This is a genomic window from Streptomyces sp. BK208, assembly GCF_004364245.1.
Classification (GTDB): Bacteria; Actinomycetota; Actinomycetes; order Streptomycetales; family Streptomycetaceae; genus Streptomyces.
Genome location: NZ_SOAV01000007.1, coordinates 57,672 through 112,264, shown reverse-complemented (window position 1 = coordinate 112,264; position 54,593 = coordinate 57,672). Strand labels below are relative to the sequence as shown.

Annotated in this window: 55 protein-coding genes and 1 pseudogene (2 of these 56 cut by a window edge); 26 read left to right on the top strand and 30 right to left on the bottom strand. The window is 73.0% G+C overall.

The window, feature by feature from the left end; translation table 11 throughout:
- Together EV562_RS18800 and EV562_RS18795 are read right to left on the bottom strand one after the other, a co-directional pair.
- A protein-coding gene (locus tag EV562_RS18800) for an APC family permease (RefSeq protein WP_133887971.1) crosses the window boundary here: on the bottom strand, positions 1–547 show its 5' portion. Its footprint begins 992 nt before the window's first position; the window shows 547 of its 1,539 coding nt (coding positions 1–547); it begins with the start codon at positions 545–547; its stop codon lies beyond the left edge, outside the window.
- 52 nt (positions 548–599) lie between these two features.
- Complete coding sequence (locus EV562_RS18795) at positions 600–1,556, bottom strand: hypothetical protein (protein ID WP_133887970.1); 957 nt, start codon at positions 1,554–1,556, stop codon at positions 600–602.
- Positions 1,557–1,835: 279 nt separating this feature from the next.
- Here EV562_RS18795 and EV562_RS18790 point away from each other — a divergent pair, with 279 nt between their 5' ends.
- Both EV562_RS18790 and EV562_RS18785 read left to right on the top strand, forming a co-directional pair.
- Positions 1,836–2,729 (top strand): DMT family transporter, encoded by an 894-nt coding sequence (locus EV562_RS18790; RefSeq protein WP_133887969.1) that lies wholly within the window; start codon positions 1,836–1,838, stop codon positions 2,727–2,729.
- A gap of 31 nt (positions 2,730–2,760) precedes the next feature.
- Positions 2,761–3,303 (top strand): NUDIX domain-containing protein, encoded by a 543-nt coding sequence (locus EV562_RS18785; RefSeq protein WP_166661870.1) that lies wholly within the window; start codon positions 2,761–2,763, stop codon positions 3,301–3,303.
- Positions 3,304–3,656: 353 nt separating this feature from the next.
- Here the strand turns inward: EV562_RS18785 and EV562_RS18780 are convergent, their stop codons facing one another.
- A complete protein-coding gene (locus EV562_RS18780) occupies positions 3,657–4,028 on the bottom strand; it encodes a hypothetical protein (RefSeq protein ID WP_133887967.1) in 372 nt (123 codons plus the stop codon).
- Positions 4,029–4,542: 514 nt separating this feature from the next.
- Between EV562_RS18780 and EV562_RS35605 the strand changes: the two are divergent.
- From EV562_RS35605 to EV562_RS18750, 5 genes and pseudogenes are all read left to right on the top strand, one after another.
- Positions 4,543–4,680, top strand: a pseudogene (locus EV562_RS35605) (IS5/IS1182 family transposase); the annotation flags it as partial.
- 375 nt (positions 4,681–5,055) lie between these two features.
- Entirely contained in the window at positions 5,056–5,448 is a 393-nt protein-coding gene (locus tag EV562_RS18765) for a DUF202 domain-containing protein (protein ID WP_133887966.1), read from the top strand.
- 2 nt (positions 5,449–5,450) lie between these two features.
- Positions 5,451–5,780, top strand: a complete 330-nt coding sequence (locus tag EV562_RS18760; protein WP_166661869.1) for a DUF202 domain-containing protein — start codon at positions 5,451–5,453, stop codon at positions 5,778–5,780.
- Positions 5,781–5,904: 124 nt separating this feature from the next.
- Positions 5,905–6,930, top strand: a complete 1,026-nt coding sequence (locus EV562_RS18755) for a phosphotransferase family protein (protein ID WP_133887965.1) — start codon at positions 5,905–5,907, stop codon at positions 6,928–6,930.
- 6 nt (positions 6,931–6,936) lie between these two features.
- On the top strand, positions 6,937–8,151 hold the full coding sequence (locus tag EV562_RS18750) for an acyl-CoA dehydrogenase (protein ID WP_133887964.1): 1,215 nt from the start codon (positions 6,937–6,939) through the stop codon (positions 8,149–8,151).
- 54 nt (positions 8,152–8,205) lie between these two features.
- On the opposite strand, the gene EV562_RS18745 is transcribed toward EV562_RS18750, so the two are convergent.
- Genes EV562_RS18745 through EV562_RS18735 form a run of 3 tightly spaced genes read right to left on the bottom strand, consistent with a single transcriptional unit; the run spans position 8,206 to position 11,270 of the window.
- Positions 8,206–8,799 (bottom strand): TetR/AcrR family transcriptional regulator, encoded by a 594-nt coding sequence (locus tag EV562_RS18745; protein ID WP_133887963.1) that lies wholly within the window; start codon positions 8,797–8,799, stop codon positions 8,206–8,208.
- Positions 8,800–8,832: 33 nt separating this feature from the next.
- Entirely contained in the window at positions 8,833–10,503 is a 1,671-nt protein-coding gene (locus EV562_RS18740) for an AMP-binding protein (protein WP_133887962.1), read from the bottom strand.
- Positions 10,500–11,270, bottom strand: a complete 771-nt coding sequence (locus tag EV562_RS18735) for an SDR family oxidoreductase (RefSeq protein WP_133887961.1) — start codon at positions 11,268–11,270, stop codon at positions 10,500–10,502. The genes EV562_RS18740 and EV562_RS18735 overlap by 4 nt, the downstream gene beginning before the upstream one ends.
- 242 nt (positions 11,271–11,512) lie before the next feature.
- Between EV562_RS18735 and EV562_RS18730 the strand changes: the two genes are divergently transcribed.
- Positions 11,513–12,772, top strand: coding sequence for a DUF1343 domain-containing protein (locus tag EV562_RS18730; RefSeq protein WP_208298377.1), 1,260 nt, complete (start codon positions 11,513–11,515; stop codon positions 12,770–12,772).
- Between the two features lie 16 nt (positions 12,773–12,788).
- Here EV562_RS18730 and EV562_RS18725 read toward each other — a convergent pair whose 3' ends face one another.
- A complete protein-coding gene (locus tag EV562_RS18725; protein WP_166661868.1) occupies positions 12,789–15,596 on the bottom strand; it encodes a penicillin acylase family protein in 2,808 nt (935 codons plus the stop codon).
- A 223-nt stretch (positions 15,597–15,819) separates the two neighbouring features.
- On the opposite strand from EV562_RS18725, the gene EV562_RS18720 reads away from it, so the two are divergent.
- Both EV562_RS18720 and EV562_RS18715 read left to right on the top strand, forming a co-directional pair.
- Positions 15,820–16,422 carry a hypothetical protein gene (locus EV562_RS18720; protein WP_133887958.1) on the top strand — a complete coding sequence of 201 codons (603 nt, stop codon included), beginning with the start codon at positions 15,820–15,822 and terminating at the stop codon, positions 16,420–16,422.
- A gap of 96 nt (positions 16,423–16,518) precedes the next feature.
- Positions 16,519–17,256, top strand: a complete 738-nt coding sequence (locus EV562_RS18715) for a 3-keto-5-aminohexanoate cleavage protein (protein ID WP_166661898.1) — start codon at positions 16,519–16,521, stop codon at positions 17,254–17,256.
- A 32-nt stretch (positions 17,257–17,288) separates the two neighbouring features.
- On the opposite strand, the gene soxR is transcribed toward EV562_RS18715, so the two are convergent.
- Entirely contained in the window at positions 17,289–17,810 is a 522-nt protein-coding gene (soxR, locus tag EV562_RS18710; protein ID WP_133887956.1) for a redox-sensitive transcriptional activator SoxR, read from the bottom strand.
- Positions 17,811–17,937: 127 nt separating this feature from the next.
- On the opposite strand from soxR, the gene EV562_RS18705 reads away from it, so the two are divergent.
- On the top strand, positions 17,938–18,399 hold the full coding sequence (locus tag EV562_RS18705) for a MaoC family dehydratase (RefSeq protein ID WP_133887955.1): 462 nt from the start codon (positions 17,938–17,940) through the stop codon (positions 18,397–18,399).
- Here the strand turns inward: EV562_RS18705 and EV562_RS18700 are convergent.
- The 3 genes from EV562_RS18700 to EV562_RS18690 form a co-directional block, all read right to left on the bottom strand.
- Positions 18,390–19,034: a TetR/AcrR family transcriptional regulator gene (locus EV562_RS18700; RefSeq protein WP_133887954.1), complete on the bottom strand. Its 645-nt coding sequence runs from the start codon at positions 19,032–19,034 to the stop codon at positions 18,390–18,392. The two genes, EV562_RS18705 and EV562_RS18700, sit on opposite strands and share 10 nt — an antisense overlap.
- Before the next feature lie 116 nt (positions 19,035–19,150).
- Positions 19,151–19,465 carry a YiaA/YiaB family inner membrane protein gene (locus tag EV562_RS18695; RefSeq protein WP_133887953.1) on the bottom strand — a complete coding sequence of 105 codons (315 nt, stop codon included), beginning with the start codon at positions 19,463–19,465 and terminating at the stop codon, positions 19,151–19,153.
- An 86-nt stretch (positions 19,466–19,551) separates the two neighbouring features.
- Positions 19,552–20,703, bottom strand: coding sequence for an acyl-CoA dehydrogenase family protein (locus EV562_RS18690; protein WP_133887952.1), 1,152 nt, complete (start codon positions 20,701–20,703; stop codon positions 19,552–19,554).
- 89 nt (positions 20,704–20,792) lie between these two features.
- On the opposite strand from EV562_RS18690, the gene EV562_RS18685 reads away from it, so the two are divergent.
- The 3 genes from EV562_RS18685 (at position 20,793) to EV562_RS18675 (ending at position 23,326) form a co-directional block, all read left to right on the top strand.
- The gene (locus EV562_RS18685; protein ID WP_133887951.1) at positions 20,793–21,434 is read left to right on the top strand and encodes a TetR/AcrR family transcriptional regulator; all 642 of its coding nucleotides are present in this window, start codon (positions 20,793–20,795) and stop codon (positions 21,432–21,434) included.
- A gap of 57 nt (positions 21,435–21,491) precedes the next feature.
- The gene (locus tag EV562_RS18680; protein WP_133887950.1) at positions 21,492–22,205 is read left to right on the top strand and encodes a winged helix-turn-helix domain-containing protein; all 714 of its coding nucleotides are present in this window, start codon (positions 21,492–21,494) and stop codon (positions 22,203–22,205) included.
- 146 nt (positions 22,206–22,351) lie between these two features.
- Positions 22,352–23,326: a DMT family transporter gene (locus tag EV562_RS18675; RefSeq protein WP_133887949.1), complete on the top strand. Its 975-nt coding sequence runs from the start codon at positions 22,352–22,354 to the stop codon at positions 23,324–23,326.
- A 57-nt stretch (positions 23,327–23,383) separates the two neighbouring features.
- Here EV562_RS18675 and EV562_RS18670 read toward each other — a convergent pair whose 3' ends face one another.
- From EV562_RS18670 to EV562_RS18630, 9 genes are all read right to left on the bottom strand, one after another.
- Positions 23,384–24,481, bottom strand: coding sequence for a Zn-dependent alcohol dehydrogenase (locus EV562_RS18670; RefSeq protein WP_133887948.1), 1,098 nt, complete (start codon positions 24,479–24,481; stop codon positions 23,384–23,386).
- A gap of 22 nt (positions 24,482–24,503) precedes the next feature.
- Positions 24,504–25,892 carry an aldehyde dehydrogenase family protein gene (locus EV562_RS18665; protein ID WP_133887947.1) on the bottom strand — a complete coding sequence of 463 codons (1,389 nt, stop codon included), beginning with the start codon at positions 25,890–25,892 and terminating at the stop codon, positions 24,504–24,506.
- A gap of 121 nt (positions 25,893–26,013) precedes the next feature.
- Positions 26,014–27,351 carry an ABC transporter ATP-binding protein gene (locus tag EV562_RS18660; RefSeq protein WP_133887946.1) on the bottom strand — a complete coding sequence of 446 codons (1,338 nt, stop codon included), beginning with the start codon at positions 27,349–27,351 and terminating at the stop codon, positions 26,014–26,016.
- Positions 27,352–27,595: 244 nt separating this feature from the next.
- A complete protein-coding gene (locus EV562_RS18655; RefSeq protein WP_133887945.1) occupies positions 27,596–27,808 on the bottom strand; it encodes a hypothetical protein in 213 nt (70 codons plus the stop codon).
- A gap of 2 nt (positions 27,809–27,810) precedes the next feature.
- Positions 27,811–29,064 (bottom strand): MFS transporter, encoded by a 1,254-nt coding sequence (locus EV562_RS18650; RefSeq protein WP_133887944.1) that lies wholly within the window; start codon positions 29,062–29,064, stop codon positions 27,811–27,813.
- A 31-nt stretch (positions 29,065–29,095) separates the two neighbouring features.
- Positions 29,096–30,574: a citrate:proton symporter gene (locus EV562_RS18645; RefSeq protein ID WP_133887943.1), complete on the bottom strand. Its 1,479-nt coding sequence runs from the start codon at positions 30,572–30,574 to the stop codon at positions 29,096–29,098.
- A gap of 123 nt (positions 30,575–30,697) precedes the next feature.
- Entirely contained in the window at positions 30,698–32,947 is a 2,250-nt protein-coding gene (locus EV562_RS18640; protein WP_133887942.1) for a molybdopterin oxidoreductase family protein, read from the bottom strand.
- A 785-nt stretch (positions 32,948–33,732) separates the two neighbouring features.
- On the bottom strand, positions 33,733–34,350 hold the full coding sequence (locus EV562_RS18635; protein ID WP_133887941.1) for a TetR/AcrR family transcriptional regulator: 618 nt from the start codon (positions 34,348–34,350) through the stop codon (positions 33,733–33,735).
- A gap of 97 nt (positions 34,351–34,447) precedes the next feature.
- On the bottom strand, positions 34,448–35,017 hold the full coding sequence (locus EV562_RS18630; protein WP_133887940.1) for a hypothetical protein: 570 nt from the start codon (positions 35,015–35,017) through the stop codon (positions 34,448–34,450).
- Between the two features lie 193 nt (positions 35,018–35,210).
- On the opposite strand from EV562_RS18630, the gene hmgA reads away from it, so the two are divergent.
- Genes hmgA through EV562_RS18615 form a run of 3 tightly spaced genes read left to right on the top strand, consistent with a single transcriptional unit; the run spans position 35,211 to position 38,487 of the window.
- Complete coding sequence (gene hmgA / locus EV562_RS18625) at positions 35,211–36,527, top strand: homogentisate 1,2-dioxygenase (RefSeq protein WP_133887939.1); 1,317 nt, start codon at positions 35,211–35,213, stop codon at positions 36,525–36,527.
- Between the two features lie 27 nt (positions 36,528–36,554).
- Positions 36,555–37,304 carry a GntR family transcriptional regulator gene (locus tag EV562_RS18620; protein WP_133887938.1) on the top strand — a complete coding sequence of 250 codons (750 nt, stop codon included), beginning with the start codon at positions 36,555–36,557 and terminating at the stop codon, positions 37,302–37,304.
- A 22-nt stretch (positions 37,305–37,326) separates the two neighbouring features.
- On the top strand, positions 37,327–38,487 hold the full coding sequence (locus tag EV562_RS18615) for a type ISP restriction/modification enzyme (RefSeq protein WP_133887937.1): 1,161 nt from the start codon (positions 37,327–37,329) through the stop codon (positions 38,485–38,487).
- 31 nt (positions 38,488–38,518) lie between these two features.
- On the opposite strand, the gene EV562_RS18610 is transcribed toward EV562_RS18615, so the two are convergent.
- Positions 38,519–39,223 carry a TetR/AcrR family transcriptional regulator gene (locus tag EV562_RS18610; RefSeq protein WP_133887936.1) on the bottom strand — a complete coding sequence of 235 codons (705 nt, stop codon included), beginning with the start codon at positions 39,221–39,223 and terminating at the stop codon, positions 38,519–38,521.
- A 63-nt stretch (positions 39,224–39,286) separates the two neighbouring features.
- On the opposite strand from EV562_RS18610, the gene EV562_RS18605 reads away from it, so the two are divergent.
- Both EV562_RS18605 and EV562_RS18600 read left to right on the top strand, forming a co-directional pair.
- Positions 39,287–40,291, top strand: a complete 1,005-nt coding sequence (locus EV562_RS18605) for an ATP-binding cassette domain-containing protein (RefSeq protein WP_133887935.1) — start codon at positions 39,287–39,289, stop codon at positions 40,289–40,291.
- Positions 40,288–41,103 (top strand): ABC transporter permease, encoded by an 816-nt coding sequence (locus EV562_RS18600; RefSeq protein WP_133887934.1) that lies wholly within the window; start codon positions 40,288–40,290, stop codon positions 41,101–41,103. Before EV562_RS18605 ends, EV562_RS18600 begins: the two co-directional genes overlap by 4 nt.
- A gap of 214 nt (positions 41,104–41,317) precedes the next feature.
- Here EV562_RS18600 and EV562_RS18595 read toward each other — a convergent pair whose 3' ends face one another.
- Both EV562_RS18595 and EV562_RS18590 read right to left on the bottom strand, forming a co-directional pair.
- Positions 41,318–41,587 carry a hypothetical protein gene (locus EV562_RS18595; protein WP_003977105.1) on the bottom strand — a complete coding sequence of 90 codons (270 nt, stop codon included), beginning with the start codon at positions 41,585–41,587 and terminating at the stop codon, positions 41,318–41,320.
- 480 nt (positions 41,588–42,067) lie between these two features.
- Positions 42,068–42,874, bottom strand: coding sequence for an SGNH/GDSL hydrolase family protein (locus tag EV562_RS18590; RefSeq protein ID WP_133887933.1), 807 nt, complete (start codon positions 42,872–42,874; stop codon positions 42,068–42,070).
- A 217-nt stretch (positions 42,875–43,091) separates the two neighbouring features.
- Between EV562_RS18590 and EV562_RS18585 the strand changes: the two genes are divergently transcribed.
- Together EV562_RS18585 and EV562_RS18580 are read left to right on the top strand one after the other, a co-directional pair.
- Positions 43,092–44,186 (top strand): DUF5925 domain-containing protein, encoded by a 1,095-nt coding sequence (locus EV562_RS18585; protein ID WP_133887932.1) that lies wholly within the window; start codon positions 43,092–43,094, stop codon positions 44,184–44,186.
- Positions 44,187–44,206: 20 nt separating this feature from the next.
- Entirely contained in the window at positions 44,207–44,977 is a 771-nt protein-coding gene (locus EV562_RS18580) for a DUF72 domain-containing protein (protein WP_133887931.1), read from the top strand.
- Positions 44,978–45,106: 129 nt separating this feature from the next.
- Here the strand turns inward: EV562_RS18580 and EV562_RS18575 are convergent, their stop codons facing one another.
- Positions 45,107–45,472, bottom strand: coding sequence for a GntR family transcriptional regulator (locus EV562_RS18575; protein WP_208298376.1), 366 nt, complete (start codon positions 45,470–45,472; stop codon positions 45,107–45,109).
- 71 nt (positions 45,473–45,543) lie between these two features.
- On the opposite strand from EV562_RS18575, the gene EV562_RS18570 reads away from it, so the two are divergent.
- On the top strand, positions 45,544–46,470 hold the full coding sequence (locus tag EV562_RS18570) for a GNAT family N-acetyltransferase (protein ID WP_133887929.1): 927 nt from the start codon (positions 45,544–45,546) through the stop codon (positions 46,468–46,470).
- Positions 46,451–46,939: a DUF402 domain-containing protein gene (locus EV562_RS18565; RefSeq protein ID WP_133887928.1), complete on the top strand. Its 489-nt coding sequence runs from the start codon at positions 46,451–46,453 to the stop codon at positions 46,937–46,939. Before EV562_RS18570 ends, EV562_RS18565 begins: the two co-directional genes overlap by 20 nt.
- A 15-nt stretch (positions 46,940–46,954) precedes the next feature.
- Here EV562_RS18565 and EV562_RS18560 read toward each other — a convergent pair whose 3' ends face one another.
- Positions 46,955–47,572, bottom strand: coding sequence for a class I SAM-dependent methyltransferase (locus EV562_RS18560; protein ID WP_133887927.1), 618 nt, complete (start codon positions 47,570–47,572; stop codon positions 46,955–46,957).
- A 151-nt stretch (positions 47,573–47,723) separates the two neighbouring features.
- On the opposite strand from EV562_RS18560, the gene EV562_RS35895 reads away from it, so the two are divergent.
- Positions 47,724–47,858: a hypothetical protein gene (locus EV562_RS35895; RefSeq protein WP_133887926.1), complete on the top strand. Its 135-nt coding sequence runs from the start codon at positions 47,724–47,726 to the stop codon at positions 47,856–47,858.
- A 21-nt stretch (positions 47,859–47,879) separates the two neighbouring features.
- On the opposite strand, the gene EV562_RS18550 is transcribed toward EV562_RS35895, so the two are convergent.
- Positions 47,880–48,356: a GNAT family N-acetyltransferase gene (locus EV562_RS18550; protein WP_133887925.1), complete on the bottom strand. Its 477-nt coding sequence runs from the start codon at positions 48,354–48,356 to the stop codon at positions 47,880–47,882.
- A 186-nt stretch (positions 48,357–48,542) separates the two neighbouring features.
- On the opposite strand from EV562_RS18550, the gene EV562_RS18545 reads away from it, so the two are divergent.
- A complete protein-coding gene (locus EV562_RS18545) occupies positions 48,543–49,601 on the top strand; it encodes a lytic polysaccharide monooxygenase (protein ID WP_133887924.1) in 1,059 nt (352 codons plus the stop codon).
- Positions 49,602–49,714: 113 nt separating this feature from the next.
- Here EV562_RS18545 and EV562_RS18540 read toward each other — a convergent pair whose 3' ends face one another.
- Both EV562_RS18540 and EV562_RS18535 read right to left on the bottom strand, forming a co-directional pair.
- Positions 49,715–50,593: an alpha/beta fold hydrolase gene (locus EV562_RS18540; protein WP_133887923.1), complete on the bottom strand. Its 879-nt coding sequence runs from the start codon at positions 50,591–50,593 to the stop codon at positions 49,715–49,717.
- Positions 50,594–50,773: 180 nt separating this feature from the next.
- Positions 50,774–51,220: a MarR family transcriptional regulator gene (locus tag EV562_RS18535; RefSeq protein ID WP_133887922.1), complete on the bottom strand. Its 447-nt coding sequence runs from the start codon at positions 51,218–51,220 to the stop codon at positions 50,774–50,776.
- A gap of 110 nt (positions 51,221–51,330) precedes the next feature.
- Between EV562_RS18535 and EV562_RS18530 the strand changes: the two genes are divergently transcribed.
- Positions 51,331–51,705 (top strand): cupin domain-containing protein, encoded by a 375-nt coding sequence (locus EV562_RS18530; protein ID WP_133887921.1) that lies wholly within the window; start codon positions 51,331–51,333, stop codon positions 51,703–51,705.
- 16 nt (positions 51,706–51,721) lie between these two features.
- Here the strand turns inward: EV562_RS18530 and EV562_RS18525 are convergent, their stop codons facing one another.
- Entirely contained in the window at positions 51,722–52,690 is a 969-nt protein-coding gene (locus EV562_RS18525; protein WP_133887920.1) for a hypothetical protein, read from the bottom strand.
- Positions 52,687–54,593 carry the 3' portion of a DNA polymerase III subunit alpha gene (dnaE, locus tag EV562_RS18520; RefSeq protein ID WP_133887919.1) on the bottom strand. It continues 1,642 nt past the right edge of the window, so the window shows 1,907 of its 3,549 coding nt (coding positions 1,643–3,549); the start codon falls outside the window, past its right edge; it ends in the stop codon at positions 52,687–52,689. The genes EV562_RS18525 and dnaE overlap by 4 nt, the downstream gene beginning before the upstream one ends.

Genomic DNA, 54,593 nt, shown 5'->3' with positions numbered 1-54,593 from the left:
TGAGCAGCAGGACGCCGAGCACGCGCGCGTTGACGTCGATCTTCAGCCAGCCCAGTGCGCCGACCGCGAGGACCGCGAGCAGGGCCGGGATCCACCAGGCCACGTCGAGGTCGGCGTAGGTGGACAGCAGACCGGAGACCTCGAAGCCGAAGATGCCGTAGATGCCGACCTGGAGGGCGTTGTACGCGACCAGCGCGACCAGGGCGGCGCCCGCGCCGGCGGTGCCGCCGAGGCCGCGGGAGATGTAGGCGTAGAAGGCGCCCGCGTTGTGGACGTGCCGGCTCATCTCGGCGTAACCGACGCTGAACAGGATCAGCACCACTCCGAGCACCACGAAGAGCAGCGGCTGTCCGACGATGCCCATCACCGCGTAGGTGGTGGGCATGACGCCCGCGACCACCATGAGCGGGGCGGTGGCGGCGAGCACGGACAGGAGCAGTCCTCCCGTACCCAGCCGGTCGGCGCGCAGGGCGCGCTCCTCGCCCTTGAAGGTGCTGATGGCGCCACCGCTCGCGGATCTGCTCGTGCTCGAACTGCCCGTGGTCATCGCAGGACGTCCTTCTCTCGTGTGGGTGGGCTGCGTCGGGTCGTCGGTTCGGTCAGGCCGTGCCGAGCGCGCCGGCCCGGGCGGCGCGGAAGGCGGAGAACGGATCGCGGTCCGGGTACGACCACGGGGCGGGCGTGACGTGCTCGCCGATGCGGTGGAACAGCGCCGCGGCCTCGGCGCCGCGGCCCTCGCAGGACTTGGCGTGGGCGAGGAAGTTGAGGTCGACCAGCCGGCGCGGGTGGCCGTCCTGCTCCCACTCCAGCCACCAGTCGAAGGCGGCCTTCATCACCAGCCGGGCACGGCGTCCGGCCCAGTGGCCCGAGGCGGCCGGGTCGGTGGACTCGTGTCCGGCGGCGGCCAGCACGCGGTAGCGCTCGGCGTGCGCGACGACCGGGAGGATGGCGAGCGGGGAGTCGGCGGGGGCCTGCTCGGCCGCCCAGCCGGCGAAGTCGTACACCTCGTGCAGGGGGTCGGGACCGTCGTCGCCGCCGCGCTCGGCGAGCCGGGCCACCATCAGGTGGTGGGCGTGATGGTGGTCGGCGTACCGTCCGCGGACCTCGTCGAAGACGCGGACGACCTCCTCGACTGCGCCCAGGGAGCGCTCCAGCATGAGGAGCCCGAGCCAGGGCGTGGGGTCGTCCGGCACGAGGGCGGCGGCGGAACGGCAGACCTCGCGGGCTCGCGCGGGCTTCTCCTTGCCCCGCAGGGCGCGGTGGACCTGGGCGAGGGCGAGCAGCACCGACGCGTCGGCGGAGTCGGGCTCGGCGAGCAGCCACTCGCGGGCCCAGGGGGCGCAGTGGGGCTCCTTGGCGAGTACGGCCACCCGGTGCCCCCGGCGGTCCCAGTCGTCACCCGTGTGGACCAGCAGGGAGCGGACCGACTGCCACCGCCCCTGGGCCAACGCGGCGCGCGCGGTGACGAGTTCGGCGTCGTCGAGGGCCTCGTCGAAGACCTGGGCCGCACGCTTGCGGCCTCGGCCGCGGCCGAGGGGAGGCGGGGGTGGGGACACCGCGGGAACTTCCTCACGCGACGCGGTAGGCCGTCGCAGCCGGAGCGCCATGATCGGATTGCCATGGACTGATCACGCACAGCAAACCGGCAGCCAAGGCTTGACGTCAAGAGGAATCAGTGCGTTACACGCGTCAACGGCCGTGACTCCAGGGGCACTTGTCGATGATCACCCCTGCTCCCCCTCCCCGAATGCGCCGCTCGCCCGGCGCCCGCCACGCGCCCGCACTAGGGTCGTCCCCGACGCCCCCGTGACCCGACTGAGATCGAGGTACGCAGCGTGTCGGTTCTGGTCCTGGTCCTCGCCGTGTGCGCCGCGTGCTGCCTGGGGTTCGGTTTCGTCCTCCAGCAGAACGCGGCCGAGCGCGCTCCGCTGGGCGACTTCCTCTCGCCCCGCCTCCTGCTCGACCTCGTGCGGGTGCCGCGCTGGCTGGCCGGCATGGGGCTGATGGTGGCCGGCATGGCGCTGGGCGCGGTCGCGCTGGGCGGCGGTGAACTGACCCTCGTCGAGCCGATCCTGGCGACGAACCTCCTGTTCGCCCTCGCCCTGTCCCGCGTCCGGACCCGGCAGCCGCTGGGCCGCCAGGGCTGGGCCGGCCTCGCGCTGCTCGCGGGCGGGGTGAGCGCGTTCGTCCTGGCCGGCGAGCCGCGCGGGGGCAGCGCGGTGACCGACCCGCTGCGGCACTGGCTGATCGTCGGCGTGATGCTCGGACTGGCCCTCCTGCTCACGCTGTGCGCCGGCCGTTTCCGGCTGACCTGGGGTCCGGCCCTGCTGGCCCTGGCCGCCGGGCTGGTGTACGGGGTGCAGGACGCGCTGACCCGGATCAGCGGCCGGCGCTTCTCGGCGGGCGGTCTCGCGGAACTGCTGACGGGCTGGCAGCCGTACGCCGTGGTGGTGCTCGGCATCACCGGCCTGATCCTGGTCCAGAGCGCGTTCGAGACGGCACCCCTGCGCCGGTCGCTGCCCGCGCTGACGGCGGCCCAGCCGCTCGCGGGCATCGCCTGCGGGGTCGGTTTCCTCGGCGACCGGCTGCACACGGGCCCCGCGGCACTCGCCTGGGAGGCGGGCGGGCTCGCGGCGGTCGTGGCGGGCATCGTGCTGCTGGGCATGCACCCGGCGATGCCGCAGGGCACGGGAGACAGCGGGCGCGAGCGGGAGCTGGAGCGGAGCTGAGTCCTTCGGCGGCTGCTGCTTGGATGGGCGCATGAGTTCTGCTGACGAGATCCTCGACGTCGTCGACGAGAACGACCGCATCGTCGGGCAGGCCCGGCGGGGCGACGCGTACGCGGAGGGGCTGCGGCACCGGTGCGTCTTCGTGTGGGCCCGGGACCCCGGGGGCCGGGTCTTCGTCCACCGCCGCACGGCGACGAAGCTGGTGTTTCCCGCCCTGTACGACATGTTCGTCGGCGGGGTGGTGGGCGCGGGCGAGTCGTACGACGACGCGGCGCTGCGGGAGGCGGAGGAGGAACTGGGGGTGAGCGGGCTGCCTCGGCCGTCGTTCCTGTTCAAGTTCCTGTACGACGACGGGGCGGGGCGGACGTGGTGGTCGGCGGTGTACGAGGTGCGGGTGACGGGGGCGGTGTCTCCTCAGGTGGAGGAGGTGGCCTGGTACGGGTTCCTGCCGGAGGCGGAGCTGGAGGGCCGGCTCGGGGAGTGGGAGTTCGTACCGGACGGCTTGTCGGCGTATGCGCGGCTGCGGGCCTGGCGGGGGTTGAGCGGACCGGCGCCGAGCGGTGACCCGGCGTAGGGCTGACCGCGGGAGGCGGCCCGGCGTTGCGGGGTGCCGCTGCGCCCACCCGTGCCGCCCCAGCGGCACGACTGCCCGCAGCTGGAGCGTTTCGTTTGGATCACCCTGCGGTGTTTGGAACAGTCAGGCATGCAGCGCTATTTCGCAGCGAGGGCGAGGCCATGTCGCTGTTCGAGGCAGGCAGGCTGAAATTCATGGCATGCACTCGATCAGCTGTGTACGGTGAGGATCTTCAGACGAGGGCGCGGAACTGAATACGGGGGTGTACGGGCCGTGACGGGCGAGCCGGACGGGACACGTTCACACTCACCGATGCCGTCGCGACCACCACAGCCCATACCTCCGGAGCCCGGTCATGTGCCACCGAAGTGGGCGTGGTGGGTCGTCGGCATTTTGATCCCGGTGCTCGGCTTGGTCGTCACGCTGATCGCACAGTCAGGGACCAGTTCGTCGCGCGGCGCGCCCGTTCCGTCGTCGACAGGGTCTCGGGGGTTGCCGACACCCGAGAGGTCGGTGACCGCCGATCCCAGTGAGACGCCTGCCGATGATGTCGTGACCACGTTGCCCCCGTCGCCGTCGCCCTCGAACGCGTCGGTGAAGATCCTCAGGACAGGGGATTTCACGCTCCTCAAGGGATACAGCGCCGATCTCGAGCACGGCACGGTCGGAGTGTCGGTGAAGAATCCCGACATGGCATGGAACGGCGGCGACGAATTCTCGGCCATGAACGGGCGTGTGGCCGATACCTCGCAGGGGGCAACTCCAAAGACCTGTGCGAAAGCACTCGACAATTCGTCATCAACAGGGTGGATGGTCGCCGGCCTGGAAGGGGCATGGTTCTGCATGCCGACCAGCGCGAACCACCTGGCGGCCGTCGAGTGGCTGGGCCTCGGAGACGGCGGGAACCGATACCACTACATCGTCTGGGACGTGAGCGCTCCCTCTGACCACGGTTAGCCCGTTTCGTTCGGGTCATCTGATCGTTGGCCTGGTTGTGTCGTTGACTGACGCCCAGTGGGCGCGGATCGAGCCGTTGTTTCCGGACCGGTCGCCAAGCGGGGTGGACGGTGGCGTGACCATCGAGAGGTGATCGACGCGATCGCTTTCAAGTTCCAGACCGGCTCGCAATGGGTGCACCTGCCAGGGTGGTACGGCAACTGGCGGGGCGCAACCGACTGCGGATGTGGACCGTGGACGGCACCTAGGGAGCGGATCTTCACCGCGCTGATGGCACAGGCATACAAACAACGCAACACCATCGAGCGCTGCATCAACCGCCTCAAGCAATGGCGCGGTATTGCTACCCGCTACGAGAAGACCGCCACGATCCATCTGGCCGGGCTCCATATCGCAGGCATCTTCATGTGGTCAGCCTGATGATCCAAACGAAACGGACTAGGCGGGGTGTGGGCACGACGGCCCGCGGCGGAGACGTTGGCGGCGCGGCGGGAGAGCCGCGTACGGCGGGAAGGGGACGCGTCGGGGGGTGTTCGCCCGCAGCGGTTGGCGCGTCAACGTCCCGAGCCTTTTCAAGTGACCGATTCCGCGCCGTTCCGAGGACGAACACCCCCGGCGCGGCCCCGCACCACCCACCGCACACACCGCGCAGGCCGCACCCTCACCACCCCGCACAGGCGCCGCAGGCACCACACACCCCCACCACCCCGCACAGGCGCCGCAGGCACCACACACCCCCACCACCCCGCACAGGCGCCGCAGGCATCCGCGGCGGAGGCCGGATAGGGTCCCCGGGTGATCGATTTCGTGCGGAGCGTCCGGTTGTGGTTCGTGCCTGCGGAGGTGCGGCAGGAAGGGGGCACCCCCGACTACCGCTTCTCGCTGGCCAACGAGCGGACGTTCCTGGCCTGGCTGCGCACCGCCCTCGCCCTGATCGGCGGCGGTTTCGCGGTGGACCAGTTCCTGCCCGACCTGCGCTGGGGCTGGCGGGTCGGGCTCGCGCTCGCGCTGCTGGCCGCCGGTGTGCTGTGCTCGCTGCGGGCCGTGAACCACTGGGCGCGCTGCGAGCGCGCCATGCGCCGGGGCGAGGACCTCCCGGTCTCCCGCTTCCCGGTGCTGCTGAGCCTGGTCGTCGCCGTGGTGGCCGTGGTCATGGTCGTCGTGGTCCTCGTCGGCTGGGAGGGCTGAGGGTGAGCGGCGCCGACGCGGGTGCGCGGGACCGTGACCCCGGGCTGCAGCCCGAGCGCACCCGGCTCGCCTGGCGCCGCACCACCCTGTCCGGCACCGTCGTCGCCGTGCTCGCCGCGAAGGCCGCGCTGCACGGCGGGGCGACGACCCTCTCGGTGCTCGCCGCCGCCCTGAGCTGCGCCCTGTGGCTGGCCTTCCTCCGTATCGCCCACGGACGCATCCGCGCCCTCGCCGCTGCGGACCGGCCCCGCGCCCTCACCCCGCCGCACGCCGCCGCCGCGGCACTGTGCACGCTCGCCCTCGCGCTCTGCGGGGCGCTCCTCGTCCTCTGAGGGCGAGACCAGCACGCCGCCGGACCACCCGTAACACCGATCACGTTCCGCCCGCCCACTGGACGGCATACCGACCGGTCGGCATCATGTGGGAGGTACTGTTCACCTGCCCCAGGGAGCGACGATGAGCCCCGACCACCCGCCCGGACTCGATCTCGACCGGTTGCGCGTTCTGCTCGACCGCGAGCGGCCCGGTCTGGTGACCGGCCCGCTGTCCGGCCGGCTGATCGAGGGCGGACGGTCGAACCTCACCTACGCCGTCTCGGACGGGGCGGCCCGCTGGGTCGTACGGCGCCCGCCGCTCGGCCACGTGCTGGCCACGGCGCACGACATGCGGCGCGAGCACCGCGTCATCAGCGCCCTGCATCCCACCGACGTGCCCGTGCCGCGCCCGGTACTCCTGTGCGAGGACGAGGAGGTGCTCGGGGCGCCCTTCTACGTGATGGAGTTCGTGGAGGGCACCCCGTACCGCACCGCCGAGCAGCTCGCTCCCCTCGGTCCCGAGCGCACCCGCGCCGCCGTGCTGAACCTGGTCGACACGCTGGTCGGGCTGCACGCGGTGGACCCCGTCGAGGTGGACCTCGCGGACTTCGGCCGCCCGGAGGGCTTCCTGGACCGCCAGCTGCGCCGCTGGGCCAAGCAGCTCGACGCCTCCCGCAACCGCGACCTGGCCGGGATCGACGAGCTGCACGCCACTCTCGGCCGGGAGCTGCCGCGCTCCCCCGCCCCGGCCGTCGTGCACGGCGACTACCGCCTCGACAACGTCCTGATCGGCGGCGAGGACGACGAGATCCGGGCGATCCTCGACTGGGAGATGTCCACGCTCGGCGATCCGCTGACCGACCTCGGGCTGCTGGTGATGTACAGCAGCCCGCTGGGCATGCCCGACTCCCCCGTCTCCACCACCGCACAGGCACCCGGCCACCCGGCCCCCGCCGAGCTGATCGAGCGGTACGCGGCGCGCTCGGGGCGCGACGTCTCCACGGTCGCCTGGTACACGGCGTTCGCGTGGTTCAAGCTCGCCGTGATCCTGGAGGGCATCCACTACCGCTACACGCTGGGCCAGACGGTCGGCCGCGGCTTCGACCGCATCGGCGACCTCGTCCCCGTCTTCATCGAGCACGGCCTGACCACCCTTCAGGAGGGCTGACCCGCCATGGACTTCGCGTACGACGCACAGACCGAGGAACTCCGCGCAAGGCTGCTCGCCTTCATGGACGAGTACGTCTATCCGGCCGAGCAGGTCGCCCACGAGCAGCGCGCCCGGCTCGCCTCCCCGTGGGACACCCCGCAGGTCGTGGAGGACCTCAAGGCCGAGGCCCGCCGCCAGGGCCTGTGGAACCTGTTCCTGCCCGACGCCGAGCACGGTGCCGGTCTCACCAACCTCCAGTACGCCCCGCTCGCCGAGATCACCGGCCGCAGCCCGCAGCTGGCGCCGACGGCGACGAACTGCGCGGCGCCGGACACCGGGAACATGGAGGTGCTGGCCCAGTTCGCCGACGAGGCGCAGCGAAAGCAGTGGCTTGAGCCGCTGCTCGCCGGGGAGATCCGTTCGGCGTTCGCGATGACGGAGCCGGACGTGGCCTCCTCGGACGCCACGAACATCACCACGCACATCGAGCGCGACGGCGACGAGTACGTCGTCACGGGGCGCAAGTGGTACATCTCCGGGGCGATGAACCCGGACTGCAAGATCTTCATCGTGATGGGCAAGACCGACCCGGACGGCGAGGACATCCGCCGCCAGCAGTCGATGGTGCTGGTCCCGCGCGACACGCCCGGGGTGACGGTGAACCGGGCCATGCAGGTCTTCGGTTACGAGGACCACTACCACGGCGGCCACGCCGAGGTGACCTTCGACCACGCGCGCGTGCCGGTGTCGAACCTGATCGGCGAGGAGGGCGGCGGCTTCGCCATCGCCCAGGCCCGGCTCGGCCCCGGCCGCATCCACCACTGCATGCGGCTGATCGGCATGGCCGAGCGCGCGATCGAGCTGATGTGCCGCCGCGCCGTGTCCCGCGAGGCCTTCGGCAAGGCGCTGGCCCAGCAGGGCGTCGTCCACAACTGGATCGCGGACGCCAGGGTCACCGTCGAGCAGCTGCGGCTGCTGGTGCTGAAGACCGCCTGGCTTATGGACACCGTCGGCAACCGGGGCGCGCACACCGAGATCCAGGCCATCAAGATCGCCACGCCCCGCGCGGTGGTCGACATCATCGACCGGGCGATCCAGCTGCACGGCGCGGGCGGCGTGAGCCAGGACTTCCCGCTGGCCGAGCTGTACGCGGGTGCGCGGACCCTGATGATCGCCGACGGCCCCGACGAGGTGCACCAGCGCTCGCTGGCCCGCCGGGAGATCAAGAAGTACCGCTGAGCGGGCGACGCCCCCGGGGATGCCGCCCCGGGGGCCCGTCGCCTCGGGGGCGTCTCAGGGACGCAGGGCCCGCAGCAGCAGATCGGCGAGGTGGTCGGCGACCTCCTGCGGGCTGAGCGGGCCGTTCGGGCGGTACCAGGTGGACAGGTGGTGGATGGACCCGAAGTGGTAGTCCACCACCAGGTCGGCCGGGGTCTCCTTGGTGAAGACGCCGGTCCGCTGGCCTTCCTCGATGAGCGCGCGGAAGCGCTCGTGGTAGCGCCGGCGCTCCGCCCGCACCTGCTTGTTCTTCTCCGGGCTGAGCTGGTGCATGGAGCGGAAGAAGATCGACGCGTCGTCGAGGTTGTCGATGGTGGTGACGACGACGTCGGCCGCCGCGTCCCGCACCCGCCGCTCGACCGGCTCGTCGGCGTCCGCGAAGGCGTCCAGGCGTTCCTGCTGGAGGCGCAGCACGCGCGCGTACACCTCGTGCAGCAGGTCGTCCTTGGACCCGAAGTAGTGGTAGAGCGCGCCCTTGGTGACGCCCGCCGCCTCGACGATCTCCTGTACCGAGGTGCGGTCGTAGCCCTGCTCGGCGAAGAGCCGGGTGGCGGCGGCCAGGAGCCGCTGCGGCACCGGAGTGCCGTCCCCGTCCGTGGTCCTGGGCACTGCCGTCACCTGCCTTTCCGTTTCACTGTCCGTTCACTGCTGCGTCCCGCTGCTTCCGGAACGCAGTTCCCGACGGAGGATCTTCCCACTCGCCGTCTTCGGCAACTCGGGCAGGATCTCCACCTGACGCGGGTATTTGTAGGCGGCCAGTCTCTCCTCGCAGTACGCGACGAGGGCGTCCGGGGCCGTGTCGGCGCCCGGCCGGAGGCTGATGTACGCCTTGACGGTCTCCCCGCGGTACCCGTCCGGCACGCCGACGACGGCGGCCTCGCGCACCGCGGGGTGGGTGTAGAGCACGTCCTCGACCTCGCGCGGCCAGACCTTGAAGCCGGAGGCGTTGATCATGTCCTTCTTGCGGTCGACGACGTAGAGCCAGCCCCGAGCGTCCATGAAGCCGATGTCGCCGGTGCGCAGCTCGCCGCCGGGGAAGGTCTCGGCGGTGGCGTCCGGGCGGCGCCAGTAGCCCGGGACGACCTGCGGCCCGCTGACGACGATCTCGCCCTGCTCCCCGAACGGCACCTCGGCGCCCTGTTCGTCGACGATCCGCACGACGGTCTCGGGCCCGGGCACGCCGACGGCCAGGGTCCCGGAGACGGGGTCCACGGGGGCTTCCAGGTGTGGCGGTACGGAGGCGCAGGGCGCGGTGCACTCGGTGAGTCCGTAGCCGTTGCGGATGTACGGGCCGAAGCCCGCGCGGAACTTCTCCACCAGGGCGGGCGGCAGCGGGGCGCCGCCCGAGGAGATGTTGGCGAAGGACGCGAAGTGCTCTCGGGTGACCGAGGGGTGGGCGGCGAGCGCCATGAAGGCCGTGGACGGCCCGACCGTGTAGTGCGGCCGGTGCTCGGCGAACGCGTCGAGGACGACTCCCGCCTCGAACCGGTACGCCAGGACGAGGGTGCCCACGCTGTTGAGGCAGGCCCCGAACTCGCAGACCATGCCGGTGATGTGGAACAGCGGGGCCAGCGCGAAGTAGACCGGCGCCGCGGGCAGACCGAGCCCGGTGCGCTGCCGTTCGGCGTTGTACATGATGTTGCGGTGGGTGTTGGTGGCGCCCTTGGGGGTGCCGCTGGTGCCCGAGGTGTAGCTGATGAGCGCGGTGTCACCGGGCTCCGGGTCACGGCCCCCGGGTGCCCGGTGGCCGGCGCGGGCCACCCGGGCGAGGTCGTCGGCGTCGGGGGCGTCCGGCTGCCGCTCGAACGTCAGCACGCGCGCGTCCCCGCGGGTCTGGAAGTCCAGCTCGCACCCGGTGAGCACGATCCGCACCGGCGAGCCGGCGGCCGTCTCGCGCAGGTACGACGCCCAGGCACGGTCGGAGCAGATCAGGGCGGCCACCTCGCCGTCCCGCAGGACGTGGCCGACCTCCCCCGACTTGTACATCGGGTTGACGGGCACGACGACCGCCCCCGCCTTCCACGCGCCCAGCACGGCGAGCACGAAGTGCGGGGAGTTCTGCAGCAGGACCGCGACCCGGTCGCCGCGCTCCAGGCCGCGCGCGGCGAGGTGCCCGGCGACGGAGTCGCTCAGCTCGTCCACCTCGCGGTAGGTGAGGCGGCCGTCGAAGTAGGCGAGGAAGACGCGGTCGGGCACCTCGGCGGCGGCCCGGCGCAGGGCGTGGACGAGGGAGGCGTCGGGGTCGAGCGGGGCCTTCTGCGCGTCGGTCAGCAGGCCGAGCCAGGGCCTGTCCGCGTAGCGGGAGCCGGTCATCGGGCCGTCGCCTCCTCCCACTGCCGCTGGAGCCGGTTCATCCCGTGCAGCCAGCGGTCGGGTTCGGTGGCCCGGGCCTGGTAGTACTCGGCGACCTCGGGGTGCGGCAGGATCAGGAAGCGGTCCTCCTCGATGCCCTTGAAGAGGGCGTCCGCCACGTCCCGCGGTTCGATCGCGGTGGGCCGCAGCACCAGGTCGCCCGCGCTGCCGCTGGCGGTGAGCATGTCGGTGCGCACCCCTTGCGGGCAGATGGCGTGGACCTTGATCCCGCGGTGGCGGTAGGTCAGGGACAGCCACTCGGCGAAGGCGTACGCGCCGTGCTTGGTGACGCTGTAGGGGGCGGCGCCGATCATGGTGAGCAGTCCGGCGGCGGAGACGGTGGAGACGAAGCGGCCGCTGCCGCGCTCCAGCCAGTCGGGGATCAGCTCGTGGGCCGCGCGGACGTGGGCCATGACGTTGACGTCCCAGGCCAGTGCCCAGACCGCCTCCTCGGCGGCCTCCGTACCGCCCGAGCCGACGCCCGCGTTGGCGCAGTACACGTCGACGGTGCCGCCCAGCGCCTCGCGGGCCTCGGTGACGACCGCGGAGGCGTCACCGGGGACGGCGATGCCGCCGATCTCGTCGGCGACGGCCTCGGCCCGGTCGGCGTCCAGGTCGTTGACGACGACCCGGGCCCCCTCGGCGGCGAAGCGCCGGGCCAGCGCGGCCCCGATGCCGCCTCCCGCCCCGGTGACGACGACTCCGGCATCCTGCACGGCTTCCACCATCGGTCTCCTTCGGCACGACTGCGGCCCGCCGGCCGCGGTTCGACTGCGGCACACCACGGCGCGGCTGTGAAGCGGCACGGCGCCGCCGGCGACACCCCGCGGCGGCCCCGCCGCAGCGCCAGACTAACCAGTCGGTATGTCGTACGGAAGAGGCGAACCGCGGTCTACTCCATTCCCCGGGCCCCGGGGTGCGGGTTAGCGTGCGTGCGCATGACACCCGCCGCGATCACGGAGGTCACCGCATGACGCTGTCCAGACGGAACCTGCTCGCCACGACGGCCGCGGTGGCGGCCGGCACCACCGCCGCCGCGTCGGCGGGCCCGGCACACGCGGCCCCTGCGGGGCACGGGGGCCGCCGGCTGCGCACGGGCTTCGAGCGCCTCGCCGACGGCGGCTACGCCCCGCTCGACGGGCAGAAGGTCGGCATCGTCACCAACCCGACCGGCATCACCCGGGACGTGCGCCACATCGTCGACGTCATGCACGCCGACGGCCGGGTGAACCTGACGGCCGTCTTCGGGCCCGAGCACGGCTTCCGGGGCACGGCGCAGGCGGGCGGCTCCGAGGGCCGCTACGACGACCCCGCCACCGGGCTGCCGGTCTACGACACGTACCTGAAGAGCGGGCAGCCGCTCGCGGACGTGTTCACGGCGTCCGGCGTGGACACGGTCGTCTTCGACATCCAGGACGTGGGCGCGCGCTTCTACACGTACATCTGGACGCTGTTCGACTGCATGGAGGCGGCCTCGCTCGCGGGCAAGCGGTTCGTGGTCCTGGACCGGCCGAACCCGGTGACCGGGCGGGCGGCCCTCGGGCCGGTCCTGCACAAGGAGTTCGCGACCTTCGTCGGACGGCAGCCGATCGCGCAGGCGCACGGCATGACGGTCGCGGAGCTGGCGCTGCTCTTCAACGGCGAGTTCCTGACGTCGCCGGTGCCGCTGGAGACGGTGACGATGACGGGCTGGAGGCGCTCGGAGTTCTACGACACCTCCGGGCTGCCCTGGGTGCCGCCGAGCCCGAACATGCCGACGCCGGAGTGCGCACTGGTGTACTCGGGGACCTGTCTGTTCGAGGGCACGAACCTCTCCGAGGGCCGCGGCACCACCCGCCCGTTCGAGCTGCTGGGCGCCGAGGGGATCGACGGGGCCTGGGCCGCCGCCGCGAACGAGGCCGGCCTGCCGGGGGTGCGCTTCCGGGAGGCGTACTTCGCCCCAACCTTCTCCAAGTTCCAGGGGAAGACCGTCGGGGGTGTGCAGCTCCATGTGCACGACCGGGCCGCGTTCGACCCGGTGCGCACCGGGATCGCCCTGCTGGTGACCGCGAAGCGGACCTGGGACGGTTTCGCCTGGCGGTCGGACAACTGGATCGACAAGCTCACCGGTTCCACGCAGGTGCGCACGATGATCGACGCGGGCGCGGACACCGACGAGGTGGTGGACGGCTGGGAGAGGGAACTGGCGGCGTTCCGGAGGACCCGCCGCCAGTACCTGCTCTACCGCTGAGGCCGCTGCCGGCCGGTCACCGGTGGGAGGTGAACTCCACGACCTGCTGGTAGGTCGGCCGGTTCTGCCAGCTGATGCCGCCGTGCTTGACGCCGCCGAGGGTCCGGTGGATCACCGAGTCGGCGCACCACTGGTCCCCGGCCGAGCAGTTGTCGTCGCCGGGGTAGACCTGGGCGGCCGTGCGGCCCGCCGCCTCCTTGAGGGTGCTGACCAGGGTGTCCCGGCAGGCGGCGAGGTCGCCGTCGCCGCAGTACGGGTGTGCCAGCGGGCCCTTGACGGACTCGCCGAGCACGGACCTGACGTCCTTGTCGACATAGCTCCACCAGCCGTACTGGAAGGCGCTGCCGGCGTGCGCGCCGGTCGGGCCGTGGGCGGCGGACGGGGACTCGTCGACGGGCAGGTTCCGGGTGAACGCGGTGTACAGGTCGCTGCCGAGCCCGGGTTCGAACTCGGCCTTCACCAGCAGCGGCCACCAGGCGTCCAGGGTGCGGATCGCGTCGGCGTGGGCGTACTTCTTCGAGCCCGCCGAGGTCTCCGTGCGCAGGCCGCCCGCGGACAGCCAGGCCTTGAGCCCGTCCACGGCCGACTTCGCCGCCGGGTCGGTCACCGGCGCCGACTCGACCACCTTCAGCAGGTCGGGCACGACGTCCTCGGCCCGCAGGTCGGCCAGGCCCGCCTCGGCCATGGCCCCGACCAGCGCGGTGCGGGTGACGCCGCCGGCCGCGACCAGCTTCTTCACGCGGTCGTCGAGGAGGTTGCCGCGGTGGACGGAGCCGTTGCCCCAGGAGGCGGCCGGGTAGTCCCTGGCCTGCTTGTTGTTCCAGGAGACGTAGTAGCCCTGGTCGACCGACTGCGGATGGGCCGAGGCGCCGGTGTACCGGGCGGTGTTGGCGGCCGCGTCCCAGCCCTGCCACTCGTACGCCTGGCGTGCCCAGACCGGGAACTCGGCGTCGACGCCGTTCGCCCGCACCGGGTTGTCGCCGCTGTTGTAGTACGCGGTGTGCTCGGAATCCGCGTAGAACCAGTTGAAGGTGTAGTTGATGTGCTGGACGGCGCCCTGGAAGCGCTCGGGACCGTTCAGGTAGTCCGGGTCGTTCAGCATCTGGAAGCCGATGATCGAGTCGGCCTCGTGGAGGTAGGAGGAGCGCAGGGTCGTGTAGGCGACCTTCTTGCCGCCGACCGTGGCGCGTGACTCGACCGGGCCGTACTTGGTGCGCCAGACGCGCATCGTGTAGGAGCCGGCCGCGGTGGAGTCGGCGACGGTCGGCTTCCAGGCGTTGCGCCGCTCGACCTTCTCCATGGGGGTGCAGGTGCCGCGGTAGAGGTAGTGGTAGTCGTCCTGGCACAGCTCGACCGCGTAGGTGTCGATGATGTCCTGGCCCGAGGTCGTCGCGCTCCAGGCGTAGTCCTGGCCCCGGCCGAGCTCGACGTACATGCTCAGTCCGGCGAAGGAGGCGCCGCGGGCGCTGATGCCGGGGCCCTGGATCTCCTGCAGCATCAGCAGCTGCGGGGCGAAGTAGCCGGTCTGCGGTCCGAAGACGGCGACCGGGTGTCCGCTCGCGGTGTGCTCGCCGCTGACCACCAGGGCGTTGGACATGCCGCGCCGCGCCGAGGTCACGGCCGTGTCCGCAGCCTTCGCGGAGGCGCCGGTCGCGCCCGCCGCGCCGGCGCTGCCGGTGCGGTCGTACACCAGTGGCTCCGCCTGGACGGACCCGGCGTCGGGCAGGGCGCGGCCCTGCGGGTCGGCCGGGGTGGGCAGGTACGGGAAGCTGCCGTCCTGCTGGGTGAGGACGGCCTCCGGGTCGTTGCGCTGGCGGAAGGACTCCCAGACCTTCGTACCCTCGGCGACGCCGTACTTCTCCTGGGCGGCCAGGAGGGAGAGCGCGTTGTTGACCTCGCCGCCGCCTCCGGCGCCGAAGAGGGAGCCGATGACGGAGGCGAGCGCGATGAGGTCGCTGCGCTGGAAGTGATCGATGGTGCCGGCGTTGGTGACGGCGTTCTTGTGGCCGGTCAGGACGTACTCACCGGGGAAGTAGCGGCCCTTGTCGGAGGCGTCGATGTAGGCGTTGACGCCGGCGACGTAGGCGTCCACGTCGGCCAGGGCCAGCTCGCCGCGCTCACCGGCCTTGGCGGCGGCGCTCTCGATCTGCGCCTCCAGGTCGGCCTCGGTGTACGGAGCGCTGCGCCAGAACTGCTGCTCCAGACCCTGGTTGGCGGGGGCGCCGCCCGCGAACGGGGTCAACTGGCCGCGTCCGACGTGGCGGAAGAGGTCCATGAGCCAGAGCCGGTCCTGGGCCGCGGCGTAGCCGGCGCCGAACTCGGTGCCGTAGCGGGTGGTGCCGGTGATGTGCGGTACGCCGGTCTTCTTGTCCCGGACGATGGTCACGTCGTCGCGTCCGGCGGGGCGGACGGTGGAGGCGGCCTGACCGGCGGGGACGCCGAAGGAGGCGTCGTTGAAGAAGTCGTTGATCTTGTCGTTGGTGAGGCCGGAGTAGCCGGTGGCCAGCTTCGCGTACGGGCCGAGCTGGTCCTCGGCGTGCGCGGGCTGGGTGCCGAACGCCTGGTTGAGGAGGATCTGGGCGAGCGTCGCGTTGCCGTTCTGCCCGGGCGGCAGGATGTCGGAACACTGCCCGCCGCAGTGGTCGTCGGCGGCGGCCCGGGCGGCCGCGGCCTCGGCGGGCCCGGTCCCGGCGGCCATCGCCGGGGAAAGGGGGGACAAAACTCCGGCAATGAGGGCGCATACGGATGCGGTCTTCAGGAACCCGTGGAAGCCGCGGGGAGTTCTCAGTCCGTCAAGGGCGTTGCGTGGGGTGCGCCGTGGCATGGCAGCTCCTCCCGACGAGGGTGTGGCGGGACGTTACCGCCGGTATCCCCCGAGTGGGAAGGTGAACATGCGTCACTTTTTGGAAGCGGATGGATCGGCGGATGAGGGGCATCGGAAATCGGATGGAGCCGAATCGGTTGTCGATACGTCTATTCGGCGACGTCTCCTCGACGACGCCGAAGTGACCGAAGTACAGGTGCAGATGTGACGGAGGTGCAGGGCGATGGCCGGTTTCCGAAGTCTGGCGAGACAGGTCCGCGATCCACGGTGTGACCTGGCGCTGCGGCGCTACTCACTGCGCAAGTGTCTTGAGCGTTTTGCCCCTTATGGGCACAGGGCGACCTGGGATCATCTCTGCTCCCGGGCCGGGTTCGGTCCCGAGGACCGCTCTCCCGACCCAGCGCGGCTCGTGGCCGCACTGGAGGAGCTGGAGGAAGCGCGTTCGGTGTGGCTGGCCTACGAGGCCGGATTCGCCGAGCGGCGCAAGAAGGAGAAGCACGACGGGCTGCGCAGGCCGGGCAGCGTGGACGACTGGCACCGGCTGACCTGGGGCGGTTTCGGGGTGGCCTGGTGCGACGATCCCCGGGTCCACCCCGACGGGCCGCTGGCGGAGGTGCTGCGCCGGCTGATCGCGGCACTGGAGCGCGAGCCGGGCTCGGTCTGCCCGGTGTGCGACGGGGAACGCCTGTTCTGGAAGTACGACTTGGACCACGAGCCTTCGACGGGCCCCGTCTGCGCGGACTGCGGGATCCTCGTGCCGCGGCCCGTCCTGACTCCGGACGCGCGGGCGGACGCCCGCCGGGACCGGTTGCTGATGTCGGCCTAGCCGCCGCGGGGGTGTGCCGGGGATGCCGCACCCCCGGTGGAATGGCCGGTTCACGGTCCGGCGGGCGTTGCCGGTGGCGTCCGGCACCATGGGGGAATCGTGCAGTTGTGTGTGAACGGGGCGCGGGGCAGCGCCGACGGCGCGGTGGTGCCGCTGTCGCCGGAGGCGGTCGCCGAGTCGGTGGCCGAAGCGGTCGCGGCCGGGGCCGATGACGTCCATGTCCACCCGAAGACGCCGTGCGGGCGGGACACGTTGTCGCCGCGGGTGCTCGCGGCGGCGCTGGAGGCGATCAGGGCGCGGGTGCCGTCGTCGGTGCCGGTGGGCGTCACGACGGGCGCCTGGGCCGAGCCCGACCCGGCGGCCCGGGTGGCGCGGATACGGAGTTGGTCGGTGCTGCCCGACCACGCCTCGGTCAACTGGCACGAGCCGGGCGCCGAGGAGGTCGCCGTCGCGCTGATCGGGCGCGGGGTCGCGGTGGAGGCGGGCATCTGGTCCGGCACGGACGGTGCGGCGCGCTTCCTGCGCTCACCGCTCGGGCCCCGGGTGCTGCGGGTCCTCGGGGAGGTGACGGACACCGACCCGGCGACCGCTCGGGACTCGGCGCGCGCCCTGCTGACCGGGCTCGGCACGGCGTACGGCCGCCCCGTCCTGCTGCACGGTGAGGACGGCGGCGCCTGGCCGGTGCTGCGCCTGGCCGGCCGGCTGGGCCTGGCGACCCGGATCGGCCTGGAGGACACCCTGTCGCTGCCCGACGGCACCCGGGCCGCCTCCAACGCCGAGTTGGTCACCGCGGCGCTGGCGGAGTGGACCTCGGCCCGCCGGGGCGCCGGCTGACACCCCGTCGGCCCGCGCGACTCACCACGCCGTCACTCGCCGCGGTCCCGCGCGGGACCCGGCCGGCCGCCGCCGGTGGTGGGGGTGGTGGCGCTCCCCCGGCGCTCCACGAGCAGGCGGGAGCCGGTGTGGCGTTCGCCGAAGACGTCGTCGGGGTTGGACAGGACGCAGGTCTCCAGGGACAGGCAGCCGCAGCCGATGCAGTCCGTGAGGTGGTCGCGCAGCCGGTTGAGCTGCTTGATGCGCTCGTCCAGTTCGGAGCGCCAGGACTCGGAGAGCCGGGCCCAGTCCTCCTCGGTCGGCGTGCGCTCCTCCGGCAGCGCGGCGAGCGCCTCGCGGATCGTGGCCAGCGGGATGCCCACGCGCTGAGCGGCGCGGACGAAGGCGACCCGGCGCAGCGCGTCACGGCCGAAGCGACGCTGGTTGCCCGAGGTGCGGCGACTGCTGATCAGTCCCTTGGACTCGTAGAAGTGCAGGGCGGAGACGGCGGCACCGCTGCGCGCGGCGAGCTGGCCGACCGTGAGCTCGTGGATCTTCTCGGGAATCTGGGGCACCTCTCGAAGCCTACCGACCCCGTCACCCGTCCGGTCCGTTGACATGGACTCCCCCTACCAGCATGCTAAGCAGTCGCTTAGACTGATACGGATTCGCTGGGACCAGTACGACTTGGGAGGCCGGGACATGGCAGAGCCGAGGATCTTCGCGTCCGCCGACGAGGTGAAGGCGGCGGTGGGCGAGCAGCTCGGGTACACCGACTGGCTGGAGGTCGACCAGAAGCGGGTCGACCTGTTCGCCGAGGCGACCGGGGACCACCAGTGGATCCACGTGGACCCCGAGAAGGCGGCCGCGGGCCCCTTCGGCGGCACGATCGCACACGGCTATCTGACCCTGTCGCTGCTGCCGCTCTTCGGTCCGCAGCTCATCCGGGTCGAGGGCGTGAAGATGGGTGTCAACTACGGCACCAACAAGGTCCGTTTCCCCTCCCCCGTGCCGGTCGGCTCGCGCCTGCGCGCCACGGCGACGATCACCGGCGTCGAGGACGTCACCGGCGGCATCCAGGTGAGCGTCGCGTTCACCGTGGAGCGCGAGGGCGGCGACAAGCCGGTGTGCGTCGCCGAGTCGGTCTCCCGCTACTACCTCTGAGCGGAGCCGGCGGGTTCCGCCCCCACCATCCGCAGGACGAGGTCGGCGTAGAGCGCGCCGACCTCGTCGGGCGTCCGTGGGCCGTTCACGTTGAACCAGCGGGCCACGTCGATGCAGAGCGACAGCACGGCCAGCGTCGTGCCCTTGACGTCCGGCACGTCGAACTCGCCCGTCGCCACGCCGTCCTCGATGATGCCGCGCACGGCGGCGTCGCACTGGCGGCGCAGCGCGAGGATCTCCTCGCGTGCCCCGGGGCCGAGCGCGTCCAGCTCGTACTGCACCACCCGGGCGGTGGTGCGCCGGCCGGCGTGCCAGCGCACGAAGGAGCTCACGGCGTCGGCGAGCCGCTCGGTGGCGCCGCCCTCACCCTGGGCGGCCGTCCGCAGGATGCCCACCGCCCGGTCGTGGCCGATCCGGCTGATGCGGTGCAGCAGCTCTTCCTTGGTCTTGTAGTGGATGTAGAGCGCGGCCGGGCTCATGCCGGCCCGCCCGGCGATGTCGCGGGTGGTGGTCGCGTGGTACCCGCGCTCGGCGAACGCCTCCACGGCGGCGACCAGCAGCCGCCGGGCCGCGTCAGGCGTGACCTCTTCCCACGGCTCGATGTCGCCGCCCGTCGTCTCGGCCGCCGTACTCATCGCTCGTTCGCCCCTCTCGGTGACAGGAGCACCACCATACCGCCGAAGCTGAGCGGGCGCTTAGGGGCTGCCCGGCGGACGAGGTCCGGGCGGGTGCCGGGGGGCGTCGTTCCGGGTCAGGGTCGCTGCTGCGCCGGGGCGCCGCCGCTCTGGTGGAAGGGGTCGTGCTCGACGAGGATCTTGTCCAGCCGCGCCTGGTCCACCCGGCTCACGATCTGGCCCACCTCCTGGCGGTCCCGGATGATCTTGGCGAGTGTGAAGGCGGAGGTGACCAGGTACAGGACGGCGATGGCGAGGAAGCCGCGCACCCACGCGTTCGCCTGGAGCTGGTAGATGCCGATGGCGGTGGCGGCCATGGCCACCGCGAACGACGCCACGGCCTGGCCGTAGAAGGCCGCCGTGGTCTGCTGCTTGACCGGAGTCTCACTCATGGGAAAAGGATCGGCGGACGCGGCCGGGGCCACATCCGCCGCGGTACTCAGTCCGGGTACTCAGAATCCGCGCCCGGGGCCGGCGCTCAGAAGGCCGAGACCCCGGTGAGCGCGCGCCCGATGACCAGCTTCTGGATCTGGCTGGTGCCCTCGTAGAGGGTCATCACGCGGGCGTCGCGCAGCAGTTTGCCGGCCGGGTACTCGTCGATGTAGCCGTAGCCGCCGAAGACCTGGAGGGCGTTGTTGGCGGCGCGGACGGCGGCCTCCGAGGCGAAGAGCTTGGCCTTGGAGGACTCGACCGTGAAGGGCTGTCCGCGGTCGATCAGGTCGGCGACCCGCCAGGTCAGCAGCCGGGCCGCGTCCACGTCGAGGGCGATGTCGCTGATCAGCTCCTGGACCAGCTGGTGGTGGGCGATGGTCTTCCCGAACTGCTCGCGCTCCCCCGCGTACCTCACGGCGGCGTCCAGCGCGGCCTGGGCTATGCCGACGCAGCCGGCCGCGACCGACATCCGCCCCTTGGCGAGGGCCGACATGGCGACCGTGAAGCCCTTGCCCTCGGGCGCCAGCATCGCCGAGGCGGGGACCCGGACGTCCTCCAGGACCAGTTCGGCGGTGGCCTGGCCGCGCAGCCCCAGTTTGCCGTGGACGGTGCGACGGGTCAGGCCGGGGGTGTCGGTGGGCACGAGGAAGGCGGAGACGCCCTTGTGCCCGGGGGCGTCGGTGGAGCGGGCGAAGAGCAGGACGACGTCGGCCCAGGTGCCGTTGGTGATGAACATCTTGGTGCCGTTGAGAACGTAGTCGTCGCCGTCGCGCACCGCACGGGTGGAGAGGCTGCCCGCGTCCGACCCGGTGCCGGGCTCGGTGAGGCCGAAGCAGCCGACGTACTCGCCGGAGGTGAGCCCCGGCAGCCAGCGCCGCTTCTGCTCCTCGCTCCCCCAGGCGGCGACGGTCTTGGCGACCAGGCCGAGGGAGACGGAGACGATGCCGCGCACGGAGCTGTCACCGCGCCCCAGCTCCTCCGTGACCAGGCAGTAGGCGAGGTGGTCGCCGCCGGACCCGCCGTACTCCTCGTCGATCGTGAGGCCGAGGAAGCCGACCTCGCCGAGCTTCTTCACGATCCCCCGGTCCACCTCCTCGGCGCGGTCCCAGGCGACCACGTGCGGGGCGATCTCGCGCGCCACGAAGTCCCGCGCGAGCTGCCGTACGGCGCTCTGCTCCTCGCTGAGCTCCAGATTCATGCCGAGTCACCCCACAGAAGACGGATCTTGAAGGCCGGACCTTTAAATTAGCACTGCTAGTTTAAAGCCGCAGCCCTACTATGTGCGCCATGGCCCGACCGCGCAAGCCCCTGCTCAGCACCGACCGGATCGTCGAGACGGCCCGCGCCCTGGTGGACGCGGAGGGCCTGGCGGCCGTCTCCACGCGCCGGCTGGCCGCGGAACTGGGGGTCAGCGGGCCCTCGCTCTACAACCACTTCCGTACCAAGGACGAGATCCTGGAGGCCGTCGCCGACTCGGTGAGCGCGCAGGTCGACCTGTCGATGTTCGAGGACGGCCGGGAGTGGCGGACCGCGCTGCACGAGTGGGCCGTCTCGTACCGGACGGCGCTGCGCGACCACCCCAACATCGTGCCGGTGCTGGCCCACGGTCCCGGCCGCCGCCCGGCCGCGCTGCACCTCGCGGACGCGGTCTACGGCGCGATGGTCCGGGCGGGCTGGCCGCCGGCGCAGGCCACCTCGATCGGCGCGCTGATGCGGTACTTCATCATGGGCTCGGCACTCGGCTCCTTCGCCGGCGGCTTCGTGGACGACGCCGGCGCCTACGACCCCGCCGACTACCCGCACCTCCAGCAGGCCCACCTTCTGGCGGAGCAGCAGGAGAAGATCGACGAGCGCGCCTTCGAGACCGGCCTGACGGCGCTGCTGGACGGGCTGGCGCAGCAGTACGCGCAGGTCGCGCAGGACGCCTGAGGGGCACCTGCGACACTTCGGTGCCCGCCGAACCGTGCGTGGCGCATCCTGGGACGCATGACCGAGAAGGACGCCGGGGCACCCGGGCTCGCCCGCCTGGCCGGGCTGATCGCCGACGAGACACGCGCCGCCTGCCTGCTGGCGCTGCTGGACGGGCGGGCGTGGACCGCCGGTGAGCTGGCCCGGCACGCCGGGGTCGCCGCGTCGACGCTGAGCGAGCACCTGGGCAAGCTCGTCGCGGGCGGGCTGCTCGCCGAGGAACGGCAGGGGCGGCACCGGTACGTGCGGCTGGCCGACGACCGGGTGGCGCAGCTGGTGGAGGACCTGGCGGCGCAGGTGGCCCCGCAGGCCGCCGCCCGCCGTCCGCGCACCCTGCGGGCGTCCAGCGCCGGGTCCGCGATGGCCCGGGGGCGCACCTGCTACGACCATCTGGCCGGGCGGCTCGGCATCGCGGTGACCGACGCGCTGACCGGACGCGGGCTGCTGCGCCAGGACACCGGCTTCGCACTCACGGACGCGGGTCTCGGCTGGTTCGACGCCGCCGGCATCCCGCTGCGGCCCACCGGTCGCCGGCCGCTGGCCCGGGCCTGCCTGGACTGGACGGAACGCCGTCCCCATCTCGCGGGTGTGGCCGGCGCGGCGCTGTGCCGGCACGCCCTGAACGCGGGCTGGTGCCTGCGCATCGGTTCGGAGCGGGCGGTGAAGGTGACGCCCGCGGGAGAGCGGGCGCTGTCCGAACTGCTGGGCATCGACGCGGTTGCCCTGCGCTGAGCTGCGGGCACCGCGTCACCGTCGGTACCGGGTCCGGCGTCGACACCGACACCGGGCCCACCGTGTCCGGCACCGGCATCGGCCCCGGACTCACAGTCCGTAAATCCGCCAGCGGGAGCGACTTTCCGCTGCCTGACCTCGGGAGCATGATGAGCACCGCCCCCACGTCCCCTCGCGCCTCCTCGCACCGCCGTCCGGAACTGCTCGCGGCCGGCGCGGCCACGGTCACCGTCGTGCTGTGGGCCTCCGCCTTCGTCTCCATCCGCAGCGCGGGCGACGCCTACTCACCGGGAGCGCTGGCCCTCGGGCGGCTGCTGTCGGGGGCCCTGACGCTCGGCGTGCTCTGTCTGCTGCGCCGGGAGGGGATGCCGCCGCGGGCGGCCTGGCGCGGGATCGTCCTGTCGGGGCTGCTGTGGTTCGGCTTCTACATGGTCGTCCTGAACTGGGGCGAGCAGCGGGTGGACGCGGGCACGGCCGCCCTCGTGGTGAACGTCGGTCCGATCCTCATCGCGCTGCTCGGCGCCCGGCTGCTGGGCGACGCGCTGCCGCCGCGGTTGCTGGCCGGGATGGCGGTGTCGTTCGCCGGTGCGGTGACCGTGGGCCTGTCCATGTCGGGCGAGGGCGGGTCCTCGCTGTTCGGGGTGGTGCTGTGCCTGCTGGCCGCGATGGCGTACGCGGGCGGGGTGGTCGCGCAGAAGCCCGCGCTGGCGCACGCGAGCGCCCTTCAGGTGACGACGTTCGGCTGCCTGGTCGGCGCGGTGCTCTGCCTGCCGTTCACGGGGCAGCTCGTGCGGGAGGCGGCGGGCGCGCCCGTCTCCGCGACGCTCAACATGGTCTACCTGGGCGTGTTCCCGACCGCGCTGGCGTTCACGACGTGGGCGTACGCGCTGGCCCGGACGACGGCCGGCCGCATGGGCGCGACCACGTACGCGGTGCCCGCCCTGGTCGTCCTGATGTCGTGGCTGGCGCTGGGCGAGGTGCCGGGGCTGCTCACCCTGGCGGGCGGGGCGCTGTGCCTGGCGGGCGTGGCGGTGTCCCGGTCGCGCGGGCGTGCGGCCACGCCCCCGGGACCTGCCGAGCCCACGACGGGACAGCGACGCGAGGACGCGGGGCGGGCGTAGGACGCGTCCCGCCCCGCCGGGACGCGTGTCCCGGCCCCGCCCACGCCCCGGCGGGTGTCAGAAGACCACCAGTGCCCGCCCGCCCTTGCCCGCCAGCATGTTCTCGAAGGCCGCCGGGATGCCGTCCAGGGCGATGCGTTCGGTGACCAGCGCGCCGAGGTCGAGGCGGCCGGCGCGGACGTGTTCGGCGAGGACCGGGAGGTCCCGGGCGGGGTCGGCGTTGCCGTAGACGCAGCCGGACAGGGTGCGGCCCCAGTGGAAGATCTCCAGGGCGTTGAAGGTGACCTGCTGGTCCTTGCCGCCGATGCCGACGACCGTGGTGCGGCCGCCGCGCCGGGTGGACTCCCAGGCGGTGCGGATGGTGGTCGCGCGGCCGACGCACTCGACGGCGACGTCCACGCCCTGCTTGCCGGTGAGGGCGCGGACCTCGCGGGCGGTGGTGTCGGAGGCGAGGAGGTAGTCGGTGGCGCCCGCGGCGCGGGCCAGCTCCTCCTTCTCGGGGGACACGTCGACGGCGACGATCGTCGACGCCCCGGCGATCCGTGCCGCCTGGAGGGTGGCAAGGCCCACTCCCCCGACGCCGAAGACCGCGACCGTCTCGCCCTCGCGGACCCGCGCCGAGTGGTGGACGGCGCCGTAGCCGGTGAGGACGGCGCAGCCGAGGAGCGCGGCCTCGGTGAGCGGGATGCCCTCGGGGGCGGGCAGGACGCAGGACGCGGACACGACCGTCTCCTCGGCGAACGCGGCGACGTTCAGGCCGGGGTGCAGGTCGGTGCCGTCGTCGGCGCGGCGGGCGTGCACGTCGGCGGCGCCGGCCAGGGCGTTCGCGCACAGCCAGACCTCGCCGAGCGTGCAGGCGTGGCAGGAGCCGCAGGACGGCGCCCAGTTGAGGACGACGTCGTCGCCGGGGGCGACACGGGTGACGCCCTCGCCTACGGCGACGACGGTGCCGGCGCCCTCGTGGCCGAGGACGGCGGGCAGCGGCACGCGCATCGTGCCGTTGGACAGGGAAAGGTCGGAGTGGCAGACCCCGGCGGCGGCGAGCTTCACCCGGACCTGCCCCGGGCCGGGCTCGGGCAGTTCGATCCCGGTGACCTCCAGCGGGGCACCGATGGCGGGTACGACGGCGGCGCGGACTGCGGTACGGACGGCCATGAGGTGGGGGCTCCCCTGCGGGCTAGAACTGGAGGGACTTGGTCTGGAGGTACTCGGCGAGGCCGTGGGCGCCCAGCTCGCGGCCCACGCCGGACTGCTTGTAGCCGCCGAAGGGCGCCAGCGGGTTGAACCGGCCGCCGTTGATGTCGACCTGGCCGGTGTCCATCCGGCGGGCGAAGGCGACCGCCTCGGCCTCGTCCCCGGCCCAGACGGCACCCGCGAGGCCGTAGACCGTGCCGTTGGCGATGCGCAGGGCGTCGTCCTCGTCCTCGTAGCGCAGGATGGACAGGACGGGGCCGAAGATCTCCTCCTGGGCGATGGTCATCTCCTCGGTCACCTCGGCGAAGACCGTGGGGCTGACGAAGTAGCCCTGCTCGCGCGGCGCTTCGGGGCCGCCCGCGACCAGGCGCGCGCCCTCGGCGACGCCCTTGTCGATGTAGCCGCGCACCCGCTCCTGCTGCTTGGCGTTGACGACCGGTCCGATCCGGTCGCCGTACTTCGCGGCGGCCTCGGCGGCGAGCGACACGGCCTCGTCGTAGTGGTCGCGGTGGACCAGCATGCGGGTCCAGGCGCTGCACGTCTGGCCGGAGTTGGACATGACGTTGGCGACGCCGACGTTGACCGCCTTGGCGAGGTCGGCGCTCGGGAGGATCACGTTGGCGGACTTGCCGCCGAGTTCGAGGGCGACCCGCTTGACCGCGGCGCCCGCGGTGGCGCCGATCCGGCGGCCCACGGCGGTGGAGCCGGTGAAGGAGACCAGGTCGACGCCGGGGTGTTCGGCGAGGGCCTGACCGGCGACCGGGCCGAGGCCGGTGACCAGGTTGAAGACACCGGCGGGGACGCCCGCCTCGTGCACGGCCTCGGCGAAGAGCTGGGCGGTGAGCGGGGTGTCCTCGGCGGGCTTCAGCACGATCGTGCAGCCGGCCGCGAGCGCCGGGGCGACCTTGGCGACGATCTGGTGGAGCGGGTAGTTCCATGGAGTGATGGCGCCGACCACACCGACCGGCTCGTGGTGGACGACGGAGTTGCCGACCTTCTCCTCGAAGGCGTACGTCGCCGCCAGCTCGGCGTAGGAGCCGGCGACCGCGATCGGGGCGCCGGCGTGCACGGCCTGCGAGAACTTCAGCGGGGAGCCGAGTTCGGCGGTGACGGTCTCGGCGATCTCGTCCTTGCGGGCCACCAGGACGTCCCGCAGCGCGGCCAGGCGGGCGGCGCGCTCGGCCGGCGGCGTGGCGGCCCAGCCGGGCAGGGCGGCGCGTGCGGCCCGTACGGCGGTGTCGACGTCCAGGGCGTTGCCGGCGGGGACGCGGCCGATCACCTGCTCGTCGGCCGGGTTCACGACCTCGATCGTGTCCCGGGTGCCGGCGGGGCGCCAGGCCCCGTCGATGTACATGCCGTCGTGTGCCTTCATCGCGTTCCTTCCGGGCGGGCCTCGTCGTGCGGCCCAAACTAGCGCCGATAGTTTTACGGCACCAGGGGCTGCCCCGATGGTGGCGCGGGTCACCCTTCCGGCGTGCGCGATATCGGCGGGGTCACTCCTCCAGCTCGGGCAGCCGCGCCGGGGCGGGGCAGATGCGGTCGCCGTGCTGGTCGAACACGAACAGATGGGCGAGGTCGACGAGGAGGGGCACCTGCATGCCGTGGCGGAGGTCGATGTCGGGGGTGGTCCGGACGATCAGGTCGCCGGGGAGGCGGCCGTCGGGCGCGGCGACCGCGGGTCCGGGTTCCTCGGGTTCGTCCATCACGACGACCGGCCCGGCGCGCAGGGCGCCCGCGCGTTCCCTCAGCCGGTCCAGGACCGTGCCGTCGCGGCGTCGCCGCCTGACCGGGCGGGTGGCGGGGCGCGGCGCCTCCAGGTCGGGCACGACGGCCGGCTGCGAACCGGTGTTGAAGTGCACGAGGATCTCGTGCCCCTGGAACTCGACGTGTTCCACGAGCCCGGTGAGCAGCACCTCGCCGGGGCGGGCGGACGAGGGTTTCGCGATCCGCACCGCCTCCGAGCGCAGGCCCACGATCACCTCGCGGCCCTGCTGGACGCGGAGCAACTGGTGGTCCAGCGAGAGCGGTTCGGGCAGGCGCAGGAACTGCTTGCCCAGACTGATGGTCATCGCCCCGTCCAGCGGCGCGCGCACCAGGCCGCGCAGCAGGTTGATGCGCGGGGTGCCGATGAAGGCGGCGACGAAGACGTTGCGCGGCAGGGCGTAGACGGCGCGCGGGGTGTCCACCTGCTGGAGGACCCCGCCGCGCAGGACGGCGACGCGGTCGCCGAGGGACATGGCCTCGGACTGGTCGTGGGTGACGTAGATCGTGGTGACGCCCAGTTCCCGGGTGAGCCGGGTGATCTCGGCGCGCAGGTGGTTGCGGAGCTTGGCGTCGAGGTTGGACAGCGGCTCGTCCATGAGGAAGGCGGTGGGGTGGCGGGAGATGGCCCGGCCCATGGCGACCCGCTGGCGTTCCCCGCCGGAGAGCTGGGCGGGGAAGCGGTCGAGCAGGTCCTCGATGCCCAGCATCCGGGCGGTGGCGTCCACGCGGGGGGTGTGGTCGGTCTGCGGATCCTCGACGCGCAGCGGGAAGCCGATGTTCCCGCGGGTGGTCATGTTGGGGTACAGGGCGAAGTTCTGGAAGACCATCGCCATCCGCCGCTCGGCCGGGAGCAGGTCGTTGGCGTACGCGCCGTCCAGCGACAGCTCCCCCTCGGTGATCTCCTCGAGCCCGGCGATCATGCGCAGCACGGTCGACTTGCCGCAGCCGGAGGGACCGAGCAGGACGAGGAACTCGCCCGGCGCGATGTCCAGCGACAGCCGGTCCACCACGCGGACGCCTCGCGCGTAGGTCTTGCTCACGTCGTGCAGGGAGATGGCGCGTGTCATGGAGGTGCCCCCGGGGCTCACTGAGCGCTGGTGCTCCGCGGTCGGTCGCCCTCGTGCGGGTCGTACGGGGCGTGTGAGTCACGGAAGTTAACGGACTGTGCCCGGCCGGGGGAAGACACCGGACGACATCTCGGAGGACCGTCCATCTGGTGAGAAAGCGGACGGCCGGATTCAGGGCCTGGAGCGTCTCACTGGGTGATCAAGGCAGCCCGGTCGTCGGCTCGGCCACCGGGTCCGTCGTCGTTCAGCCGTCCGACGAGCCGCCGGAGTCGTCGTCCGCGCCGCTCCGGCCGCTCGATCGGCCGGAGCGGCCGGAGGAGCGCACCAGCTCGCCCGCCACCAGGGTCGTCTTCGCCACCGCGCGGGTCCAGGACGGGCCGCCGCGGGCCGCCCACACGACACAGGCGCATCCGCCGACCGCGAGGAGCAGGACCACGCACAGCAGGAGCAGGATCATGCTCACCCCTTCCTTTCCCGGCACGGCCGGCCGGCACCGGCCCGGTCCGCGACATCCTGCCCCACGGGCGCCCTCGGCCGGTCGGTCGGCCCCGCCGAGGGGGCCCGCAGGGCGACGCCCGAGGAGAGCAGGAGCAGTGCGCCGAGCATGACGAACGGCGCGGCCACGCCCGCGACGCCCGCGACCAGGCCCGCGGCGGCGGGGGCGGCTACCTGGCCGAGGCGGTTGCCGGTCAGGCGCAGTGCGAGGGCCGTGGAGCGCGCCTCGTCGGGGGCCGCCTGCACGACGGTGGTCATGGACAGCGGCTGGCCGACGCCCAGGCAGAACCCGAGGACGACCAGCATCAGGGCGAGCGCCCACACCGGCACCGGCAGCGCGACCCCGGCGCACAGCAGGGCGGCCAGCAGACACGTGACGGTGAGCAGCACCGTGCGGCCGAGCAGTCGCAGCAGAGGCGTCAGCACCAGTCGGCAGGCGATCGTCGCGGCGGCCCGCACGCTGAGCAGTACGCCGATCACGGCCGGGGAGATCCCCCGGTGTTCGCCGACCACCGGCAGGTAGGCGGTGAGGATGTCGGTCGCGGAGAGCACGGACAGGCTGATCAGGATGCCCGCGGGCACACCCCGGGAGCGCAGGATGCCGCTCACGGGGACGCGCGTGCCCCGTTCCGCACGGGAGACGGCGGCGCCCGGGTGCTCGATGCGCCACAGGGACGTGAAGGCGACCGCCGCGCCCGCGCCCGCCACCAGCAGGGCGAGCGCGCTGCTGCCGGCCATGTCGGGGCCGCCGATGAGCGCGCCCGCCGCGACGGGGCCGATCAGCTGGCCGAGCGAGGCGCCGATGGTGAAGTGGCCGAAGTTGCGGTCCTGTTCGTGCGGCGCGGACTGGCGTGCGACCAGCGACTGGGCGCCGATGACGAAGCAGAGGTGCCCGAGGCCCATGACGCCGCTCCACAGGGCCATCGTCCACAGGGACCCGGCGGCACCGCTCAGTGCGCAGCCCCCGGCGATGAGGACGACACCGACGGGCAGCAGCGGCGCGCAGCGGCCGTGGTCGGTGCGGCGGCCCAGCGGAACGGCGGCGAACAGCGGCAGCAGCGCGTACACACCGGCGATGACGCCGACCGCCCGTTCGTCGGCGCCCAGCGCGAGGGCCCGGTAGGAGACGGCGGGCCGGGCCATCGACACCGCCCCCTGCGCGAAGCCGAAGGCGATGACGAGGCGGAGCAGCCAGCCGCGGTTCCCACCGGGCGCCATGATCGTGTCCTTTCCCGCGGAGGGCCTGAGGTCAGATGATGCCGAACACGATGCCGGCCGCCAGGATCACCAGGCTCGTCAGGACGGCCCACTTGACCACGAACCGCGTGTGGTCGCCGAACTCGACCTTGGCCATGCCGACCAGGACGTACACGGCCGGGACGAGCGGGCTGGACATGTGCAGCGGCTGGCCGACGATCGAGGCTCGGGCGATCTCCAGCGTCGACACGCCGTGCGCCTGGCCGGCCTCGGCGAGCACCGGCAGGACGCCGAAGTAGAAGCCGTCGTTCGACATGAAGTAGGTCAGCGGCAGGCTCAGCAGGCCGGTGACCAGGCCCATCTGCGGCCCCATGCCGTCCGGGATGGTGTCCACGAGCCAGTTGGCCATGTGGTCGACCATGCCGGTGCCGGTGAGGACGCCGGTGAAGACGGCGGCGGCGAAGACCATGCCGGAGACGTTGAGGACGTTGTCGGCGTGGGCCGCGATGCGGGCCTTCTGGTCGGGCACGCGGGGGAAGTTGACGGTGAGCGCGAGCGCGGCGCCGACGAGGAAGAGCACCGGGATCGGCAGCAGTTCCATGATCATGGCGGTGAGCAGCGCGACGGTCAGCAGCGCGTTGAACCAGTACAGCTTCGGACGCAGGGTGGGCCGGTTCGGGTCGAGACCCTTGAAGTCGTCCTCGGAGGCGTCGGAGGCGTCGGAGGCGTCCGACGCCTCGGACGCACTGTCCCGGCCGGCCGCCGCGCCGCCACCGCCCGTCCCGCCGTGAGCGGCGCCGGAACCCGCACCGGCACCCGCACGCGCACCGGACGCTCCGGAGGCCGCGCCCGCGCCGGCACCGACCAGCACAGCCTCGGTCTCCGCCTCGGGTGCCGGCGCCTCGTCCAGCGACAGCGTGCCCAGCCGCCTGCGCTCGCGCACACCGAGCACGTACGCCAGGACGAGGACCGCGACGAGGCCGACGGCCAGGGCCGGGATCATAGGCACGAAGATGTCGGTGGCGTCGACCTTCAGCGCGGTGGCGGCGCGGGCGGTGGGGCCGCCCCAGGGCAGCGTGTTCATGACGCCGTTGGCCATCGCGGCGACACCGGTCATCACGACCAGGCTCATCTTGAGCCGCTTGTACAGCGGGTACATCGCCGAGACCGTGATCATGAAGGTGGTGGAGCCGTCGCCGTCCAGCGAGACGATCGCGGCGAGCAGCGCCGTGCCGACGACGATGCGCATCGGATCGGCCTTGCAGAACCTCAGGATGGCCCGGACGATCGGATCGAAGAGCCCGACGTCGATCATCACGCCGAAATAGACGATCGCGAACATGAGCATCGCCGCGGTGGGGGCGAGGCTGGACACGCCGTCGATGACGTAGTCGCCCAGATGGGCGCCCTTGCCGACGATCACGCAGAACAGCGCGGGGATCAGCACGAGCGCCGCGATCGGCGACATCTTCTTCATCATGATCAGGACCAGGAAGGTCGCGATCATGGCGAAGCCGAGGATGGTCAGCATGTGTGAGTACCTAACGTTCGCCCTTGAACATCCCACCGGGGCAGGCGGTGCGAGCGACGTTAGGTGGCGCGAGGGAGCGTTAACAAGACGTTGACATGCGAGCAATAAGCGCAGAACTCCAGGTCACAGCTGTGCGCCGGTCAGCGGTGTGAGCGTCACGGGTACGCCGTTGAGGACCGCGTTGCCGGAGAGCGGGTCGAGCAGGCTGCCGTCGAGGAGCTGGTTGACGTTGACGCCGGGGTCGGTGGCGGCGTGTGTCTGGCGGACGCCGGGCCGGTCGTGCCCCCAGCCGTGCGGGAGGCTGACCACGCCGGGCCGGACGGTGTCGGTGATCTCCGCGGGCGCGGTCACCGCTCCCCCCGCGCCCTTGACGCGTACGGGCTGCCCCTCGTCCACGCCGAGCCGTGCGGCGTCCTCGGGGTGCAGGTGCACGGTACAGCGGTTGGAGCCGCCGGTGAGGGCGGGGATGTTGTGCATCCAGCTGTTGTTGGAGCGCAGGTGGCGGCGGCCGACGAGGACCAGTCCTGCGGGGCGTCCGGCCTCGGCCAGGGCCTGCCGCAGACGCGGCAGGTCGGCCGCGATCGGCCCCGGGAGCAGTTCCACCTTGCCGCTGCGGGTCTTCAGCGGCTGCGGCAGGCGGGGGCGCAGCGGGCCTAGGTCGATGCCGTGCGGGTGGGCGAGGAGACGCTCCAGGGTCAGTCCGTCCGGGCGGGCGCCGAAGCCGTCGCCGTAGGGGCCGAGGCGCAGCATCAGGTCGAGGCGCCGCTCGGGGCCGTTCTCGCCGGTGAGCAGGGCGGTGAGTTCGCCGGGATCACGGCCGTGCACGGGTGAGTGCGGTTCCCGTACGGACGTGGTGAGGGTCTGCTCGATCACCATGGCGTCGACGGCGGCCGGGTCGGTGCCGTGCATGCCGCCGACGGCCAGGGTGAGCCGGGCGAGGATCTCCGTCTCGGCCGTCCTGCCGGGCTCCAGCGGGACGGCGGGGCGGGTGTAGCGGACCTGGTTGCGCACGGCGAGGGTGTTGAAGGCGAAGTCGTGGTGCGGGCTCTGGGCGGGCGGGGGCGGCGGCAGCACGACGTGGGCGTGACGCGAGGTCTCGTTGAGGTAGGGGTCGACGCTCACCATGAAGTCGAGGGAGTCCAGCGCCTTGTCGAGCCGGTCCCCGTCGGGGGCCGACAGGACGGGGTTGGCGGCGATCGTGAGCAGGGCGCGGACCGGCTCTCCCGCGTCGGTGACGGTGTCGATCTCCTCGGCGAGGGCGGACAGCGGCAGTTCGCCCTTCGCCTCGGGGTGTCCGCTCACCCGGGAGTGCCAGCGGCCCAGCGCGAACCCGCGGCCGGGCCCGGCAGGGCGCGGGGTGCGGTCGGTGGCGGCCTGCGGGAAGAGGGCGCCGCCGGGCCGGTCGAGGTTGCCGGTGAGGATGTTGAGGACGTCCACGAGCCAGCTGGCGAGGGTGCCGTGCGGGACGGTGCAGCTGCCGATGCGGCCGTAGACCGCGGCGGTGGGGGCGGCGGCGAGCTCCCGGGCGAGGGCGCGCGTCACGTCGGCGTCCACGTCGCAGGCGGCGGCGACGGCCTCGGGGGTGAAGTCCCGTACGGCGGCCTCGACTTCGCCGACTCCGGTGACGTGCGGCGCGAGGGCGCCGAGGTCGACCAGATCCTCCGCGTACAGGACGTGGGCCATCGCGGCCAGCAGCAGCGCGTCGGCGCCGGGGCGGATCGCGACGTGGCGGTCGGCGAGCTTCGCGGTGCGGGTGCGGCGCGGGTCGACGACGGTGAGGGTGCCGCCGCGGGCCTTCAGCGCCTTGAGCCGGCCGGGGAAGTCGGGTGCGGTGCACAGACTGCCGTTGGACTCCAGGGGGTTGGCGCCGATGAGCAGGAGGTGGTCGGTGCGGTCGAGGTCGGGCACCGGAATGGCGTTCGCGTTGCCGAAGAGCAGGCCGCTGGAGACGTGCTTGGGCATCTGGTCGAGCGTGGACGCGGTGAAGAGGCTGCGGGTGCCCAGGGCGCCGAGCAGGACGTTCGGGTAGAGGGCACCGGCCACGGTGTGGACGTTGGGGTTGCCGAGGACGACGCCGACGGCGTGTGGTCCGTACCGCTCGACGACCGGCCGGACACCGGCGGCCACCGCGTCGAACGCCTCCTCCCAGGTGGCCTCGCGCAGTTCGCCGTCCCGGCGCACCAGGGGTGCGCGCAGCCGGTCGGGATCGGAGTCGACGGCCCCGAAGGAGGCACCCTTGGGGCAGACGAAACCGCGGCTGAACACGTCGTCGCGGTCGCCGCGGGCGGCGGTGACCGCGGTGCCCTCGACGGTGAGTACCAGGCCGCAGGTGGCCTCGCACAGGGGGCAGATACGCAGGGCGGTGCGGGACACGGGTCCTCCCGGACGGCGGCGGTGGGGCTTCCGGCCCGGCGAGCATACCGACCGGTAGGCATGTTGGGGAGGGTGCGTGCGTATCTCGTCGCCGGGCGGAGACGCCGTGCACCGCTTGCGGCCCGTCAGCCGAGCACCGCGCGGGGTTCCGCTCGCGGCGCGTCAGCCGAGCACCGCGCCGGGTTCCGCTTGCGGCCCGTCAACCGAGTCCGCACGTCGGGGCCCACGAATCGCTGGCCGTCAGCCGAGCACCTGCACCGGGATCCGCTCGCGGACCTGAGCCCGAGCACGCGCGCCGGGGGCCCACCGATCGCGACCCGTCAGCCGAGCACCCGCACCGAGATCCACTCACGGACCTGAGCCCGAGCACGCGCGCCGGAGGCCCACCGATCGCGACCCGTCAGCCGAGCACCCACACCGAGATCCACTCACGGACCCGAGCCCGAGCACGCGCGCCGAGGGCCCACCGATCGCGACCCGCCAGCCGAGCACCCGCACCGAGATCCACTCGCAGACCCAAGCCCGCAGACCCAAGCCCGGGCACCCGCGCCGGGAGCCCACCGATCGCGACCCGCCAGCCGAGCACCCGCACCGAGATCCACTCACGGACCCGAGCCCGAGCACGCGCGCCGGGGGCCCACCGATCGCGACCCGCCAGCCGAGCACCCGCACCGGGATCCGCTCCCGGCCCGTCAGCCGAGCACCCGCACCGGGATCCGCTCGCAGACCCAAGCCCGCGGACCCAAGCCCGGGCACCCGCGCCCGTTTCCGCCGCTCGCGGCCGGTCAGTCGAGCACGCGCCCCAGGTAGGCCCGCAGCAGTTCCCGGGCCTCCTCGATGATCTTCTCGTCCCCGTCCGGCACCACCCGGAAGGCGAGCTGCACGAGGGTGTCGGCGGTCTCCACGGCGACGAGGAAGACGCGGCGCAGGTCGTCGTCGGGGCGGCGGCCCAGGTAGCCGGAGAGCAGTTCGGTGAGCCGCTCGGCGACCCGGTGGTTGGGGACGGCGTGCCGGTCGCCGACCGGGATCTGGTTGCCGAAGTCGATCAGGGAGAAGCCGGGCGCGGTCCGCTTCATCGCGAGGTACTCGTCGAGCACGGCGTCCAGCGCACCGCGCCAGCCGCCGTCGCCCGTCTCCGTCAGCCGCTCGGTCACGCGCTCCGCGTAGCGCTCCAGGTTGCGCTGGGCCAGCGCGTCGGCCATCTGCCGCTTGTTGCCGAAGAAGCGGTACACCGACCCGATCGGCACGTCCGCGCGCAGCGCCACGGCCCGGGTGCTCAGGGCGTCGTAGCCGACCTCGTCGAGGAGGTCCGCGCAGGCGTCGAGTATCCGGGTCAGCCGTTCGGCGCTGCGCCGCTGCACGGGGGCGCGGCGGAGCGGGGGTGTGGGGCGCACGCCGCTCATGATGCCCTCCGGAGCCCGCCGGGTGTACCGCGGCCTCCGGCACGGCCGTGGAAGGCGGCCCGGGCCCCGGGGACCCGGGGGCGACCGGCGGTCGTGCTCACCGGTCGGCCGCCGGTCCGGTGACCGTCCGGCCCTCGATGTCCTCCGGCTGCGTCGCCCCGGTCGGCTCGGCGTCCGAGGCGGTGATGTCCGCCGTGCTCTCGACGGGCTCGCCGTCGACGGCCCAGACGGTGTCGTCGTCGGCGTACAGGCGGACCGTGAGCTGGTGCGTACCGCGCGGGACCAGGCCGGCGGCGAGGCGGTAGCGGGGGCCGCGCAGGCGGGTGAGGAGGTCGCCGTCGAGGAAGAGGTGGGCGACGCCGCGTCCGGCCACGGCCTTCGCCTCCGCGCCCTCCGGTGAGAACCTGAAGCCGCGGACGGTCACGCGGACGTCCCAGCTGTCGTCGGCCTCGGGCTGCACCTCGATGCCGGCCTCGGGCGCGCTCTCGGCGTCCACCTCGCGGTAGCGCCGGCCCTCCTCGTCGGTGGCGTCGAGCAGCCTGCCCACCGGCGTGGCCGAATCCCCGGCCTCCGGTCCACCCCCGCCGCCGGAGTCGCAGCCCGCCGATCCCGTCAACACCAGGACACAGACCGCGAGCACGGCGAGCCCTCCCCGCGTCCACGACATGACGGGAGAATAGAACACGGGTCCGACTGCCCGGATCATCCGGGGGTCTGGTTCCGGTCATCCTCCAGGCGGACGACGGAGCGGGGCCGGAGCGGGGAAGTCCTCCTGTGCCCCCTTGCGCGAGGGAAACCGCAATCCTACGGTGTGCCATAGGAATCGGGTCGCGAGGATTCGGGCTGTGAGGGAGCGAGCGATGAGCGGGGACGCGCGGAAGACCGCGGAGGGGCTGGCCTATCTGTCCGGTTTCGGCAACGAGCACAGCTCGGAGGCCGTGCCGGGCGCGCTGCCCGAGGGCCGGAACTCCCCGCAGCGGGCGCCCCTGGGGCTGTACGCGGAGCAGCTGAGCGGCACGGCGTTCACGGAGCCGAGGGCGCACAACCGGCGCTCGTGGCTGTACCGGATCCGCCCGTCGGCCGCGCACCCCGCGTTCACCCGATCGGGCAACGGCACGATCCGCACGGCGCCCTTCAACCAGGCCGTGCCCGACCCGAACCGGCTGCGGTGGAATCCGCTGCCGGTGCCCGGCCCCGCCACCGACTTCGTCGAAGGGCTGTGGACGCTCGGCGGCAACGGCGACGCGACCCAGCGCACCGGCATGGCCGTGCACCTGTACCACGCGACGGCCTCCATGGAACGCGTCTTCAGCGACGCGGACGGCGAGCTGCTGATCGTCCCGGAGCGCGGCGGGCTGCTGCTGCGCACCGAGTTCGGGCTGCTGCACGCCGAGCCGGGCCACGTGGCGCTGATCCCGCGCGGGGTCCGCTTCCGCGTGGAGCTCCTGGACGGGGACGCCCGCGGATACGTCTGCGAGAACTACGGAGCCCCCTTCCAGCTCCCCGACCTGGGCCCGATCGGCGCCAACGGCCTCGCCAACGCCCGGGACTTCAGGGCACCGGTCGCCGCGTACGAGGACCACGAGGGCCCGGTGGAGGTGGTCAACAAGTTCTGCGGCAACCTCTGGACCGCCGAGTACGGCCACTCCCCGCTGGACGTCGTCGCCTGGCACGGCAACCACGTGCCGTACGTCTACGACCTGCGCCGCTTCAACGTCATCGGCACCATCTCGTACGACCACCCGGACCCGTCGATCTTCACGGTGCTCACCTCCCCCTCGGACACGCCGGGCCTGGCGGGCGTGGACTTCGTGGTGTTCGCGCCGCGCTGGCTGGTGGGCGAGGACACGTTCCGGCCGCCGTACTTCCACCGGAACGTGATGAGCGAGTACATGGGCCTGATCGAGGGCGCCTACGACGCCAAAGCGGAGGGCTTCGTGCCGGGCGGCGGCTCGCTGCACAACATGATGTCGGCGCACGGTCCCGACCGGGACACCTTCGACCGGGCGAGCGCCGCCGAGCTGAAGCCGCAGCGGATCGACGACGGGCTGGCGTTCATGTTCGAGACGCGGTGGCCGGTGACCCTCACCCCGCAGGCCGCCCGCGCCGAGCATCTGCAGCAGGGCTACGACGACGTCTGGCAGGGCCTGGAGCGGCACTTCCACCCCTTGCACTGAGGAATCCCCTACCGGTACGGATGGCCCGTGACCTCCTTCGCCCCGGACTCCATCGTCCTGAACCGCAAGCTGCCGCTCTGGTACCAGGTGTCGCAGTCGCTGCGCGCCTCGATACTCGGCCGCTCGCCCCGGGACCCGCTGCGCCTGCCCACCGAGGAGCGGCTGGCGGGGCACTACGGGGTGAGCGTGCTGACCATGCGGCAGGCGCTGAAGGAGCTGGAGGACGAGGGGCTGATCACCCGCCACCGGCGGCGGGGCACGTTCATCGAGCCGCATGCCCGGCGGGGCGCCCCGGTGCGGCTGCTCGGCTCGGTGGACGCGATCGTGGCGCAGCAGTCCGGCATGAAGGCGGAGCTGCTGGACCACGGCACCGCCGCCGTTCCGTCCGAACTCGCCGAGTACTTCCCGCAGCTGACCGAGGTGGCGACGTACCACCGGCTGCGCTGCGACGAGAAGACCGGCGAGCCGACCAACCACGCCCGCAACTACGTCCGTCCGGAACTGGCCGAGCGGATCGACACGGACGACCTCGCCCGGTGGCCGATGACGAAGGTGCTGCGGGACGTGGTGGGCATGGACATCAGCCGGATCACGGACACCGTCGAGGCCCGGCTCGCGGACCCGGAGACGGCCCGGCTGCTCGAAGTGCCGCTGCTCAGCCCGATCCTGCACTACACGGGCATCACGTACGACACCGCGGGCCGGGTCCTCGACGTGGCCGTCATCCACTACCGGGGGGACCGCTTCTCCTTCACGGTCACCCTGGACGCCACCTGAGGCCGGGGCGGCCCGTCGTACGATGCCCGGCGTGACGCACGACGACGCTCCGCCGCTGGCGGACCTCATGCCGTGGTCCGTCGCACCGCCGCGACTCGGACGGGGGTGGCCGGCGGCTCCCGACGCGGCGGCCCTGAGGGCCCGCTGGGACGCGCTGGTGAAGGCCGAGGGGCCCGACCGCGCGGCCCTCTTCGAGCCCACCCGCTCGCGCACACCGCACTCGGCGGTCGCGCGGCTGCCGGGCGGCTCCGGGGGCACCGAGCGGCTGGCGCGCGCCTCGGGACCGTGTCCCGAGCCGGTCCGGGTGCTGCGGGCGCCGTTCGACGAGCAGTGGCTGATTCCCGACCATCGGCTGATCGACGCGGCCCGCCCCGAACTGTGGCGGGTGACGGACGAGCGTCAGGTCTTCGTCGTGGAGACGCCCGACGCCGCCGGTCCGCCGCTGCTGCTCGCCACCTCGCTGCTGCCGCTGTTCGGCCCCGCCCGGATCCGCCCGCTGCACCGCCGCCCGGGCGGTGCGGAGCCGAACCTCGCCCCGGGCCTCCTGGACCACCTGGCCGCCCGGCTCGGCGCGCGCCCCGCCCCGCTGGACGTGCTCGCCTGGTCGGTGGCGGCGGTGCGCTCCGGCTCAGTGGTCCCGCTCACCGCGGACCCCGCGCTGTGGGAGCGCGGGGTGGAGCTGGGCCGGCGCGCCCTGTGGCTGATGCGCCGTGACGGGGAACGCCCCAAGCTGCCCGGCGGCCGCCGCCCGTACGTCCGCGCCCCGCTGCCGCCCCGCCCGGCGGCGCTGCGCTACGACCGGGACGAGGAGGCCCTCTTCCTCGACGAGGGTCGCGTCTCCCCGGTGCCGCCCGATGCCTGGGACTTCGAGGTGGGCGGGGTGCGGGTGCTGGAGCAGTGGTGCGCGGCGCGCATGGCCGAGGGCGAGCCGGGCACGCTGACGGCGATCCGCCCGGCCGGCTGGCCGCAGGCGTGGACGTCCGAACTGCTGGAGCTGATCACGGTGCTCGCGCTGCTCGCCGAGGTGCGGGGCCGGTGCCGGGAGTTGGCGGTCACGGACGCGATCACCGCGGACGAGCTGCGCGACGCGGGCGTGCTTCCGGTGCCGGCGTCGGCCCGCCGTCCGGCCTCCGTCCTGGACGACCGCGAGGAAGGACCGGAGGGCCAGCTGGCGCTGCTGTGACGCACGGGGCCCGCCGGGCCGCCGGCCCCGCTCAGGCGAACCCGTCCAGCACCCGCGTCAGCGCCCGCTCGAAGACCGCCTCCAGGTCGATCGGCCCGGCGTCCTCGGCGAAGGACGCCGCCAGCCGCGGGTAGGCACCGCTCGCGACCTGCCGGCCGAGGTAGGCGATGCGCGCCGCGTTCTCCTGCTCCTCGGACCAGGGCAGCGAGCGGGTGCGCTCGACGGTGGCGATCTCGTTGCTCACGTACGTCGTCACGACGCCGTTCACCATCGCGACCAGCTCCATCTTGGTGCCGTACGGCGCCTCGAAGGAGTCGAGGCAGGCCAGGCAGTGCTCCAGGTACCGCAGGGCGTTGGGACTGAAGCCGTAGACCGGGGACATCAGGCGGGGCAGCCAGGTGTGGCGGTGCATCAGGGCCCGGGTCCGGTGAGCCACCCGGATCATGTCCGCGCGCCAGTCGCCGCTCGGCTCCCACAGCTCGTGCTCGCCGCTGACGGCGTCCATCATCAGCTCGTACAGGTCCTCCTTGCGGGGGACGTAGTTGTACAGCGACATGGTGCCGCAGCCCAGTTCGCCCGCGACGCGGCGCATCGAGACCGCGTCCAGGCCCTCGGCGTCGGCGATCCGCACCGCGGCGGCCGCGATGTCGGCGCGGGTGTACGCCGGTCTCGGCCCCCGGCCGGTGCGCTCGGGGCGCGACCAGATCACTTCGGGTACGGCCGCTCGGCCCGCCATCGTGCATCACCTCGGCCACCATCCTAGTTACGTACAGCGTACGTAGTGCGCTATGGTCGACCCATGACTACTACGTACGCTGTACTTAGTGAAGGTCTGGAGAAGCGCTTCGGCGCCGTACGCGCGCTGCGCGGACTGGATCTCGCCGTGGCCGAGGGCACGGTGTGCGGGCTGCTCGGCCCGAACGGGGCGGGCAAGACGACGGCGGTGCGACTGCTGACGACCCTGCTGCGGCCGGACGCGGGCTCGGCGCGGGTCGCCGGGCACGACCTCGTGCGCGAGGCCGCGGCCGTCCGCCGCCGGATCGGGGTGACCGGGCAGGACGCGTCGGTGGACGGGGACCTCACCGGCCGGCAGAACCTGCGGCTGTTCGCCCGCCTGCACCGGGTGCGCAGGGCGGCGGCGCGGGCCGACGAGCTGCTGGACCGCTTCGGGCTGGCCGAGGCCGCCGACCGGCCCGCCGCCACGTTGTCCGGTGGCCAGCGCCGCCGTCTCGACCTGGCCGCGAGCCTGGTGCGCCGCCCCGAGGTGCTGTTCCTGGACGAGCCGACGACCGGCCTCGACCCGGCCAGCCGCAACCGGATCTGGGACGCGGTGCGCGCCCTGAAGGCGGAGGGCACCACCGTGCTGCTGACCACGCAGTACCTGGAGGAGGCCGACCGCCTGGCCGACGACATCGCCCTGGTGGACCGGGGCCGGGTGGCCCACACCGGGTCGCCGGCCGAACTCAAGGCGCTGGTGGGGGCGTACGCGGAGGCCGTCGTCGCGGACGCGGACGCCCTGGTGCGGGCGGCGGCGGTCCTGGACCGGCTGACCGGCTCGGAGCCGGTGCTGGACCACGAGCGGCGCACCGCCGGCGCGGTCAGCACCGATCCGACGCTGACCCTGCCCCGCCTGGTGCGCGAACTCGACGCGGCGGGGGTCCCCCTGGTGGACGCGGGCCTGCGGCCGCCGAGCCTCGACGACGTCTTCCTCCGCCTGACCGGCGGCGACGGCGACGGCGGCGAGGGCAGCGATGAAGGCAACGGCGGTGGCGGAAGTGACGACAGCAAGGAGCTGGTGGCATGAGCACGGTGACGACGGGCTCGTACGGCTCGGCGTACGGACTGGCACACGACGGAGCGGCCATGCTGGGCCGCCAGTTGCGGCGGGTACGGAACAACCCGGGGCTGATGGTCCTCACCCAGACCATGCCGGTCACGATGCTGCTGTTCTTCGGCTACGTCTTCGGCAGCGCGCTGGCGATGCCGGGTGAGGAGTACCGGACCTTCCTGGTGCCCGGGCTCCTCGTCGCGACGGCGGCGAACGGCATCATGACGGGCATGTTCCAGGCCGCCCAGGACGTCCACCGGGGGGTGACGGACCGCCTGCGGACGCTGCCGGTGAACCGGGCCGCCGTGCCCCTCGGGCAGTCGGTCGCCGACGTGCTCGTGACCGCCGCCGGGACGGTCCCCCTGCTGCTCGTCGGGCTCGTGGTGGGCTGGCGGGTGGAGGGCGGCGTGCTCGGGGCGGCGGGCGCGGTGGCGCTCTTGCTGCTGTTCCGCTTCGCGACCACGTGGATCGGGATCTTCCTGGGACTGCTCACCCGCAGCGAGGAGGCCGCCGGCCAACTGGGCGGCGCGACCTTCGTCCTTCCGCTGCTGTCCAACGCGTACATCCCGACCGAGGGGCTGCCGGGCTGGCTGCGCACGGTCGCGGAGTGGAACCCGATCAGCGCGGTGACCACGGCACTGCGGGACCTCTTCGGCAACGCACCCGTGCCGGACGAGGGCGCCTGGCCGGTGACGCACCCGGTCGCGGGCACGCTGGCCTGGTGCGCGGTACTGCTCGCGGTGTTCGTCCCGCTCGCCGTGCGCCGGTATGCGCACGGGGGCCGCTGAACGGGTCCGGCCGCGTCACCGCCGGCGGGGAGACGGCGGGACGGGAACGCGGTACGGGAGGGTGAGAACGCGTGCGGACGGGCGCGTACGGAGTCGGGTGTACCGGGGACGGCCCGCGCTCGGGGAGCACACCGGGACGCCGCCGCGTTCCGTGGGGATGACGGACGGGTGCCGCGGCGCCACGCCGGGAGATGTGACCTCCGGCGCGCGGGCCTCAGTTGCCGCCGAACAGCGAGCGGCGCAGTCGACGCAACGGCGCAAACAGCGAGACCCGGCGTACCCGGGCGCCCCTGTTGCTGCGCTTGTGCGCGGGCTCACGCGCGGTCAGCTCACGCATCAGCGACGTCGCCTCCACGGTCTCGCGCGGCGGGAGGGCAGGCCCTCCGAGTACCGCGAGATGACGGTCGAGGCGCGAACTGGTCGCGCTGCTCCCGCAGGTGATCGCAGGGACCCTTGCCCTGCTGCGCACTGTTATCTGTTCCATGTCACTCCCCACCCGTACGAGTCCACCCGGCCCGGGCAGGGTAACCCTATCGCCCCGGTACGGCATGCGTGTATCGCGGTCACAGGATTCACCTTCCCCGTAAGGGGGTTGACGATCACTCTCCGAATCGAAGAGATTCCAGGGCGAGTTGGACAACCCGCCGCTCGGCGGCGTGGTCGGCCCCGGGCCGGTCCCCCGACCGGCCCGACGGTCACCGCGCGTCACCCGTGGGAGCCGGTGGGGCGGCGCAAGCCGGAGGCTCCGAGTGGCGTGTCGCGGTGGCACTCCCGCGGCGCCCGCGGACGCGCCGCCCACGGGCATCCGGGGGCGGCGGGAACGTGGGCGATCTCACGTGGGTGATCTCACGTGGGTGGTCTCACGTGCGCTCTTTGCCGCGTTCCCCGGCGCGGGGACCCGGAGGCGGAGACCCCGACGGGCGGGGTCTCCGCTCCCGCCTCTCCTGTTCCCCTTCCGCCCCGGTCAGGCGGCGCCGTTGAGGACCGGCAGGTAGCCGCCGGACTGACCGGCCGCTGTGGGGTGGTAGGACTCGCCGATGTTCAGCCAGTCGACGCTGTGCAGCCAGGGACTGCCGGAGCACAGCTCGTGTCCGGTGAAGGTGGTGCGGACGTCGCCGAAGGTGAAGCCGTGGGCGGCGACGCGCTGGGCGATCACGGTGTTGAGGTGGTCGGAGGCGTTGTTGATCGCCTTCCGCTTGGCCTCGGACAGGCCGATGCAGGTGGTGCCGAGCTTGTAGAAGCGCGGGTATCCGATGACGACGACGTGGGCGTTGGGGGCCTTGTCGCCGATCGCCGAGTAGACGGCGTCGAGCTTGCCGGGCAGCGTCGAGTCGACGTACGCCTCGGCGGTGGCGATCCGCGACAGGCAGGAGCTCTCGGACTGGAGCACACAGGTCGTCATGACGTCGGCGAAGCCCGCGTCGTTGCCCCCGATGCTGAGGGAGACGAGACCGGTGGCGGAGCTGAGCGGGCCGAGCTGTCCGGCGAGAACATCACCCGTTCGGGCGCCGGAACAAGCGGTGAAGTCGAACGTGGAGGGCGAGTGGGCGGCCGCCCACAGGTACGGATGGGACTTCGTGCTGCGCTTGCAGTCGCCGCTCGCGCTGATGTAGCTGCCCGCTCCGACTCCGGAGGAGTAGGAGTCACCGAGGGCCACATAGCCGTCGGCCGCGGCGTGTTGGGCCGCCTGGGCGGTCGCGGACCCGGTGAGGGCGACGCCGGCGGCGAGGACGAGTGAACTCAGGAAGCCGACAAGTCGGGAACGTCTCATGGAACCTCCCTTAGCAGGATTGCTGCCACAACCGTGGTAGCGGCTACGCGCGTCGACCGGAAGTGTCCATGCCAAAAATTGGCTGACACTCGTTCAACTACGGACGAAAACCGGGGACGAGAGCGGCCGTCAGGACCGGCGCACGGGAGCGGCCGGGCGGGTGCGTGTGCCCCGGAAAGCGGGTGCACGCGGCGGCCGGGTGCCGGATCATGGCGACATGTCCGTGAATCCGCACGAAGTCCTGCCGATCCGGCTCACCGTGGACGACAGCGACTCCCCGTCCGATGTCGTCGACGCGCTGTTCCTCGGCCGTTTCGCCACGGGTGAGCAGCCGTACTCGCACGCGGCGAACATCGACCGCGTACGGTCGGGGGCCACGCTGTTGCCACCCGGCGCACGCGTGCTGCGGATCGCCCGCGACGACGACCGCAGCGCGACCCTGGCGGAGGGCGACGGCTGGACGCTGCTGATCTCGCGGTGGAGCCGGGGCGCCGACGTCACGGTGACGGCGACCAGTGCGGACCTGGCCGAGAAGGTGCTCGGCGAGGCGACGGACGGGGCGGCGGACGAGCCCGAGCCGCAGCCGGAGAACGTGACGATGGGCTTCTGGTACGTCTCCCCGCGGCGCGGCCCGCACCGCACCACCCGGCAGATCGCGGCGGGCACCTGGGACGAGATCCGCGCCAACTACACCGCGCCGGTCGCCGACGCGATGGACGGCCTGATGAAGACGACGCCCGAGGACATCGCGGGCAGGCTGCTGCTCCTGCACGGCCCGCCGGGCACCGGCAAGACCTCGGCGCTGCGCACGCTGGCCCGCTCCTGGCGGGACTGGTGCCAGGTGGACTGCGTCCTCGACCCCGAGCGGCTCTTCTCCGACGTCGGCTATCTGATGGACATCGCCATCGGCGAGGAGGACGCGACGGGCAAGGACCGCTGGCGGCTGCTGCTCCTGGAGGACTGCGACGAGCTGATCCGCGGCGAGGCCAAGCACACGGCGGGGCAGGCGCTCTCCCGACTGCTGAACCTCACCGACGGGCTCCTGGGCCAGGGCCGCAACGTCCTGGTGGGTGTCACCACCAACGAGGACCTGGAGCGCCTGCACCCCGCCGTCGTCCGCCCCGGCCGCTGCCTGGCCCGTATCGAGGTCGGCCCGCTCACCCGGCGGGAGGCGGTGGACTGGCTCGGCACCGAGGAGGGGGTCGGCCGCGAGGGCGCCACCCTGGCCGAGCTGTACGCGCTGCGCCGGGGCACCTCGCCGACCGCGCTGCCGGAGCCGCGGGCGGGCGCTGACGCCGGGCTGTACCTGTAGTCCGGTGCTTTGATGACGGTATGACCCTGTTCGTCGGGACGTCGGGCTGGCAGTACCGGGACTGGCGCGAGGCCCTCTACCCGTCCGGTCTGCCCGTCCGGCTCTGGCTGGAGCACTACGCGGCCGCCTTCGCGACGGTCGAGATCAACAACGCCTTCTACCGCCTGCCGGCCCGGGAGACGTTCGCGGCGTGGCGGGAGCGGGTGCCGCCGGACTTCACGGTCGCGGTCAAGGCGAGCCGCTACCTCACGCACATCAAACGCCTGCGTGACCCGGCCGAACCGGTCGACCGCCTGATGACCCACGCGGCCGGCCTGGGCGACCGCCTCGGCCCGGTCCTGCTGCAACTGCCGCCGACCCTGCGCGCCGACCCGGCCCTCCTGGACGCCTGCCTCGCCTGCTTCCCGTCCGGCACCCGGGTCGCGGTGGAGCCCCGGCACGCGTCGTGGTGGACGCCCGAGACCCGCGAGGTCCTCGTGTCCCGCCGCGCGGCCCTGTGCTGGGCCGACGTCCGCGCCCGCCCGGTCACACCACTGTGGCGAACCGCCGACTGGGGCTACGTCCGCTTCCACCAGGGCCGAGCCGCGGCCTGGCCGCACTACGGCCGCCGCTCCCTGGCGACATGGCTCGACCGCATCACGACGACCTGGCCGGACACGAGCGACGTCTACGCGTACTTCAACAACGACCCGAACGCGGCGGCGGTGCAGGACGCCGCGACGTTCGCACACCTGGCCCGCACGTCACCCCTGACGGTCACCCGCACCCCCTCAGGCGCACGTCACCGCTGACGGCCGTCCCCACGCCTTCAGGGGCGCCCCACCACTGGCGGCCGCCCCCACGCCGTCAGGGGCGCGGGAAACTGCGCGACCGGCCACACCGCACCCGCGGCCGGAGAACGACCCGAGCCCCGGCGGCGCTCACCCGTAGACCGCCCGCAGAGCGTCCCGCACCGCGGCAAGCGCCTCCCCCTCCGACACCCCGAGCCGCCTAGCCCGCTCTGCATACCCCTGCGCCGCGCCGGCCACCTCCCGCTCCGCCGCGGAGCCCGCGGCAGCGACGAACGTTCCGTTGCGCCCCCGCGTCTCGATCACCCCGTCCGCCTCCAGCGCCCGGTACGCCTTGGCGACCGTGTTGGCGGCGAGCCCGAGGGACTCGGCCAGGCCGCGCACGGTGGGCAGCCGGTAGCCGACCGGCAGCGCGCCCGACCGGGCCTGTTCGGAGATCTGCGCGCGCACCTGCTCGTAGGGCGGCGTGCCGTCGTCGATACGGATCTTCAGGGTCACCCGGCGATTGTCCCGTATCCCCGGGAAATTGAGAGGCAGCGGACCGCCCGGCCGCCGTAGCGTGCGCCGACATGACCGTTCTCGTTCGCGACCTGCGTTCCGACGACCCGGCCGACGTCGCGGCTTTCGCCCGGGTCCGCCATCGTGCCCTGCCGTTCATCCTGTGGACTCCCGAGGCCGTCGTGCACCGGCTCGTCCACGCCCATCCGGGCGCCCGGAGCCGGTCCCTGGTCGCGGAGGAGGACGGGGAGGTGATCGGCACGGCCCAGATCGGCCTGGTGCACGACAGCCCGGTACCCGGCCAGGCCTTCCTGAATCTCTACGTCCACCCGGAGCGCCTGCGGCGCGGCGCCGGAGGGCTGATGCTGCGCACGGCCGAGGAGTACCTGATCGGCGAGGGCGCGACGAAGCTGTACTCCTGGGTGCTGGACGGGCCCGCCCATCTGTCCTTCGCCGAGCGGCACGGCTACGAGCGGCGCCGTGCCGCGTACTTTCTCCGGCTGGACCTGTCGAACGCGACGCTCCCGCCCCTGTGGTCACCTCCCCCGGGTGTCGAGCTGCGCACCGCGGCGGACTTCACCGACGATCCCCGGCCCATGTTCGAACTGGACGCGGCGACGGTCACGGACGAACCCGGCGACGTGGACATCGAGTTCACGGAGTACGAGGCCTGGCTGGCGGAGACCTGGCGGCACCCGCTGCTCAACCGTGAGCTGACCACCGTCGCGGTGGTCGACGGCCGCCCGGCCGCCTTCAGCGTCGCCTACACCGACGGCACCCGGTACTCGACCGCGATGACGGGCACGGTCCGCGACCAGCGCGGCAGGGGGCTGGCCAAGCTCGTCAAGACCGACTCCCTGCACCGGGCCCGCGCGGCCGGGTACACGGAAGCGCTCACCGGCAACGACACCGACAACGGCCCGATGCTCGCCATCAACAAGTGGCTCGGGTACGAGATCTGCGCGACGGAGGTGCGCCATGTCCGGGAACTCGGCTGAGTTGAGCGTCGCACTTGTCAAGGCGGGCCGGACGAAGATCCGCTACGCGGCCACGCTGCTGCACGACGACGGCACCCGTCTCGCCGTCCGCGCCCCCTGGGCCGGGGACGGCGTGCGCGACTTCGGCTTCGTGCGCTTCGAGGCCGGGGACGTCTTCACCGAGTACTTCTGGCGCGACCGGTGGTACGCGGTGAAGGAGGTCCGCACGGCGGCCGGTGTGCTGAAGGGCTGGTACTGCGACATCACCCGCCCCGCCGTGCTGACCGGCACCGAGCTGGTCGTCGAGGACCTCGACCTGGACCTGTGGCGCTCCGCCGACGGCACGGACGTACGGCGCCTCGACGAGGACGAGTTCGCCCAGAGCGGGCTGGCGGGCCGGGACCCCGAGGCCGCTGCCGCCGCCGTGGCCGCGCTGGACGAGCTGGAGCGGCTGGCCCGCGGGGACGAGTTCACCGGCCTGCTGGCGTAGCGCGCGCCGCCCGGCTCACCCGTACGTCGCCACCACCGCGTACCGCTCGTCGGTGACCTCCCCGCCCCACAGCGCCGGGTCGTCCGACAGCCGCTCCACGCGGTCCCGTCCGGCGAGCGGGGCGAGCAGGGCGGTGAGCCGGTCGGCGGGTATGCCGACCGGCGTGACGCTCCCCCAGACGCCTTCGACCAGGACCAGCCGCCCCTCGGGGCGCAGCAACTGCCGCCAGTGCCGCAGGGCCCGGCCGGGGTCGGGCAGCGTCCACAGCACGTGCCGGACCAGCACGGCGTCGAACCGCTGCTCGCCCACGGGCGGTGCCGCCGCGTCACCGGTCAGGAACACCGCGTCACGACCGGCGAGTTTGGCCCTGGCCAGCCGCACCATGGCCGGGGAGCGGTCGACGCCGGTGACGCGATGCCCCTGCTCGGCCGCGAGGAGTGACAGGCTGCCGGTGCCGCAGCCCAGGTCGAGGACGTCACCGGGCCGGGCGGGCAGCCAGGAGGCCAGCCGGGCGGCCCAGGCCCGGCGGACGCCCGGGTCGCGCAGTCCGTGGTCCGGCTCGTCGTCGAAGGAGTCGGCCAGCGCGTCCCAGTCGACACCCGGTGCGGTCGCTTCGTCACGGTTCTCGCTCATGCGCCCAGCGTGACACCCGGCACTGACAACGGAGTCGGGGCACGGGAACGTGACAACCGCCACTGACAGTCATGCATCGATGAGTGACTCTCGGGGAAAGGGTCTACCTCCGTGAGAACGCGGAACCCGGTGGATCCGTAAGGAGGCAGCCATGCGCCGTCTGACCGTGCAGAAGCCCCTGAAGAAGTCCGACGCCCGCCGAGTCCGCGAGGAGACCGACGAGCGCCACTCCGGGCGCCCGGAGGTCCGCAAGGACATCGCGCGCACCTGGTGGCCGGAGGGCTGACCGGGCGGGCCATGAGACGCCTCAGAGCAGCCGCTTGCGGTAGTGGACGCGGTCGTAGGGCCCGTCCACCCGGCGTTCGACGACTTCGTACCCGTACTTCGGATAGATCGCCTGGTTCTCCCACATCATGGCGTTCGTGCAGAGCCTGACCTCGGGCAGGCGCAGCGCACGCGCGTGCGCGTCCACGAAGCGCAGCAGCCTCCGTCCCACACCCCGGCCGTGCGCGTCGGGGTGGACGGCGATGCTGTCGAGGAAGAGGTGGTCCGGGTACGCCTCCACGACGACCAGCCCCACGAGCCCCGCGACTCCCGCGGGGTCCGTGCCGGGCTCGTCCGTGACGAACACCTTCCCCGCCGCCACGTTCGCCGCGTGGTCCGCCTCCATGGGCTGCGGCACCACCCCGATGCGCTCGATGTACGGGCGGTACGCGGCGTCGGTCACCGCCTTCACCGCCGGTACGTCCGAGGTGACCGCCGGCCGGATCCGCTCTCGTTCCATGCCTGAACGGTAGCTACCTCAGCGCAGCCTGAGCACTCCCTTAACGCGGCCATAAGGATCTCCGTCACCCGCCTCCAGCAGGTGATCCGGCGCGGTTCCGGGGCTAGCTTGCTGATCAACCCCACGGGTTCCGGCCCGAGTTCACCAGTCCCCGTCGACCGCGTTGACCGTTTCGAGGAGTTCCGCATGCCCGCATCGTCCGCGCCCCGCAGGACCGTCGCCGTCACCGTCGCCGGTCTCGCCCCGCTCGCCCTGACCGCGCTGGCCGCCACCCCGGCGTCCGCGCACGGTTCGATGGGCGATCCGGTCAGCCGGGTGTCGCAGTGCCACGCCGAGGGGCCCGAGAACCCCAGGTCGGCCGCGTGCAAGGCGGCGGTCGCGGCGGGCGGCACGCAGGCGCTCTACGACTGGAACGGCATCCGCATCGGCAACGCCGACGGCAGGCACCAGGAGCTGATCCCGGACGGCAAGCTGTGCAGCGCAAACGACCCGGCCTTCAAGGGCATGGACCTGGCCCGCGCGGACTGGCCCGCGACCGGCGTGAGCAGCGGCTCGTACACCTTCAAGTACCGGGTGACGGCCCCGCACAAGGGCACGTTCAAGGTGTACGTCACCAAGCCGGGCTACGACCCGTCGCAGCCGCTGCGCTGGGACGACCTGGACCTGTCGGCACCGGTGGCGACCGCCACCGACCCGGTCGCCTCGGGCGGCTTCTACACCTTCTCGGGCACGCTGCCCGAGCGCTCCGGCAAGCACCTGCTCTACGCGGTGTGGCAGCGCTCGGACAGCCCGGAGGCGTTCTACTCCTGCTCGGACGTCTCCTTCAGCGGCGGCACCGGCACCGGCACCGGTGACAGTGCTCCCGCCGGTGCGGCCGGCGGTGAGGCCGCCGCGCCCGAGGCCTCCGCGCCGTCCGAGGAGCAACTCGCGGCCGCGGCCGACAAGTCGACGATCGAGCACCACGGGCACGGCGACCAGGACGCGGCGACCACCACCGACCCGACGGACCCGGCCGCCGCCCCGGAGGAGGCACCCGGCACCGCTGCCGAAACCGCCGCCGCTGCCGCTGCCGAGCCCAACGAGGTCAAGGCCGCGGGCGGCGGCGAGAACCTCGCCGAGACCGGCGGCGACAGCGGCACGCCCTACATCGCCGTGGGTGGCGCGGCCGTCCTGGCCCTCGGCGCGGCGGTCCTGTTCGCGTCGGTCCGCCGGCGCGCGACGAGCGGTGGCCGGCACGGCCACTGACCCGGAACCGGGGACGCGGGGGGACGCGGGGCCCGTCCGGCGGCTCAGGCCGGGCGGCCCCCGCGTGGCGTGCGCGGGGCCCGGCCCGTGTCACCGGACCGCCGGGGCGCCGGTCAGCCGAGGACCGAGGCGCAGGTGGTGGGTGTGGCGTGCGCCGGGTCCAGGGCGTTGACCACCTCGTGGAAGGCGATCCGGTCCAGCAGCCCGATCGCCAGGTGCTCGGAGAGGTCGAGCGGGCACAGGTCCTGCAGCAGGACGTTGCGCACCCCGGGGCCGCTGAGGAACTGGCTGCGGTACGGCGTGACCACCTCGTCGTACCGCGAGGCGAGGACGGTGTAGCGCACGCCGGGCACGGTGTCGCCGCCCTCGTTGAGCCTGGTGAGGACGTCGGAGCCGACGACCTGGTCGGCGAGGGCGGGGGTGTGCTCGTTCAGCAGGTCCTCGGCGCCGGGGAAGTACGGCAGCAGGCGGGTGAGGCCGGACAGCGTGGTGCCGTGGTTGCTGGGCGCGATGCCGACCAAGGCGTTCACCTTGTCGGCTCCGCCGAGGAACCTGAGGTAGTAGCGGGGCATCATGCCGCCCTGCGAATGGCCGACGAGGTCGGTCTCGGCGGCGCCGGTCGCGGTGAGCACCTTGTCGACGTAGGCGGCCAGTTGCTCCGCCGACTTCTCGACCGGGCCGAGTCCGTGGAAGAGCGGGACGCCGGGCAACCGGCCGTAGTCGAGGGAGAAGACGCAGTAGCCGCGGTTCTGCAGGTAGGGCGCGAGGCCCAGCCAGTTGTCGACGGAGTTCCCGAAGGTTCCGTGGACCAGGACGACGGGGCGGGGATGGGCGGCGGAGGGCTTGCAGGTGTAGTCGTTCCAGCCGGAGGTGGGGCGTGCGTCCGTGGCGGTGGTGGGGGCGGCACCGGCGGTGACGGCGGGGAACAGGACGACCGCGGCGGCCAGCAGCAGCGCGGTCAGCGGTCTGAGCACTCGGCTCCAGGGCAGCATCGGGTGATCTCCTTGCGGATCGGGGGAGTTGCGACGGCAAGACGCCCTGTGATCCGGATCACGGGATGCTGTTCATTCGTCAAGTTACGGGCGAGTAGCGCACGTGTGAAGTTACGCGTCAGTAAAAACTTCCGGTGGCAACCGGCGCCGCCGGCACCGCAGGTGACAGAGGGACCGGGCTCACCGGGCGGGCCGGATCGGCCCGCCCGGCGCCACGCGCAGCAGACCGTCGCGCAGCGCACGCACCCCTTCCTCGCCGAGCACCTCGGCCCATGCGCCCACGGCTTCCGCGGCCGCCGCCTCCGCCGCCCGCGTGCAGGCCCACCCCGCCTCCGTCATCACGACGAGCCGGGCGCGCGCGTCGACGGGATGCGGCCGGCGCTCGGCGTATCCCTTGCGGACCAGCTCGTCGACGAGCTGACTGGCGGCCTGCTTGGTCACCCCCAGGTGCACGGCCAGGTCGGTGACCGTCGCGCCGTCCGGGGCGAGCCGGGCGAAGGCGAACCCGTGCGCGGGTCGCACATTCTCGAAGCCGCGGGCGACGACACCCTCGTGGATGCGCTGCGTGAGCCCGCCGGCCGCGGCGAGCAGGGCGGCGGTCAGGGCCATGGCGTCGGAGTTCTGCACGGTGGCATTGAAACACCCTTGACAGCTTGGTCAAGCAGCTTGACCATAAGCGAAAGGTCAAGCTGCTTGACCAAATGCCGACCGACTGATCCCGCACGGAGGAGTCCGCCATGCCCGTCGTCCGTTCGTCCGAAGGCGTCACCCACGAGATCCACGGCGCCCGCTTCGTCTCGTACGCCACCCCCCGCGTCGGCAGCAGGGAGCTGTGCGCCTGGCGGGGCGAGATCCCGGCGGGCACGAAGGCGCCCGCGCACACCGTCGACCGGGAGGAGGTCCTCCACCTGCTCACCGGCGAGCTGCTGATCACCCTCGACGGCCGCACCGAGCGCGTCACCGCGGGCGACACCGTGATCATCAACTCCGGGGCGACCCTCGCCGTCGAGAACCCCACCGACCGGACCGCGACCTCCTGGGTCACCACCTCGGTCGGCCTGACGGCGGAGCTGGCCGACGGCACCCGCCTCGCTCCCCCGTGGGCCAACTGACCGGCGGGCCGGGGTCTCACGCCGCCAGCGACCCCGGCATCACCGCCCGCGGTCCGAACTTCGCCCGCGCGCGGTCCGCGACCTCCTCGATCCGGCGGACCTTCTCGTCCACGGGGTCGAAGGTGAGCTGGTGGGAGGCCTGTTCGGCGGGCGTGAGCCCCTCGGCCCGCAGGGCGACCGAGCGGACCCGGGCGCGCTGGAGGCCGAGCGCCCCGTACAGGTCGTACGCGACCCGGGTCAGGGCCGCCGAGTGCGCGGTCGGCTCCTTCAGGGTGCGGCTGCGAGTGGTGGCCGACCGGTCGGCGTAGCGGACGGTCAGGGTGAGGGTGCGGCACACCTTGTCCACGGCGCGCAGCCGGGCGCCCAGTTCCTCGGCGGCCGAGAGCAGGGCGCGGCGGTGGCGGCCGGGATCGAGTTCGTCGCGGTCGAAGGGGCGGTCGGCGGCCAGGGACCGGGAGACGCCGTTGGGGACGACCCGGCCGCGGTCGACGCCCTGGGCCTTCTCGTGCAGCTCGCGGCCGGTCCTCGCGCCCACCAGCCGCTGGAGCGTGGACAGCGGCGCGGCGGCGACCCGGCCGAGGGTGTCGAGGCCGTACTCGCACAGTGTGCGCGCGGTCGCGGTGCCGACGCCGGGCAGCGCGGCGACGGGCCGGCCGGCGAGGAAGTCCCGCTCGCCGCCGCCGGGGACCGCGCGGGTCAGCCCCGGCCGGGCGTCGCGCAGCGCCATGCGGGCCAGCATCGGGCCGGGGCCGGCGCCGATCACGCAGTCCACGCCGTACAGCGCGAGGGCGCGCACCCGGATCACCGAGGCCAGCTCCACGGCGTCGCGCCCGAAGTACCGTTCGGCGCCGCGCAGGTCGGCCAGCGCGCCGTCGGGCGGCAGCGCCTCGACGACCGGCGTGAACTCCTCTAGGAGACCGAGCAGTTCGGGCAGGGCCGCCTCACGCGTCGGCGGCGGCTGGAAACGTACGCAGAGAATCGTCATCCCGCACTCCCCGGGCTCTGGTGCCACAACTTCCTTCCGACCGCGGGCCCTTCGCCCGCGGGGCGCAGATCGGCCCAGGGGTGCATCTCGTACCCGGTGGACATGCGGATCCTCCGCTGCTCCATCGGGTCCTGGGCCGCGGAACCGGCCGGCGCGGGCCGTCCGTCCGAACCGGCGAGGCGGCGGCGCGCCGGACCACCCCCGGGATCGTCGCCCTCCGGGCCTCCGCCCGCCGCGGCCAGCCGGGCGGCGACGCCCTCCAGGCCCTCCTCCCGGCGCACCTCCAGCAGGTCGGCGAGGTTCCAGGCGGCGGAGCCGACGACGCTGAAGCTGCGCGGGCCGCGCCGCTGCACCACCCCGCGCACCAGCAGCAGCCAGGAGTGGAAGACGGTGTGCGCGCAGGCGTCGTGGGAGTCGTCGAAGAAGGCGAGGTCGACCAGTCCCGAGCCGTCGTCGAGGGTGGAGAAGATGACCCGGCGGCCGGAGCGGATCGGCGGGGTCTGGGTGGCCGCCTTGGCGCCCGCCACCAGCACCGTCTCCCCGTGCCGCGTCTCGCGCAGCCGCTTGGCCGACACCACGCCCAGCTCGCGCAGGAAGCCGCCGTGGTCGTCCATCAGGTTGCGCGAGGCGTCCATGGAGAGCACGCCGAGTTCGGCGCTGAGCCTCTCCGCCGAGGTGAGGTCGGGCAGTCCGGCGGAGGCGGTCCTGCGGCCGCCGGCGAGGGGGAGCTGGTCGCCGCGTCCGCCCCGGGCGCCGCGGTGCAGTTCGGTCAGGTGCAGTTGCAGGTCGCGGCGGTTGGCACCGAACGCGTCCAGCGCGCCGACCTGGGCGAGCCGTCCGGCCAGCGGCTTGCTGGGGCGGGCTCGTTCCCAGAAGTCGAGCAGGGAGGCGTAGGGCTGCCCCTCGGCGATCCGTTCCGCCTCGGCCTCGCTGATGCCGTGCACGTCGGACAGGGCGAGGCGCAGGCCCCACGTGCCCGGACCCCTTGATTCAGACACCAGTTCGATCCTGTGTGCGACCCCGGACCTGTTCACGTCCAGCGGCAGGATCGGCACCCCGCGCCGTCGCGCATCCGCCAGCAGCAGCCGCTTGGGGTACATGCCGGGGTCGTGGGTGAGCAGTCCCGCGTAGAAGGCTGCCGGGTGATGGGCCTTCAGCCATGCCGACTGGTACGTCGGCACCGCGAAGGCGACGGCGTGCGCCTTGCAGAAGCCGTAGCTGCCGAAGGCCTCGACGATCTCCCAGGTGCGCCGGATCGTTTCCGCGTCGTAGCCGTTCGCCGCCGCGTGCTGGGCGAACCACACCTTGATCCGCCCCTGCGACTCCGGGTCGGAGAGACCGCGCCGCACCCGGTCGGCCTCGCCGCGTCCGCAGCCGGTCATGATCGCCACGATGTCGATGACCTGCTCGTGGAAGACGACGACCCCGTAGGTGCCCTCCAGCGGCTCCGTCAGGTCCTCGTGCGGGTAGCGCACCGGCGCCCGTCCGTGCCGGGCCTCGATGAACGGCCGCACCATGTCGGCGGCGACCGGGCCGGGCCGGAAGAGCGAGATGTCGACCACGAGGTCGTGGAAGGTCGACGGCTGGAGCCTGCCCACCAGGTCCCGCTGACCCGGTGACTCGATCTGGAAGCAGCCCAGCGTCTCGGCGGACCGGATCATCCGGTACGTCGCGGGGTCGCCCTCGGGCACGGCGTCCAGGTCGACCCGCTCCCCCGTCGCCCGCTCCACCTCGGCGACCGCGTGCGCCATCGCCGACTGCATCCGTACGCCGAGCACGTCCAGCTTGAGCAGCCCGAGGTCCTCCACGTCGTCCTTGTCGAACTGGGCCATCGGGAAGCCCTCGCCGCTGGTCGGCACGACCGGCGTGCGGGAGAGCAGGGAGGCGTCGGACAGGAGGACGC

What these genes read in the sequence shown, in the direction of transcription:
- EV562_RS18735 (WP_133887961.1), bottom strand. Translation starts at nt 11,270, where the DNA reads ATGGTGGAAGCCGTGCAGGATGCCGGAGTCGTCGTCACCGGGGCGGGA.
- EV562_RS18785 (WP_166661870.1), top strand. Translation starts at nt 2,761, where the DNA reads ATGAGTTCTGCTGACGAGATCCTCGACGTCGTCGACGAGAACGACCGC.
- EV562_RS18750 (WP_133887964.1), top strand. Translation starts at nt 6,937, where the DNA reads ATGGACTTCGCGTACGACGCACAGACCGAGGAACTCCGCGCAAGGCTG.
- EV562_RS18540 (WP_133887923.1), bottom strand. Translation starts at nt 50,593, where the DNA reads ATGCTGCCCTGGAGCCGAGTGCTCAGACCGCTGACCGCGCTGCTGCTG.
- EV562_RS18665 (WP_133887947.1), bottom strand. Translation starts at nt 25,892, where the DNA reads ATGAAGGCACACGACGGCATGTACATCGACGGGGCCTGGCGCCCCGCC.
- EV562_RS18655 (WP_133887945.1), bottom strand. Translation starts at nt 27,808, where the DNA reads ATGATCCTGCTCCTGCTGTGCGTGGTCCTGCTCCTCGCGGTCGGCGGA.
- EV562_RS18600 (WP_133887934.1), top strand. Translation starts at nt 40,288, where the DNA reads ATGAGCACGGTGACGACGGGCTCGTACGGCTCGGCGTACGGACTGGCA.
- EV562_RS18690 (WP_133887952.1), bottom strand. Translation starts at nt 20,703, where the DNA reads ATGAATCTGGAGCTCAGCGAGGAGCAGAGCGCCGTACGGCAGCTCGCG.
- EV562_RS18610 (WP_133887936.1), bottom strand. Translation starts at nt 39,223, where the DNA reads ATGGCGGGCCGAGCGGCCGTACCCGAAGTGATCTGGTCGCGCCCCGAG.
- EV562_RS18545 (WP_133887924.1), top strand. Translation starts at nt 48,543, where the DNA reads ATGCCCGCATCGTCCGCGCCCCGCAGGACCGTCGCCGTCACCGTCGCC.
- hmgA (WP_133887939.1), top strand. Translation starts at nt 35,211, where the DNA reads ATGAGCGGGGACGCGCGGAAGACCGCGGAGGGGCTGGCCTATCTGTCC.
- EV562_RS18700 (WP_133887954.1), bottom strand. Translation starts at nt 19,034, where the DNA reads ATGAGTACGGCGGCCGAGACGACGGGCGGCGACATCGAGCCGTGGGAA.
- EV562_RS18730 (WP_208298377.1), top strand. Translation starts at nt 11,513, where the DNA reads ATGACGCTGTCCAGACGGAACCTGCTCGCCACGACGGCCGCGGTGGCG.
- EV562_RS18650 (WP_133887944.1), bottom strand. Translation starts at nt 29,064, where the DNA reads ATGGCGCCCGGTGGGAACCGCGGCTGGCTGCTCCGCCTCGTCATCGCC.
- EV562_RS18570 (WP_133887929.1), top strand. Translation starts at nt 45,544, where the DNA reads ATGACCGTTCTCGTTCGCGACCTGCGTTCCGACGACCCGGCCGACGTC.
- EV562_RS18720 (WP_133887958.1), top strand. Translation starts at nt 15,820, where the DNA reads ATGGCCGGTTTCCGAAGTCTGGCGAGACAGGTCCGCGATCCACGGTGT.
- EV562_RS18525 (WP_133887920.1), bottom strand. Translation starts at nt 52,690, where the DNA reads ATGACGATTCTCTGCGTACGTTTCCAGCCGCCGCCGACGCGTGAGGCG.
- EV562_RS18530 (WP_133887921.1), top strand. Translation starts at nt 51,331, where the DNA reads ATGCCCGTCGTCCGTTCGTCCGAAGGCGTCACCCACGAGATCCACGGC.
- EV562_RS18615 (WP_133887937.1), top strand. Translation starts at nt 37,327, where the DNA reads ATGCCCGGCGTGACGCACGACGACGCTCCGCCGCTGGCGGACCTCATG.
- EV562_RS18605 (WP_133887935.1), top strand. Translation starts at nt 39,287, where the DNA reads ATGACTACTACGTACGCTGTACTTAGTGAAGGTCTGGAGAAGCGCTTC.
- EV562_RS18585 (WP_133887932.1), top strand. Translation starts at nt 43,092, where the DNA reads ATGTCCGTGAATCCGCACGAAGTCCTGCCGATCCGGCTCACCGTGGAC.
- EV562_RS18705 (WP_133887955.1), top strand. Translation starts at nt 17,938, where the DNA reads ATGGCAGAGCCGAGGATCTTCGCGTCCGCCGACGAGGTGAAGGCGGCG.
- EV562_RS18675 (WP_133887949.1), top strand. Translation starts at nt 22,352, where the DNA reads ATGATGAGCACCGCCCCCACGTCCCCTCGCGCCTCCTCGCACCGCCGT.
- EV562_RS18565 (WP_133887928.1), top strand. Translation starts at nt 46,451, where the DNA reads ATGTCCGGGAACTCGGCTGAGTTGAGCGTCGCACTTGTCAAGGCGGGC.
- EV562_RS18580 (WP_133887931.1), top strand. Translation starts at nt 44,207, where the DNA reads ATGACCCTGTTCGTCGGGACGTCGGGCTGGCAGTACCGGGACTGGCGC.
- EV562_RS18670 (WP_133887948.1), bottom strand. Translation starts at nt 24,481, where the DNA reads ATGGCCGTCCGTACCGCAGTCCGCGCCGCCGTCGTACCCGCCATCGGT.
- EV562_RS18695 (WP_133887953.1), bottom strand. Translation starts at nt 19,465, where the DNA reads ATGAGTGAGACTCCGGTCAAGCAGCAGACCACGGCGGCCTTCTACGGC.
- EV562_RS35895 (WP_133887926.1), top strand. Translation starts at nt 47,724, where the DNA reads ATGCGCCGTCTGACCGTGCAGAAGCCCCTGAAGAAGTCCGACGCCCGC.
- EV562_RS18755 (WP_133887965.1), top strand. Translation starts at nt 5,905, where the DNA reads ATGAGCCCCGACCACCCGCCCGGACTCGATCTCGACCGGTTGCGCGTT.
- EV562_RS18630 (WP_133887940.1), bottom strand. Translation starts at nt 35,017, where the DNA reads ATGTCGTGGACGCGGGGAGGGCTCGCCGTGCTCGCGGTCTGTGTCCTG.
- EV562_RS18725 (WP_166661868.1), bottom strand. Translation starts at nt 15,596, where the DNA reads ATGCCACGGCGCACCCCACGCAACGCCCTTGACGGACTGAGAACTCCC.
- EV562_RS18560 (WP_133887927.1), bottom strand. Translation starts at nt 47,572, where the DNA reads ATGAGCGAGAACCGTGACGAAGCGACCGCACCGGGTGTCGACTGGGAC.
- EV562_RS18685 (WP_133887951.1), top strand. Translation starts at nt 20,793, where the DNA reads ATGGCCCGACCGCGCAAGCCCCTGCTCAGCACCGACCGGATCGTCGAG.
- EV562_RS18595 (WP_003977105.1), bottom strand. Translation starts at nt 41,587, where the DNA reads ATGGAACAGATAACAGTGCGCAGCAGGGCAAGGGTCCCTGCGATCACC.
- EV562_RS18645 (WP_133887943.1), bottom strand. Translation starts at nt 30,574, where the DNA reads ATGCTGACCATCCTCGGCTTCGCCATGATCGCGACCTTCCTGGTCCTG.
- EV562_RS18590 (WP_133887933.1), bottom strand. Translation starts at nt 42,874, where the DNA reads ATGAGACGTTCCCGACTTGTCGGCTTCCTGAGTTCACTCGTCCTCGCC.
- EV562_RS18550 (WP_133887925.1), bottom strand. Translation starts at nt 48,356, where the DNA reads ATGGAACGAGAGCGGATCCGGCCGGCGGTCACCTCGGACGTACCGGCG.
- EV562_RS18740 (WP_133887962.1), bottom strand. Translation starts at nt 10,503, where the DNA reads ATGACCGGCTCCCGCTACGCGGACAGGCCCTGGCTCGGCCTGCTGACC.
- EV562_RS18780 (WP_133887967.1), bottom strand. Translation starts at nt 4,028, where the DNA reads ATGGCCGAGAATTCGTCGCCGCCGTTCCATGCCATGTCGGGATTCTTC.
- EV562_RS18660 (WP_133887946.1), bottom strand. Translation starts at nt 27,351, where the DNA reads ATGACACGCGCCATCTCCCTGCACGACGTGAGCAAGACCTACGCGCGA.
- EV562_RS18680 (WP_133887950.1), top strand. Translation starts at nt 21,492, where the DNA reads ATGACCGAGAAGGACGCCGGGGCACCCGGGCTCGCCCGCCTGGCCGGG.
- EV562_RS18635 (WP_133887941.1), bottom strand. Translation starts at nt 34,350, where the DNA reads ATGAGCGGCGTGCGCCCCACACCCCCGCTCCGCCGCGCCCCCGTGCAG.